We start from the raw sequence: 57,176 nt of genomic DNA, 5'->3' as shown, positions 1-57,176 counted from the left end.
CAGCTTTTTCCTGATTTGCCGGCGCGGCCAATCCTGCTTGTCTCCGCGCCGCCATGATCCTCCTCGGCGTCAACATCGACCACTGCGCCACGCTCCGCCAAGCGCGCTACCGCCAGGCCGGCGCGACCGTCGGCGGCAACGTCGAGCCCGATCCCGTCACGCTCGCCGCCCTCTGCGAACGCGCCGGCGCCGACGGCATCACCATCCACCTTCGCGAAGACCGCCGCCACATCCAGGATCGCGACGTCGAGCGCCTGTGCGAAACCGCCGCCACGCGCGTGAACCTCGAGATGGCGTGCACGCCCGAGATGACCGCCCTCGCGCTCCGCCTGAAGCCGCACTCCGTCTGCCTCGTCCCCGAAAGCCGTGAGGAAGTCACCACCGAGGGCGGCCTCGACGTCGTGAAGTTCCGCGACAAGGTCGCGCGCGTCACCGATGCCATGAATGCCGCCGGCATCAAGACCAGCCTCTTCATCGATGCCGACGAGCATCAGATCGACATGGCGAAGAAGCTCAACGCGCCGTGGATCGAGCTGCACACCGGCGCCTACGCCAACGCCTACCACGGCCCCGCGCGCGCGGATGAGTTCAAGCGCCTCTGCGTCGGCGCCACGCAAGGCCACGCGCTCGGCCTCGTCGTCAACGCCGGCCACGGCATCAATTACGTCAACATCGCCGAGGTCCGCACCATCCCGCACCTCCACGAGCTGAACATCGGCCACAGCATCGTCAGCCGCGCGCTGTTCACCGGCATCGAGGAAGCCGTCCGCGAAATGAAAACGCGGATGAATGCCTGAAGTAGTAGCGAGTAGCGGGTAGTGAGCAGCGAGCATCGGGCGTTCGCGCATTTCTCAGCTGCCTTTCTACTCGCTACCCGCTACTCACTACTCGCTACTCTTTCCGCCCATGATCACTCTCCCTCCCGGCGGCACTCTCATCGGTCTCGGTTGCGACATCATCGAAACCGAGCGCATCCGCAAGGTGCTCGAGAAACACGGCGACCGCTTCCTCCAGCGTGTGTTCACCGAGGAGGAGCGCGCCTACTGCAGCGGCCTCGGCCACCCGCACAAGCACTACGCCGCCCGCTGGGCCGCGAAGGAAGCGGTCTCGAAATGCTTCACCACCGGCATCGGCCCGCACCTCGACTGGACCTCCATTTCGGTCTACCACGGCTCGCGCAAGGAGCCGCTCGTCCGCCTCGATGAAAAGGCCACGAAGCTCCTCGCTGAAGTCGGCGCCACGCACGTCTGGCTCTCGCTCTCGCACATCGACACCCACGCGATGGCCGTCGCCGCCCTCGTCAAACACAGCTGACCCCATGGACTCCTCCGCCGAAAGCACGCGCGTCTGGAAAGTGCGGCTCGGTTGGATCGTGCTCCTGCTCGTCGTCGGCGCGCCGCTGGCGTTCTTCTACCTCACCACACCCAAAGAGCGCGAAGTCCCGCCCGAAGCGCTCCGCGAAAAGCGTCCGCCCACGAAACTCGAGGCCGTCGGCCTGCGCGACTACCGCGACTGGGACGGCCTGCCGGAAATCTTCGCCATCTGGGCCGACCGCGCGTATTGGAAGAACGACCGCACACGCTTCGCCTACTGGAACCCCGGCACCAGCACCTACAGCTACTTTTTCGAAGCCCGCCGCACGGCGAAAGGCTATCGCTTCCGCGAGATTCCGGAGCCCCGCGACGCCGGCTTCCAATGGGACCCCGACGCCACCGACGACACGCCGCTGCGCCTCTACCTCCCGATTCGGGCCCGACTCGAGGACCCGGTGAAGCCTCCGCACGAGCCGTCGTCGTTGCCCAAACTGGAACGCGCGCCCAAGGACGGTGCCCCCGCGCGACGGGACTCCGACGCGCCGCGGCGCCCTTGAACGACTGCGATGAAAAGCTCCCTCTTCTCGCTCTGGCTCACGCTCGGCTTCTCCGCGGGACTCGCTTTCGGCTGGCTGGCCTTTCGCAGCGAGACGCCCCGCACTCCGCCCGCAAAGGCCCCCTCAATCGCGCCGGCGCCGGACCGCGCCGAAATCCCGATTGACGCTGGCACGCTGCGCGCGGCCGAGCGGATCTTCGCGCGCTGGGGCGGCTACGCCGTCTGGGAAGACGACGTTACCGAGGTCGCCGTATGGGACCAACGTCGCAAGCGCCACGGCGATTTCTACGAGGTGCGGCGCCACGGAGGGAGATTCTACTTCCGCTCCCTGCCTGCGCTCACGCGCCCGATCCTCGACCACGGCGTCAATGCCGCGCTCCCGCTCGCGTTCACCGAGCCGCAATGGAGCCGAGATCAGTTCTACCGCGACCACCCGGATTACGATCCCGCGACGGCCCCGCGGGTCGATCTTCCACCTCGTCCGCCGGAGCGATTCGCGGACGAGGCTGCTCAAGGAGACATGACTCCAACGAAGCCGCATGGGACCGGCACACCGGGCGCGACTACTGGCGGCGGACGGACGCTCTTGACGAACGGTGCCGGTGGTTGAGCTTTCGCGCCCCACGCGTATCGTTCCCCTCATGACGGCCGCCCAGTCGCACCCCATCCTGTCCTGCGCCGAGGCGAGGAAACGGGAGGCGGACTTGCTGCGCGACGAGGCCGCGGAGTGGGACGCCATGCAACGCGCCGGTCGCGCGATCGCGACGGCCCTGCGCGACGACGCGCGCGAGATCGGCGGCCTCAGCAACGGCGTGCGCCTCCTTGTTCTCGCCGGCAAGGGCCACAATGGCGGCGACGCCTTGCTCGCCGCCGCGATGCTGCTCGCCGACATCCCCGGCGCGACCGCGGACGTCGTGCTCGCGTTCGGCGTCGAGGCGCTGCGTCCGCTCGCGCGTCGCGCGCTCGACACGCTCCGCGCCACCGCTGGCGCGCGCGCGCGCGAACTCGATGCCGCCGCCGTGAAGCGTGAGTTCTCTTCCTACGACGCCTGTCTCGATGGTGTGTTCGGTTTCCAGTTCCGCCCGCCAGTGGACGCCGCCACGGCGGAGCTTCTTGCTTGGGTGAACACGCACCCGCGCATCCGTCTGCGCGCCGCCGTCGATTTACCGAGCGGGCTGGGGGAGGACGTCAACGGCGGCACCGTCTTCCGCGCCGACTTCACCTACTGCACCGGCATCGTGAAAGCTCCCGTCGTCGCGCCGGCCAACGCCGCCTTCGTCGGGCGGGCGCGTTACCTCGACTTGGGTTTCTTTTCGCACTCCGCACCTGTAGCCGGGCTCGGTGAGCCCGGGCCGGGGTCACCGACCCCGGCTACAGCCTGCGTCGTGCTCCCCACGCTCCTTCGCCCGCTCGCCGCCCTCCGCCCCGCGCACTCCGACAAACGCACTTACGGCCACCTGCTCGTCGTGGGCGGCTCGCTGAGTTATCCCGGCGCGGTGTTGATGACCGTGCAGGCCGCGCTCCGCAGCGGCGTCGGCTTGCTCACCGCCTGCGTGCCGGTGCCGCTCGTGCCTGAATACGCTGCGAGGCTGCCCGAAGCCATGTGGGTCGGTTGTCCGGAAGGCAGCCACGGCGGCCTCACCGCCGACGCCGTCGATCTCATTTGCGAAAAAGCCGCCCGCGCCACCGCGCTCGTCCTCGGCCCGGGCCTCGGCGCCTCGCCCGAGACTCTCCGTGCTGCTGAGGCAATTTGCCGTAATACGGCAAATTCCCTTCCGCTACTCCTCGATGCCGACGCGCTCCGACCGGAGATCATCGCATCGACTCCCGGCAAGCGTTTCGTTGCCACGCCGCACGCGGGAGAGTGGGCGCGCATCGCTGACGCTTGGGCGAATGCCGCCGTGTTGGTCGCGAAAGGTTCGCCCACTCGGGTGGTCGCGGGCGGCGTGAGCTATTTCAGTTTTTTCGGCGGCCCGGTGCTCGCGCGCGGTGGCAGCGGCGATATCCTTGCGGGGCTCATCGGCGGGCTGATGGCGCAGGCGCCGGACGATTTGTTGCTCGCCGCCGCGCGAGGCGTCCTGTGGCATGGGCTCGCTGCGGATTTGCTCGCCCGCGACAAGGGCCAGGTGGCCGTGCAGACGACGCAGCTGCTGGATTATCTCCAGCCAGCTCTCCACTGCGCGGACCATGACGACACCTGCCCCTGACCTCACGCCCCGACAGGCGTTCATGATTTTGAACGACCTGCCGAACATCGGCCCCATCTCGCTCAATCGCCTGCTTGCCGAATTCGGCGGCGACCCGGTCGCGATCCTGCGCGCCGATCGCCGGAGCCTCGAACGCGTGCGCGGCGTCGGCCCGGAGACGAGCGCGGCGGTCGTGGGCTGGACGGCGCACTTCGATCTCGCACGCGAGGAGGAACGGCTCGCGCAGGCCGGCGCGACCTTCATCACCGCGCGCGATGCGGGTTATCCGCGCCTCCTCAAGGAAATCACCGATCCTCCCATCGGCCTCTATCGCAAGGGCGACTACGAGTTCGACGCGCCGTGCATCGCGATCGTCGGCAGCCGGCGCACGACGCTCTACGGCCAGGCCACCGCGAAAAAACTCGGTGCCGAACTCGCGCGGCTCGGCTTCTGCGTCGCGAGCGGACTCGCGCGCGGCATCGACACCGCCGCGCACGAAGGCGCGCTGTCCGTGGGCGGCAAGACCGCCGCCGTGATCGGCACCGGCATCGATATCATCTATCCCTCGGAGAATCTCGACCTGTATCGACGCATCGCCGAGAGCGGCGCGGTGCTCTCGGAGTTTCCGTTCGGCCGCAAAGCCGATCGCCAGTCCTTCGCCATGCGCAATCGCATTGTTGCCGGCATGAGCGAGGCGGTGATCGTGGTGGAGAGCGATGTCGATGGTGGCGCGATGATCACCGCGCGCTTCGCCGGTGAGCAAGGCCGGCTGTTGTTCGCCGTGCCCGGCCGCATCGACCAGCCGAGCAGCGCCGGCTGCCATCAACTGATCCGCGACGGCGCGACGTTGCTCACGAGTGTCGACGACCTCCTCAGCGAGTTGAACTACCTGCAGGGCTTCGCGCCGGGCAAGATTCCCGCTGCGCCCGATCAGCCCAGCGTGCTCGAGCAGCTCACCGCGGCGGCGTTGAGCGAGGACGAACGCAAAATCGCCGAGTGCTTCCGCGGCGGCGCGCTGCTCGGCATCGATGCGCTCACGGCGCAGACTGGACTGTCCGCACCGCTCGTCTCCGCGGCGCTGATGATGCTCGAGTTGAAAAAGCTCGTGGTGAAACGTGCCGACGGCACTTTCGAAAGCCGGAATGGTTGAGGAGGATTTTCGATGAACAGGCTCCGTGTTTTCCGGTGGGTCGCGTTGTCCATCCTGTGGGCTTTGCCGGCGGCGGCGCAGACGGCGCCCGCTTGGCCGCACGAGCACAGCGACATCGCCCCGAGTCCGCGTGTGACGTGGGGCAAGCTGGAGAACGGTGTCCGCTACGCCATCGCCCCGAATCGCACGCCGGAGAAGCTCGTGAGCCTGCGTTTGCTCGTGCTCACCGGCTCGCTGCACGAGCGCGACGACGAGCGCGGTTACGCGCACTTCGTCGAGCACATGGCGTTCAACGGCACGCGCCATTTTGCGGCGGGGGAACTCGTAAAGTTCCTCCAGCGCGAGGGCGTCGCTTTCGGGCCGCACGTGAACGCCAGGACCTTCGAAACGCACACCCTCTACAAGGTCGACCTGCCCGACGCCACGCCGGCCACGATTGCCGACGGTCTGCGCGTGCTCCGGGAGTTTGCCGACGGGATCCTCTTTGAAAAGGCCGAGGTCGAGCGCGAGCGCGGCGTGCTTTTGAGCGAGATGCAGGCGCGGCGTTCGTTGGATTTGGAGCGCATGGTCGCGCTGCGACAGTTTCAGTTTCCGGGCACGCTCATGTCGGATCGCCTGCCGAGCGGCACAGAGTCGGCGATCAAGAAGGCGACGCCGGCGGCGTTGCGCGGATTCTACGACGCCGGCTATCGTCCGGAACGCATGGTGGTGATCGTCGCCGGCGATGGTGCGGTCGGTGACATCGAGGCTGCGTTGCGCGCGCAATTCGGGACGCTCGTCGCGCGCAGCGCGGAACGGCCGCACGTCTCGCCCGGCGATCTGCCCGCGAGCAAGGACGTGCGCGCGGCGCTGCATCCCGAGATGCGCGATGGCGTGCAGGTGGACCTGATGGCCGCGCGGCTGCGGGATGACGGGCCGGACGACGAGGAGCGACGCACGCGGAACCTGCGCTTGGAACTGGCGCGCGCGATGATTCGCCGGCGGCTACAGCGGCTGACCGAGACGCGAGGACAGGTCATTGGCGGTTACCGACTGAACCACGCGACGGTCGGCGGGAGGTTTGCCGTCGAGACGTTTTCGGTGGCGGGCAACGCCAAGGAATGGTCCGCACTGGTGGGCATTGCCGAAAACGAACAGCGCTCGGCGGCCGAGGCGGGTTTCGATCCGACCGAGCTGGCGGCGGCGAAGGACAATCTGCGCACCGTCATCCGCGAGGAGGCCACGCGTGCCACCTCAGCTCCGACCCCGGCGCTCGCGCAAGCGATCGCGACTGCGGTCGAGGAGGAAACGGTCTTCGTGCTGCCGGATGAACGTCTGGCCGCGCGCCTCGCCCGGATCGAGGAGATCACTGCGCAGGATTGCCAGGCCGCATGGCGCACCGAGTGGGAGCGCGGCGTGCGCCGGATCTTCGTCACGGCTTCACCGCAGTGGCTCAAGGTCACGCCGGAGAAGATTCTCGCCGCCTACCAGCAAAGCCGCGCCGTGCCTGTGACCGCCGCGGCTGCCTTGGCGGAGGCGAAGTTCGCTTACGAAGACTTCGGCCCACCCGGAACGGTTGCCCAACGCGAGCACGTCGCGGACCTCGACGTCTGGCAGGTGCGTTTCGCGAACGGCGTGCGGCTGAATTTGAAACGCACCGCGCTCGAACACGGCCGCGTGCATTTCCGCCTGCGTTTCGGCGAAGGGCGCGCGGCGGAGCCCCTCGAACATCCCGGTCTCGGGCTGTGGGCCGGGGGCCTCGTAGGCGGCGGACTGGCCAAACACTCCAACGAAGAAATGCGCCAGGCGATGCGCGGACATGCGGTGACGCTCAACATGCATGCCGCCGACGATGCGTGCGAGATCACGGGCGCCACCACGGGCGACGACTTGCGGCGGTTTTTGCAGGTGGCGACGGCGTATCTCGTGGATCCCGCGTGGCGCGTGGAGGAGGAGTCGCGCGTGCGTCGGTTAATCGGTGACATCTACGCCAGGAGTCGCTCGCAGCCGGATGGCGTCATTCAGACTTCCGTCTTTTCGTTTCTCGCGGGCGGAGACACTCGGATCGGTTTGCCGGCGCGCCAAATGGCCGAGAAACACTCGTTCGCGACACTCGCCGCGTGGTTGAAACCGATGCTCGAGTCGTCGCCCATCGAAGCGACGCTCGTGGGCGATTTCGATGTCGACGCCACCATCGCCGAGGTGGCGAAAACCTTCGGCGCGCTGCCGGTGCGCGGTGAGGTCGCGCCCGCTTCAGCCGCCGCGCGGAAATTGAAATTCCCGGCTCCGCCGGAGACGCGCCGCTTCAGCTATCCCGCGGTCGCGGGCCGCCCGACGACGATCCTGCTCGACTGGCCGGTGCGCGATGCGCTGACGATAACCGAGCAGCGACACTTGCGCTTGCTGGCGGGAATCCTCGGCGACCGTTTGCGCGTGCAAATCCGCGAGGAAAAAGGCGCGACCTACGTGCTCGATGCCTCACTGGCCTACTCCGAGACCTTCCCCGGATTGGCGTCGCTGCGCTGCCGGCTCGATGTGGCGACGAAGTCGGCGAAGAAGATCGCCGAGCAAGTCTCCGACATCGGGAGCGAACTCGCGAAGAAAGGCGTGACCGCCGAGGAGCTCGGCCGCGCCCAAGCCCAAGCCGTCGCCGGCGCGCGGCAGCAGCTCTCGCGCAACGAATACTGGCTCGATTGCCTCGACGACTCGCAGACGCATCCCGGCCGCCTCGACGAGGTGCGCAGCTTGGAGCGCGACTACGCCGCCGCGACGCCCGCGGACCTCGGCGCGCTGGCCAAGCGGTATCTCGGCCCGAAAAATCTCTTCCGCTTCTTCATCGAACCGAAGACTGCGAAGTAGCGGCCGGGACGTCGCGCGCGCGGCCTCGTTCGCCGCAACGCGTTTGACTCAGGCCCCTCGGCCGGGACACTCGCGCGATGAAAATTCGCGCTCTGTTGGTCGGTTGGATCGTGTCCGTGGCGGTGGTGTTTGGCGCCGAAGCGGCGGCGAAAAAACATCCGATCACGCACGAGGAGTTGTGGCTGATGAAGCGGGTCGGCGCCCCCGTGCCGAGCCCCGACGGACAATGGGTGGTGTTCTCGGTGGCGGAGCCCGCCTACGACGCCAAGGACCAGTCGGTGGACCTCTGGCTGAAGTCCCTGGCCGACGACACGCCCGCACGCCGCATCACCTCCACGAAGGCGCCGGAGGGCGGTGTGAGCTGGTCGCCCGATTCCGCAAGCATCGTCTTCACGACCCGCCGCGAGGGCGACGAGGCCTCGCAGATTTATCTGCTGAATCTCAAACAGCCCGGCGAAGCCGAGCGGCTGACGAGCCTCACGCTGGGCGCGCGTTCGCCGAAGTTCAGCCCCGACGGCAAACAGCTGCTCTTCGTGAGCGACGTGTTCCCCGGCGCGAACGACGAGGACGCGATCAAGAAGGCCGCGAAGGAGCGCAAGGACCGCAAATACAACGCGCGCGCCTACGAGCAGTTCCCGCCGCGTTTCTGGATGAGCTGGCTCGACGACAAGAAGGCTCACCTCTTCGTGATGGACGCAAAGGCCGGTGCGAAAGCGCGCGATCTCCTCGCCGGCAGCAAGCTGGCGGAGCTGCCCGGCTTCGGTGGCGGGCAGGGCGACGACGGCCAGAACCTCGAGGCCGAATGGGCGCCCGATAGCAGCGGCGTGGTGTTCAGCGTCTCGACCAACCGCGACGCCGCCGCGCGCGAGCCGGTTTACACGCAGCTTTATTTCGTCACGGCCGCCGGCGGCGAACCGACGCGCCTGACGAACGACATGAGCAGCTACGGCAACCTCCGGTTTTCACCGGACGGCAAGACGCTCTTCTGCATCACCGACCCGAACACGATCGACAAGGTCTACGACCTCAGCCGCCTCGCGAGTTTCCCGTGGCCGTTCGATGCGGCGAAGAAAAATGTTCTCACCGCCAAACTGGATCGCGCGGTGGGCCGCTACGCGCTGCCCGAGGGCGGCGATCGCGTCTATTTCACCTTCGAGCACGCCGGCATCGAGCAGATCCACTCAGTCAGCTACGCCGGGGGCGACGTGCGCGACGAGCCGTCGATGACTTACGGCACCACCGGCGGGCTCGCCGCCGGCGGCAAGGCGCTCGTCGGCACTTGGGACAGCGTCTCGAATCCGGTGGAGATCTACGCCTTCAACGGCGCGCCGAAGCGACTGACGTCCTTCAATGCCGACAAGGCCGCCACGCTCGATCTGCCCGGCGTGGAGCACTTCGATTTCAAGGCCAGCGATGGCATGACCGTTCACAACATGATCGTGCGTCCGGCCGGCTTCGACGCGGCGAAGAAGTATCCGCTCTTCGTCGTCATCCACGGCGGCGCGGCGAACATGTGGCACGACACCTTCGTGCTGCGTTGGAATTACCACCTGCTCGCCGGCACGGAATACGTCATCCTCCTCACCGACTACAAGGGCTCGACCGGTTACGGCGAGGAGTTCGCCCGTTCGATCCAGCTCGATCCGCTGCGCGGACCAGGCAACCACGTGAACGAGGCCGCGGACGAAGCGGTGAAGCGTTTTTCGTTCATCGACGGCACGCGCATGGCCGCAGCGGGCGCCAGCTACGGCGGTCACCTCGCCAACTGGCTGCAGGCGACGACCACGCGCTACAAGTGCATCATCTCCCACGCCGGCGAGGCCGACCTCATCATGCAGTGGGGCACGAGCGACAGCATCTGGGGCCGCGAGGTGAACAGCGGCGGCCCGGTCTGGGGCGACAGCGCGGTGTGGCGCGAGCAGAGTCCGGTCTTGCAGGCGGGCAATCACGCGAAGGGCACCGGTTTCAAGACGCCGATCCTCATCACGGTCGGCGAACTCGACTACCGCGTGCCGGTTAACAATGCGCTGATGTGGTTCGCGCTGAACCAGCGCCTCGGCGTGCAGAGCAAGCTCATCGTGTTCCCCGAGGCCGGCCACTGGATCCTGCGGGGTGAGGACAGCCGCTATTTCTACAACGAGGTCCGCGGCTGGCTGGCGAAATACCTGAAGTGAGCTGATGCGGACGCCGGACTTCGGAGTCCGGATGACGGATGTCAGGCGCGCCGGGAGGCGCGCCTTTCCTTTTGTAGGAGCCTGCTTGCAGGCGATGCGAGTGCGGCAGGTCGCCTGCAAGCAGGCTCCTACAGATCGAGTGCAATTCGGGCGGCGGCCATCCGCGTTCCGCGATCCGAAATCCCAAAATCACTTCAGCCCGGCGGCCAGGCGAGCGGGCGGCCGCCCAGGACGTGGACGTGGAGATGCGGGACCGTCTCGCCGCCGTCACGGCCGTTGTTGATCACGATGCGGAAGCCGGATTGCTCGAGGCCGAGTTTCTTGGCGATCGCCGCGGCGCTGAGCAAGAGGTGACCGAGGACGCTTTGATCCGATTCCTTCGCCTCGGCCACCCGGGCGATGTGCTGCTTCGGAATCACGAGCACGTGCACCGGCGCCTGCGGGTTGATGTCGTGGATCGCGATGCAATGGTCGTCCTCGTGCGCGATCTTGGCGGGGATCTCGCGGTCGATGATTTTCTGAAAGATGGTTTTCATCGGAGAAGCGGGGTTCGGAGGGCCCGCGTCCTCGCGGGCCGCGGCGCGCGAGGACGCGCGCCCTCCATTAAAGGAACAGCAGGTTCACGTTCGCGCCGCGGCGGGTGCGGGCGGCGGTGAGGTTGCGGAGCAGATCGAGGGTCTCGTCGTATTCGCGGGCCCGCTTGGCGGCGCCGCGTTTGGTGGCGGGGCAGAGCGCGGGACGGAGATTGGTGACGAGCACGGTGGCTTCGCGGCACGTGGAGAGGCGCTTGAGGCCTTCCATCAGGTTGGCGCGGGCGAAGAGCGGCGTGGCGGCGTTGGCCTCGGCGGCGGCGTCCCAGTGAAAAAATCCGTGCGAGCCGCGGCTCTCGCAGAGTCGGGCGAAAAGTTGCGCGGCGGCTTGCACGAAGGCTGGGTCGGCGGGCGTGACTTCGGAGGGCTGGCCGGCGAACGCGCGTTCGGCCTCGAGGCTGGTGACGATGGCCGCGTCGATTTGCTGCGCGAGATAGAGGTCGTGCCCGGTGAGCGGCGCGAAGAGTGCGTTGAGGAAGTGCAGGCGGCGCAGTTGAGCGGGGCGCGTCATTTCTTCGGCTTCGGTGTAGTGCCTTCGGGAAACGGCGCAAGGCTCGTGATTTCGTCGACGAACTCGCCGACGTCGCGGAATTCCTTGTAGACGCTGGCGAAGCGGACGTAGGCGACTTGGTCGAGCTTGCGCAGGCGCAACATCACCTGCTCGCCGATGGCCTTGGTCGGCACCTGGCTCTCGAAACCGGCTTCGACGGCGTCGATCACGTCCTCGACGAGCATGTAGATCTGCTCGCCGTCGATCGGGCGCTTGTGGCAGGCGGCGCGGACGGCGGCGACGAGCTTGTCGCGCATGAACGGCTCGGTGCGGCCGTCGCGCTTGACGACGATGAGGCTGTCGCGGACGAGCGACTCGTTGGTCGTGAAACGGTGGCCGCACTCGAGGCATTCGCGGCGGCGGCGGATGGTGTTTCCGTCGCGCGCGATGCGGGAGTCGATGACCTTATCCTCGATGGAAGTGCACTTCGGGCAGCGCATCAGTTCAGGGAGAGAAAGTTCTGGAGCATCTTCATGCCGTGTTGGGTCGCGATGGACTCGGGGTGAAATTGGACACCCCAGATCGGCATTTGTTTGTGGCGCAGGCCCATGATTTCGCCCTCGGCGGTCTCGGCGGTGATCTCGAGACAGTCGGGCAGGGATGAGCGTTCGACGAGCAGCGAGTGGTAGCGGGTGGCTTGGAAAGGCGAGGGGAGTCCGCCGAAGATGTCGGTGTTGCGATGCAGGATGGGCGACATCTTGCCGTGCATGAGGCGGCCGGCGCGGATCACTTTGCCGCCGAAGTATTGGCCCATGGCCTGATGGCCGAGGCACACGCCGAAAATGGGCTTCTTGCCGCCGAAGACACGAAACATGTCGAGGCTGATGCCGGCCTCGGTGGGGGTGCACGGGCCGGGCGAGATGAGGACGCGGTCGGGATTCAGCGCGGCGGCCTGCTCGGGGGTGATCTCGTCGTTGCGGAACACGCGCATGTTCACGCCCAGTTGGCCGAAATATTGGACCAGGTTGAAGGTGAACGAGTCGTAATTGTCGATGACGAGCAGCACGGCAGCCGATTACTCGGGATTTGACAGGGGGGTCAAGCGCGCGGGTAGGGTCTTTTCCGCCATATGCCCGCTCATTTCGACCTTCTGAAGACCGACACCGCCACGGCGGCGCGGCGCGGGCGTCTGCGGACGCGCCACGGCGTGATCGAAACGCCGATTTTTATGCCCGTCGGCACGCAGGGCACGGTGAAGGCGCTCACGCCGGCGCAGCTCCACGAGATCGGCGCGCAGATCATTCTCGGCAACACCTACCATCTCAACCTGCGGCCCGGTTCCGAACTCGTGCGCGAACTCGGCGGGCTGCACGGTTTCATGGGTTGGAACGGCCCGATCCTTACCGACAGCGGTGGGTTCCAGGCGTTCTCCCTCGCGAAACTCCGCGATATCCGCGAGGACGGCATCGCGTTCGCTTCGCACATCGACGGCGCGAAGGTCTTCCTCGGTCCGCGCGAGGTGATGACGATCCAGGCCAACCTCGGCTCCGACATCGCGATGGTGATCGACGAGTGCCCGCCGTGGCCGTGCACGCGCGACGAGTGCCAGCGCGCGGTGGACCGCAGCCTGCGCTGGGCGCGCGAGTGCCAGCAGGTCGCCACCGACAACGGCTTCCTCGCCGCCGGGCACCACGTCTTCGCCATCGCGCAAGGCTCGACCTACGACGACCTCCGCCGCGAGGCCGCCGAGTCGCTCGCGGCGCTCGACTTGCCCGGCTACGCTGTGGGTGGCGTCAGCGTGGGCGAGCCCGAGCCGGAGATGTTGAAACAGGTCGGCGCGACGACGCCGTTTCTCCCCGCCGACAAGCCGCGCTATACGATGGGTCTCGGCACGCCGCCGCAGATTTTGAAGATGATCGCGCTCGGCGTGGACATGTTCGATTGCGTGCACCCGACGCGCGTGGCGCGCAACGGTGCGGCCTTCACGCCCGACGGCTTGATCAACGTCCGCAACGAGCGCTACCGCACCGACAAGGCGCCGCTGGTCGAGGGCCTCGACAACTACACCTGCCGCCATTTCTCGCGAGCGTATCTGCGGCATCTCGTGATGGCGAACGAGATTCTCGCGAGCACGCTGCTCTCGTTGCACAACCTGCATTTCTACCTCGATCTCGTCGCGCAGGCGCGGGCGCACATCGAGGCCGGCGACTTCGCCGGCTGGAGCAAGGCGTGGATCGAGCGTTACGAGGCGGGCGAGGCGGCGCAGCGCGGTTGATGCGGCGGCGCGGACCGTCGGTCGCGACAAGCGGCTTGGCAACCCGACGGCGTTCGCGAAACTCGTCGCATGCGTCTCGCCGTGGTTCTGATGTTTGCGTTCGTCTCGTCGGCGCTGGCGATGGAGACAACGAGCGTGGCTCCCGTGACGGAGGCGATTGCACGCGCCATGGCGGCGGGAAAATTGCCGGGCGCCGTCGTGTGGGTCGAGCAGGGCGCGCAGAGCCGACACTGGGCGCTGGGAGATCGCGCGCTCGTTCCGCAGCAGGAGGCGATGACGGAGGACACAATTTTCGACGCCGCCTCGCTGACCAAGGTCGTGGCCACGGCGCCATCGATGATGCTCCTGATCGAACGCGGGCGCGTGAAACTCGACGCGCCGGTGCGCGAATACCTGCCGGAGTTCGCGGCCGCGGACGTGACCGTGCGGCATCTGCTCACGCATACGTCGGGTTTGCCGGCGGAAATCCCGCGCGATCTCGCTGCGCCCAACTGGCGCGGTTACGAGGAGGGCATTCGCCGCGCCTGCGCGTGCACGCCTGATCCGGCGCCGGGCACGGTGTTCCGCTACAGTGACGTGAACTTCATCCTGCTCGGCGAGATCGTCCGGCGCGTGAGCGGGCGCACGCTGGACGAGTTTGCGCGGGCCGAGATTTTTGTTCCGCTCGGCATGAAGGACACCGGTTTCCGGCCCGCGCTGGAGCAGCGCGCTCGGATCGCGCCGACGGAGCGCGATGCGGAGGGCACGATGTTGCGCGGCGTGGTCCACGATCCGACGTCGCGTCGCATGGGCGGCGTGGCCGGACACGCGGGTTTGTTCACGACGGCGGCGGATTTGGCGCGCTACGCACGCGTCATGTTGCGCGGCGAGGTGGACGGCGTGCGATTGCTGAAACCTGAGACACTGCGCCTGATGCAGGCCACGCAGAGCCCGGCGACGGTGCCCGAGCGGCGCGGGCTCGGTTGGGACATCGACACGAAATACAGTCGCCCGCGCGGGCGGATTTTCCCGATCGGCTCGTTCGGGCACACGGGATTCACGGGCACGGCGCTGTGGATCGATCCGTCGAGCGACACGTTCTACGTTTTCTTGTCCTCGCGGCTGCATCCCGACGGCAAGGGCAACGTCCGCGACCTTTACGAGGAGATCGGGACAGAGGTCGCCCGCCTCGTCGGCGCAGGCGGCGCGCACCAGACGCCGTCTCGCTAGGCGCCGCCCGGTGCGGAATGCGGATTGAACACGGCCCGCTCGCCCTTTTAGCTCCCGCCACTTTTCCTTTCTCCATGCGTATCCTCGTCACCGGCGGCGCCGGCTTCCTCGGGTCCCATCTCTGTGATCGTCTGCTCAAAGACGGCCACGAGGTTATCTGCCTCGATAACTTCTTCACCGGTGCGAAGGCCAACATCGCGCATCACCTCGCCAACCCGGCCTTCGAGCTCGTCCGCCACGACGTGATCGATCCGTTCAAGTTCGAGGTCGACCAGATCTACAACCTCGCGTGTCCCGCGTCGCCGCCGCACTACCAATACAACCCCATCAAGACGACGAAGACGTCAGTGATGGGCGCGATCAACTGTCTCGGCCTCGCAAAGCGCGTGAAAGCGCGTGTCTTCCAGGCGAGCACGTCCGAGGTCTACGGCGACCCGAGCGTGCACCCGCAGCCCGAGAGCTATTGGGGCAACGTCAACCCGATCGGCCGCCGCTCGTGCTACGACGAGGGCAAGCGCGTCGCCGAGACGCTGTTCTTCGACTACCACCGCGAGAACAAGGTCGATATCCGCATCGTCCGCATCTTCAACACCTACGGCCCGCGCATGCACCCGAACGACGGCCGCGTCGTCTCGAACTTCATCGTGCAGGCGCTCAAGGGCGAAGACATCACCATCTACGGCGACGGCAAACAGACGCGCTCGTTCTGCTACGTCGACGATCTCATCGAGGGCTTCGTTCGCCTCATGAACCAGAACGAAACCGTCGGGCCCGTGAACATCGGCAACCCGGGCGAGTTCACCATGCTCGAACTCGCGGAGCAGGTCCTGAAGCTCACCAAGAGCAAATCCAAGATCGTCCACAAACCGCTCCCGTCCGACGACCCGAAGCAACGCCGCCCCGACATCACGCTGGCGAAGAAGCACCTCAAGTGGGAGCCCACCATCCCGCTCGCCGAGGGCCTCAAGAAGACTATCGCCTACTTCAAGACGAAGGTTTGAGCGCGTAAATGCCGCGCCGTGCGCGGCGCCCGACAATCTCAAGGCGAGAGCGCGCGGCGCCGCGTGCTCTCGCTCTTTTTTTGCCACGGATTGCCCGGATGCAGACGGATGGGACGGATGATGCTCGCGAAAATCGAAAATGAGCATCGCGGCGTCATCCGTTGAATCCGGGCCCATCCGTTTTATCTGTGGGAAACAACACGCGCGAATGCGGCGTGGCTAGATAAGCGGGGCGGGGCGTTAAGAGAACTCGCCCTGCCTGGCGAGCGACGATGGGGGCGCCGCGTTATCTCGCGGCGGGCTCGGGCTGGAGCGCGTCGTCGGTTTCGGTGACGAGGACGTCGACCTTCATCGTGTGCCGGTCGGTGCCGCGGTAGGTGCCTTTCAACGGCGACACGTCGGCGTGGTCGCGGCCGACGGCGACGCGCACGTGTCGGCTGGCGGCAAGTTGCCCGTTGGTCGGATCGAGGCCGCACCAACCGACACCGTTGATGAAGACTTCGACCCACGCGTGACTGGCTTGGGCGCCTTTGAGCTGATCGCGCGGGCCGTTGTAGATATAGCCGCAGACGTAGCGCGCGGGGATTTTCAGGGCGCGGCAAAAGCCGATCATCACGTGCGCGAAATCCTGGCAGACGCCGTGGCGGGCCTTGAGCACTTCGCGCATGTGCGTGTGGACCGTCGTCGATGCGGGCAGGTAGCGAAACTCGGTGTGGATGTGGCGCATGATCGCCTGCGCGGCTTGCCAGGCGTCGGTGGCGCCGGCGGCGGCTTCTTGCGCGAGCGCGGTGGTGTCGCGGGTGATTTCGACGTAGGTCGAATCGGGCAGGAAGTCGTAGCAGCGGTCCTGCAGGAGGCACTCGCCGACGCGGGCGAGCGGCGCGGGCTCGGCGCCGGACGGCAGCACGGGCTCGTCGCGGGTGAAGACCAGCGCCGTGGCTTCGACGACGAGTTCGGTGTGCGGGGCGTCGATTTCGAAGAGGTGAACGCAGTTCGAGTAGAAGTCGAAGTAGTGGGACGAGCGGGCGTCGGGCGAGACGCGCAGCTCGAAGTGCCGGCATTCCTGGCCGTCGCTTGAGGCGGGGCGGAGGCGGGCCTCGTTGAAGCTCTCGCGCACGGGCGTGGCGTAGGCGTAGCTCGTGCGGTGCAGCGTGTGGAGCTTCATGCGCGGCGCTGTTGTTGCTGCTGCTCTTCCTGCTGGCGGAGTTCGTAGTCCTCGAGGGTGTGGAAGGCTTGGAAGATGTAGGTCTGGAAGAGGGCCGCGCCGACGTCGTTGAGGCGGGTCTGGAGTTGATCGATGTAGGTGTGGAGGCCGACGGCGAAGATGTCGTCGGCGGAGCTGAAGCTGAGTTCGGCGAGGAGGCGGCCGGCGAGTTTCTCGGCGTCGTTGCTGAAGCGGTCGCCGGCGACGCCGGAGATGCGGCGGAGCGCGGCGTCGAGCGCGCGGACGCAGAAGCGGACGGAGCGTGGGAAGTTGTCGGAGAGGAGCAAGAACTCGGCGATGTAGGCGGGCTGCACTTCGGCGCCGTGGAGCGCCTTGTAGGCGTCCCACGCGCTGCAGGAGCGGAGCACGGCGGACCAGCCGAGCGCGTCTTCCTGGCTGACGCTGCCGGGCTTGCCGCGCTCGGGCACGGAGGCGTGGCGGACGTCGAGGATGCGGGACGTCTTGTCGGCGCGCTCGAGGAAGCAGCCGGCTTGCATGAAATTCCAGCCTTCGTTGCGGACGACGGTGGCGTTGGCGAGGCCGGCGAGCAGGAGCGAGCTGTTCTTCACCTCGAGAAAGAACTCGTGCGGGCCGCTGCGCCAGAGCCGGCGCGCGGCGGGCGAGTGGACGAAAAGGTAGAGGCGGTTCAGCTCCTCCCAGAACTCGACGGTGAGCTGGTCGCGCACCATGCGGGCGTTTTCGCGGGCCTGGTTGATCGAGGAGACGATCGAATTCGGATTCGCGGTCTCGAAGACGAGGAACTCGGTGACGTCTTCGCCGGTGGCCCGGCTGTGGAGCTGGTGGAAGAGTTGGTCGTCGCCCGTGCTTTGGACGATGGGCATCCAGAGGCCGGTGAGCGTCTGATCGTCGAGGCGGCGGATGTCGAGGAGGAGCTGGAGGTTGACGTCGACGAGACGCGCGGTGTTGTCGGCGCGCTCGATGTAGCGACTCATCCAGTAGAGGGAATTGGCAACGCGGCTTAGCATCGGAAGCACGCGCGGCGCGCGTGAAGGGACAAGTGGCATGGGCCAAGTGTCATGGGGCCGGTGGAGAGGGGCGTAGTGGGCATCAGCGGAGTCTTGGAGCTTGTTACTTGGTCCTTGGGACTTCGGTCATTCGTTACCGTAGAGCACCCACGTTTCCTTGGAGCCGCCGCCTTGGGAGGAGTTGACGACGAGCGAGCCTTTGCGCAGCGCGACGCGGGTGAGCCCACCGGGTATGACGACGGGTTTTTCGCCGTAGAGGATGAACGGCCGTAGGTCGATGTGGCGGCCGCCGAAGCCTTCGTCGTCGATCCACGTGGGATGGCGCGAGAGGGAAATCATGGGCTGCGCGATGTAGTTGCGCGGGTCGGCGAGGATCTTCTGGCGGAACTCGTCACGCTCGGCCTGCGTGGCTTTCGGGCCCATGAGCATGCCGTAGCCGCCGGCTTCGTTGGCGGCTTTGACGACGAGTTTGTCGAGGTTTTCGACGATGTATTTGCGGTCGGACTCTTCGCTCGCGAGGTAGGTCGGGACGTTCGGCAGCAGCGGCTCCTGATCGAGGTAGTATTTGATGATCCGCGGGACGAAATAATACATGACCTTGTCGTCCGCGACGCCGGTGCCGATGGAGTTGGCGAGCGAGACGGAGCCGGCACGGTAGGCGTTGACGAGGCCTGGCACGCCGAGGGCGGAGTCGCGGCGGAAGACGGTGGGATCGAGGAAGTCGTCGTCGATGCGCCGGTAAATCACGTGCACGGGGCGCAGGCCTTTCGTCGTGCGCATGAACACGTGTTGGTCGCGCACGATGAGGTCGCGGCCTTCGACGATCTCGATGCCCATCTGGCGCGCGAGGTAGGTGTGCTCGAAGTAGGCGGAGTTGTAGGCGCCGGGCGTGAGCAGCACGACGGTCGGCTCGGCGACGCCGCCGGGTGCGACGTGGCGCAGGAGCTTCAGCAGCTCGGCGGGGTAGTGGTCGACCGGTCGCACGCCGCAGGTCTCGTAGATGTCGGGGAAAGTGCGTTTCAGCGCGCGGCGGTTTTCGAGGACGTAGCTGACGCCGGAGGGGCAGCGCGCGTTGTCCTCGAGGACGAGGTATTGGCCCTTGTCGTCGCGGATGAGGTCGGTGCCGCAAATGTGGATGTAGATGTCGCGCGGGACCTTCGTGTTCACGAACTCGCGGCGAAAATGTTTCGCGGAGAGCACGTAGTGCGCGGGGATCGTGCCGTCGCGCAGGATGCGTTGCTCGTGATAGATATCGTGCAGGAAGAGGTTCAGCGCGGTGATGCGCTGGACGAGGCCGGCTTCGAGGTGTTTCCACTCGTCGGCCGGGATGACGCGCGGCACGAGGTCGAAGGGGAAAACGCGCTCCGCGCCCTGCGCGTCGCCGTAGACGTTGAACGTGATGCCCTGCCGCAGGAACGCGAGGTCGACGGAGCGGCGCTTGGCGTTGAACGTGTCGGCGTCGATGCCTTGGAAGCGCCGCGCGAAACGCTGGTAGTGCGGCCGCACTTGGCCGTCGCTCGCGATCATCTCATCGAAGAAAGCGCCGGGGTCGTAGCCGTCGAACAAGGTAGCAGGCACAGGGGGATTTTCGGTCGAACTGGGGTGGACCATGGAATTCCCCTATGCATAGGTCGTGCTAACTGAGGAAAAATTTTTCGCCGGCCGGCAAAAGGGCCCGGTTTCGGCCCCGACGGATTCGGCAAAGCGGGGTAAAACAGCGGCGGCGCTGGTCCGGCAGTTGCTAGGCGAGGGGGCCGTCTGCCCCAGCTCCGCCCCATGGCCATACACGTCGCCCTCCATCACCGCACGAGTTACCGTTACGACCGCCCCGTTGGGCTCGGCCCGCAAGTCATCCGCCTGCGCCCCGCGCCGCATTGCCGCACGCGCGTGCTCAGCTACTCGCTCAAGCTCACGCCGCCCACCGGGCACTTCCTCAATTGGCAGCAGGATGCCTTCAGCAACTACCTCGCGCGTGTCGTCTATCCGGAAAAGGTCACGGAGTTCGCCGTCGAGGTCGACCTCGTGGCTGAGATGTCGGTCTACAACCCGTTCGATTTTTTCCTCGAGCCCGCGGCCGAGAAATTCCCCTTTGCCTACGAACCCGCCGTCGCTGCCGACCTCGCGCCTTACTTGCGGAAAAGCGAACTCACGCCACGCCTTGCCGCGTTGGTCGCCTCGCTCGACCTCAGCTCGCAACGCACGATCGATTTTCTCGTCAGTCTCAACCAACGACTCTGGCGCGACCTCAAATACGTCATCCGTCTCGAGCCGGGCGTCCAGACGCCCGAGGAAACCCTCGAAAAGGCCTCCGGCTCGTGCCGCGATTCCGGTTGGCTGCTGGTGAATGCGCTCCGGCACTGCGGTCTCGCGGCGCGTTTCGTGTCGGGCTACCTCATTCAGCTCAAAGCCGACCAAAAGTCCCTCGACGGCCCGTCCGGCACCGAGCGCGACTTCACCGATCTGCACGCGTGGTGCGAAGTCTACCTGCCGGGCGCGGGCTGGATCGGCCTCGATCCGACTTCCGGTCTGCTCGCGGGCGAAGGCCACATTCCGCTCGCATGCTCGCCCGAGCCGTCGAGCGCCGCGGCCATCAGCGGCGGCGTGGACGAGTGCGAGACGGAGTTCGATTTCGCGATGTCCGTGCAGCGCATCTACGAGTCGCCGCGCGTCACGCTGCCTTACACCGATGCACAATGGTCGCGCATCGAAACGCTCGGCCACGCCATCGACGCCGACCTCGCCGCGCAAGACGTCCGTCTCACCATGGGCGGCGAGCCGACGTTCATCTCGCTCGACGACCCGGACGGGCCGGAGTGGAACTTCACTGCCGTCTCGCCGAAGAAGCGCCTGCTCTCCGGCGAGCTGATCAAGCGCCTGCGCCGCCAATTCGCGCCCGGCGCGCTGCTCCACTACGGCCAGGGCAAATGGTATCCCGGCGAGCCGCTGCCGCGTTGGGCGCTGGCGGCGTATTGGCGCAAGGACGGCGTCCCGATCTGGCGCGACGACTCGCTGATCGCCGACGAATCGAAAAACTACGGCCACGGCGCGCCCGAGGCCAAGGAGCTCGCGTCGCGCCTCGCGCGCACGCTCGGCGTCAATCCCGACCACCTCATCCCCGGCTACGAGGACGCGTTTTACTACACTTGGAAAGAGCGCCGCCTGCCGTCGAACGTCACGCCCGAGCAAACCAACCTGAAGGACAAGCAGGAGCGCGAGCGCATCGCGCGCATTTTCCAGGAAGGCCTCGGTTCGATCGTCGGCTACGCGCTGCCGCTGAAACGCACGCTCGTCGACGGCCGCGCCGGCTGGATGTCCGGCGCGTGGTTCCTGCGCGACGACGACACGCTGTGGTTGCTCCCCGGCGATTCGCCGATGGGCCTGCGGCTGCCGCTCGACTCGATTCCGTGGGTCGCGGAAAAGGATTTTCCGTGGTCGTGGCAACAAGACCCGTCCGGCCCGCTGGGCGCGCTGCCGAAGGAATTTCCCTATCGCTCTCACGCCACGGCGTCGTCCGTCACCGCCGGCGAACTCGCACGCCAGCGCTTTCTCCTCGGCGGCAACGCCCCGTCGCTCGCCGGCCAAGGTTCGGGTCAGCGCGCGCAACGTCTCGAACCGCCCGCGCCCGCGCTGGACCTCGATCCCACTCGCCGTCCTTCCGCGGGCGAGAGCGCGCCGTGGATCATCCGCACCGCGCTCTGCGTGCAGCCGCGCGACGGCCGGCTCCACGTCTTCATGCCGCCGGTGAACACGACCGAGGATTACCTCGATCTCGTCGCCGGCATCGAGTCCACCGTTTCCGCGATGGGCGTGCCCGTGATCATCGAGGGCGAGCCGCCGCCGAAGGACCCGCGCCTCAACAAGCTCGCCGTCACGCCCGACCCCGGCGTGATCGAGGTGAACCTTCACCCGAGCAAAACGTGGGACGAACTCGTCGAGCGCACCACTGTGCTCTACGATGAAGCGCGCCAGACGCGGCTCGGCACCGAGAAGTTCATGCTCGACGGCCGGCACACCGGCACGGGCGGCGGCAATCACATCATCCTTGGCGGCGAGACGCCCGGCGATTCGCCGATCCTGCGCCGCCCCGATTTGCTGCGCTCGCTCGTCAGCTACTGGCAAAATCACCCGTCGCTCAGCTGGCTGTTCTCGAGCCTCTTCATTGGTCCGACCTCGCAGGCTCCGCGCATCGACGAAGCGCGGCACGACTCGCTCCGCGAACTCGATGTCGCCTTCCGCGAAATGGACCGCCAGCTCGCGCAGGGCCATTGCCCGCCGTGGCTCGTCGATCGCCTTTTCCGCAATCTCCTGATCGACGCGACCGGCAACACGCACCGCGCGGAGTTCAGCATCGACAAACTCTTCTCGCCCGACGGCTCGGCCGGCCGCCTCGGCCTCGTCGAGCTCCGCGCCTTCGAAATGCCGCCGCACGCGCGCATGAGTCTCGCGCAACACCTCCTCTTGCGCGGCCTCGTCGCGAAATTCTGGCGCGAGCCCTACCGCAACGGCCTCGTGCGCTGGGGCACTGACATCCACGACCGCTGGATGCTGCCGCACCATTGCCAGACGGACTTCGCCGACGTCGTGCGCGATTTGCAGGCGAGCGGCTACGGGTTCGAGACGGAATGGTTCGCGCCGCACTTTGAGTTTCGTTTCCCGCGCATCGGCGACTTTGCGGTGCGCGACCTCCACGTCGAACTCCGCACCGCGCTCGAACCGTGGCACGTGCTCGGCGAGGAGCCAGGTGGCGGCGGCACGGTGCGCTACGTCGACAGCTCGCTCGAGCGCCTGCAGGTCAAGGTCCGCGGCCTCGCCGGCGACCGCTTCGTCGTCATCGCCAACGGCCACCGCGTGCCGCTGCATCCGACCGGCACGAACGGCGAGGGCGTCGGCGGCGTGCGCTATCGCGCGTGGCAGCCGCCGCAATGCCTGCAGCCCACCATCGGCGTGCATACGCCGCTCGTCTTCGACGTCGTCGACACCTGGAACGCGCGCGCGCTCGGCGGTTGCACGTATCACGTGGCGCATCCGGGCGGACGCAATTACGTGACCTTCCCCGTCAACTCCTACGAAGCCGAGAGCCGCCGCCTCGCGCGCTTCTTCGCGCACGGCCACACGCCCGGTGGCGTCCGAGCGAAGCTCCCGCCTACCGGCAAACCCGAATCGCCCCACACACTCGACCTGCGCGATCCGTGAGGTAGGGCGGGACCGCTGGGCCCGCCGAGAACGTGATGCCGCTCACGCGGCGCGCCCGGCGGTCGCGCCCTACCACGCACCACTCGCCGCTTGCGCCGGCCGCACTCCAACGGGATTCTTCCCGCCTCGATGCCCACGTCCGCCAAGTCCGCCCGTCCCGCTCCGCTTGGCTACGCCGCCAAGGGGCAACGCTACGACGAGTGCGTGGACGCCGCCGGCAATTTGCGTCCCGGTTGGGCGCAGTTTTTCGACCTGCTCGGACCGGACCCGGCCAAGGCGCTCGCGGCGGCCGACGCTGCGTGTCACCGCGCCATCATCGAACAGGACGTGAGCATGAACGTCTATCGCGGCGAGCGCGCCGGCGCGCAGACGTGGCCGCTCGACGCCATGCCGCTCATCCTCGAACCGGGTGATTGGGCGGCGCTCACGCGCGGACTGCGGCAGCGCGCGCATCTGTTCAACGAGCTGCTGCTTGATCTCTACGGCGAACAGCGCGTGTTGCGCGAAGGCCGGCTGCCGGCGGCGCTCGCGATGGCCAACCCGCATTTCCTCCGCGCGTGCGCGGGACTCGGCGCGCGCGGCGGCGTGTTTCTCCACTCTTACGCCGTCGACCTCGCGCGCTCGCCCGACGGACGCTGGTGGGTGATCGATGACCGCCTCGATGCGCCATCCGGCCTCGGCTACTCGCTGCAGAATCGCATCATCACGCGCCAGGGTTTGCCCGAGGTTTTCCACCGCGCGCCGGTGCACCGCCTGTTTCAGTTCTTCAAGGACTACCGCGCCTCGCTCGAGTCGCTCGCGCCCGAAAAGCAGGCGGAGCCGCGCGTCGTCCTGCTCTCGCCCGGCCCGGCGAACGAAACCTACCACGAGCAAGCCTATCTCGCGCGCTACCTCGGCTACACGCTCGTCGAAGGCGAAGACCTCACCACGCGCGACGGTCGCGTTTTTCTGCGCACGGTCGGCGGCTTGAAGCGCGCCGATGTCGTGCTGCGCCGCCTCGACTCCGAGTTCTGTGATCCGCTCGAACTCGACGCGCACTCGCTGCTCGGCGTGCCCGGCTTGTTGCAGGCGGCGCACGCCGGTGGCGTCGGACTCGCGAATCTCCCCGGCGCGCGCGCGCTGGAGTCGCCGGGCGTGCTCGCGTTCCTGCGTCCGCTTTGCCGGCAGATTCTCGGCGAGGAAATGCTGTTGCCCAACGTCGCGACGTGGTGGTGCGGGCAACCCGGCGCGCGCGACTACGTGTTGGAGCACCTCGACGATCTCGTCGTGAAGCCCACGTTTCGCACGCGCGACTCTGCGCCGCCGCGCTACGGCGCGTGGATGGGCAAGGCCGGCCGCGCCGCGCTCGCGGAGCATATCCGCGCTGAGCCCACCGCTTGGTGCGCGCAGGAACGCGTCTTTCACGGCACGACCCCCGGCTGGCACGAAGGCCGCCTGCGCCCGATGCCGTTTTTGCTCCGTCTGTTCGTCACGTGGCACGACGGCGACTACGTCGTGTTGCCCGGCGGACTCACCCGCTGCAACCCGCGCGGCGAGGACATGATCGTCTCGCTCCAGCAAGGCAGCGTGAGCAAGGACACCTGGGTGCTGCACGACGGCGCGCCGACGCCGCTGCCGGCCTTCGTCACATCGCGGCCGGCCGACAGCCTGCGCAATCCCGCCGCGACGCCCAGCCGCCGCGCGAACGATCTCTTCTGGCTTGGCCGCTACCTCGAGCGCTGCAGCCAGCTCGCGCGCAAGTTCGAGAAAATCGACGCGCTGCTGCACGACGAGATCGCGCACCTCGATTCCTCCGTGCCGGCCGACGCCCTGCGCCTGCTCGCGTGGGCGCTGGATGTGCCGTGGACGGACGACGTCCCGCTCGCGGCCCAAGCCGCGCAGCTGAAGGAGGCCGGCGCCAATTCCGCGCACCTCGGCGGCCTCGCGGCGAATCTCGGCAATCTCGTGCGCTTGCTCGAACAACTGAAGGCGCACCTGCCGCACGAAGGCTGGCAGCTGCTCCGTCAGCTCCGGCAGCGCCGCGTCTCGACCGACGCCGCCGCGTGCGCCGCGTTGCGCCAGCAACTTTCCGCCGCCGAGAGTCTCTCGAACGAGGCGATGCCGCGTGACACCGCGTGGCGCTTCCTCGATCTCGGCCGGCGCGTCGAACGCGGCCAGCAAACGCTGCAACTCGTCCGCGTGCTGCTCTTCCCGTCGGTCGGCGCGCCCACGACCGAGTTTCGCCTGCAGAGCGCGCTCCACCTCGCCGACTCGCTTTTCACCTACCGCAGCGCCTACCACGGCCAGCTCGACACCAGCGGCGCGCTCGACTGGCTGCTGCTCTCCGAGGCGAACCCGCGCAGCTTCCGCTTCCAAGCCGAGCGCATCTACGAGCACCTGCGCGAGCTGCCCGCGGACTTCGCACCGCGCGCGGTCGATGCGTTGCGCGCGCTCGCGTTCCGCCTGCAGAGCGCGGTGCGGCTCGCCGAGGCGAACGGCCTTGCGGCCGATCCCGCGCGCGCGTCCGCCGTTGCCGCGGAGCTGCAATCCAGCCTCGGGACGCTCAGCGAGCGGCTCGCCGAAATCTATTTCGCGCACACCGCGCTGCGTTGAACGATGCCCACCTACCGCGTCACGCACGAAACCGTTTACACGCACGCCGCAACCGCTGGCGCCGCGTGGCAGATGCTGCAACTGCACCCGCGCGCCGAGCCCGCGCAGGAGTGCCTCGACTTCCAGCTGCAAATCGAGCCCGGCGCGCCGGACCTGACGCACCGCGACGATTTTTTCGGCAATCGCCGGCATTTTTTCTCCGTGCGCGAGCCGCATCTCGCGCTCGCGATCACGTGCCGCAGCGTCGTGCGGCGCGACGAGCCAGCGCTCCCGCTCGCAGGCCTGACGCCGCCGATCGCACAGGCGCGGGCGCGCACCGACGCGCTGGTGGCCGGCGCGGGTTTCGCGCTCGAGCAATACCGGCACGCGACGGCGCACGTGCCGTTTTTGCCGGCGGCGGCGGAACTCGCGGCCGATCTCGGCCCGCCGGAACTGCCGTTGATGGAGTGGATCGAGCGGCTCGGCCGGCGTTTCGCGGAGACGTTCACGTTTGATGCGACCGCGACCGACGTGAGCACGCCGCTCGCCGACGTGCTCGCGACGAAGCGCGGCGTTTGCCAGGACTTCACGCACCTGTTCCTCAGCTGCGTGCGCCAGCACGGCGTGCCAGCGGCCTACGTGAGCGGCTACTTGCTGACGAATCCGCCGCCGGGCAAACCACGCCTGCGCGGGGCGGACGCGATGCACGCGTGGGTTTCGGTGTTCGTGCCGGACTTCGGGTGGGTCGACTACGATCCGACGAATTCGTGCTTCGTCGGCGCGGGCCATATCGTCGTGGCGCGCGGCCGCGATTACGGCGACGTGAGTCCGACGCGCGGCGTGTTCACCGGCGCCGCTCCGCCGCCGCCGCGCGTGGGCGTGACGGTCGAGCCGGAGCCGGCGGGCGGGTGAGCGTGGACTTGCCCTGAGGCGCAACAAGTTGCGCGCGGCGGGGCGATGATTTGTCATTTGCCAACCCGCGAGGCGGGACTAATCGTTTTCGCCTTTCATGTTCGATTTCCTCTTCAAAAGTTTCGCCGGCCGTCACCATCGCAAATACGTCGAGAAGTGCCGCCCGATCGTCGCGCGCATCAACGAGATTGAAAAGAGCTACCAGTCGCTGAGCGACGAGCAGCTCCGCGCCAAGACCGACGAGTTCCGCAACCGCCTGAAGAACGGCGAGACGCTCGACCAGATCCTGCCCGAGGCCTTCGCCGCCGTGAAGAGTGCCGCGCGTCGCCTCTGCGGCCAGAAGGTCATCGTGTGCGACCACGAGTTGACGTGGGACATGGTGCATTTCGACGTCCAGCTCATCGGCGGCATCACGCTGCACGAAGGCCGCATCGCGGAAATGGCCACCGGCGAAGGCAAAACCCTCGTCGCCACGCTCCCGCTCTACCTCAACGCCCTCGTCGGCAAGAACTCCCAGCTCGTCACGGTCAACGACTACCTCGCCCGCCGCGACTCCGAGTGGATGGGCCATCTCTACCAGTTCCTCGGTCTCACCGTCGGCTGCATCCAGCAACAGATGCCGTCCGACCTGCGGCGCGAGATGTATCAGCGCGACATCACCTACGGCACGGCGTCGGAGTTCGGCTTCGATTACCTCCGCGATAACGGCATGGCCACGCGCAAGGAGGACCAGGTCCAGCGCGACCACTGGTATTGCATCGTGGACGAAATCGACTCGATCCTCGTCGACGAGGCGCGCACGCCGCTGATCATCTCCGGCCCGGCGCCCATTGAGCGCGAGCAACCCTTCACACGCCTCAAGCCGCCGGTCGCCTCGCTCGTCAACGACCAGCTCCGCATGGTCAACCGCTTCGTCAAGGAAGCCACCGACCTGCTCGAGAAGAAGGACGCCACGCCTGACGACAAGCAGGCCGCGGCGATGAAGATGCTCCAGGTGAAGCTCGGCATGCCGAAGAACAAGCAGCTGCTGCGCCTCATGGAGAACCCGGAGTGGCGCAAGCTCCTCGACAAAACCGACGTCGAGATGCACTCGGACTTCCAGAAGGAGGAACTCTACAAGCTCAAGGAAGAGCTCCTCTACGTCATCGACGAGAAGAACCACCAGGCCGACCTCACCGAACTCGGCCGCCTGAAGCTCCGTCCGGACGATCCGGATGCGTTCGTGCTGCCTGACCTCGCGACGCATTTCAGCGACTTCGAAAAGGACGCCACCAAGACGCCCGAGGAAAAGGAGGCCGCCAAGCGCGAGCTCCAGTCGCGTTACGAAGTCGTTTCCGAGGACATCCACGCGATCTCGCAACTGCTCCGCGCCTACTCGCTCTACGAGCGCGACGTCGAATACGTCATCCAGGACGGCAAGGTCCTCATCGTCGACGAGAACACCGGCCGCGTCATGCCGGGCCGCCGCTGGTCGGACGGCTTGCACCAAGCCGTCGAGGCGAAGGAAGGCGTGACCATCGAGCGCGAGACGCGCACCTACGCGACGGTCACGATCCAGAACTACTTCCGCATGTATGAGAAGCTCGCGGGCATGACCGGCACCGCCGAGACCGAGGCGACCGAGTTCCACGAGATCTACAAGCTCGCCGTCACGCAGATCCCGACGAACAAGCCCTGCATCCGCGTCGACAAGAACGACTCCATCTTCAAAACCCGCCGCGACAAATACAACGCGGTCGTGAAGACGATCCAGGAAGCCAGCACGCGCGGCCAGCCCGTGCTTGTCGGCACCGTCACCGTCGAGCAATCCGAAGTCCTCTCGCGCATGCTCAAGCGCGCCGGCGTCATCCACACGGTGCTGAACGCCAAGTTCCACCAACAGGAAGCCGAAATCGTCTCCCGCGCCGGCCAGCGCGGCTCCGTCACCATCGCCACCAACATGGCGGGCCGCGGCACCGACATCAAACTCGGCGAAGGCGTCCGCGAACTCGGCGGCCTCTTCGTCGTCGGCACTGAGCGCCATGAGTCGCGCCGCATCGACCGTCAGTTGCGCGGCCGTTGCTCGCGTCAGGGCGATCCGGGCATGACGAAGTTCTTCCTCTCGCTCGAAGACGACCTGATGCGCCTCTTCCTTCAGGGCAATCTCGCCTCGAAGATCATGGAAGGCTCCATGCAGGAGGGCGAAGAGCTCGAGCACCCGTGGCTCAACCGCTCCATCGAGTCCGCGCAGAAGAAGGTCGAGCAGCAAAACTTCTCCATCCGCAAGCGCCTGCTCCAATACGACGACGTGCTCAACAAGCAGCGCGAAGTCATCTACGGCATCCGCAACGGCGCCCTCCACGCCGAGCGCGCCAAGGACGTGATCTTCGAGATGATCGAGGAGGAGTTGGCCTCGCGCCTCGAGACCGCCGGCTTCGGCGAAAAGGGCGGCCCGACTTCCGCGAACATCGAGAGCCTCGTCGGCTGGCTGAATTCGCATTTCCCGATCAGCGCCAAGGTTGCCGAGCTCGAGCCCGAGCGCGACGCCGAGGTGCTGCTCAAGAAGCTCGTCGAACGCATCCGCCAGGCCTACGCGCTGAAGGAATCCGTCGAGGATCCCGAGTCGCTCGGCGGCCTCGAGCGCTACGTGGTCATCAACGCCATCGATCACCACTGGCAGGAGCATCTGACCGAGATGGAAGAACTCCGCCGTTCCATCGGCCTGCGCAGCTACGGCCAGAAGGACCCGCTCTCCGAATACAAGAGCGAGGCGTTCCGCTTCTTCGAGGAGCTGATGAACAACGTGCGCCTGCAAATTTGCACGTCGCTCTTCCGTTCGGCCACGAACCGCGAGGCGTTCGAAAACCTTTTCGCCATTCTCGCCCGCTCCGCGCGCATGCAGGGCCCGGCCGCCGCGCCCACCGCGCTCGCCGCTGCCACGCAGACCACCGTGACCACGTCCGGCGCGACCGAAGCGCCCGCCGCGCCCGCGGCCGAGCAGGAGATCAAGCTCCCCGCGATCACGATCCGCCGCGAGGCGCCGAAGGTCGGCCGCAACGACCCGTGCCCCTGCGGCTCCGGCAAGAAATTCAAGAACTGCCACGGCGCCTGACGCCGTGGCGGCTTCCGCGCCGCGCTGTTTGGAAAATGTAGGAGCCTGCTCGCAGGCGACCAAACGGGTGTGCTGCGTTTGCTGCGTTCGGGTCGCCTGCGAGCAGGCTCCTACATGCACGCTGCGGCGCCGGAAACCGATGTAGGAGCTTGCTTGCAAGCGACCTGAGAGCTTCGCTTCGGCCGGGCCGCTTGAATGACCTTCAATCCTCGCAAAGGGCACGCGGCCTTGCGTCGCGGTCGCGTAAGTCAGGCTGGAAGCGAGTATTTCCTGACGCTCACGACGACTGGGCACCGCACCGGCCTGCTCGCGCCGCCGCCGACCGCTGCGCTGGCCGCCGAGTTGGGTGCGATGTCCGCTGACGGCACTTGGCACGTCCGTTGTTCGACCGTTATGCCCGATCATGTTCACCTGTTGATTCGGCTCGGTGAACGCTTGCCGCTTGCCCGCGCCGTGCAGCGCTTGAAAGCGGAAACCACGGCTGCGCTGCGCGCGGCAGGTTGCGAGTGGCAGCGAGGATTTTTCGACCGACGTCTGCGGCCCGATGACGAGCGGTTGCTGATCCTTCTCTACATCTACCTGAATCCCTATCGTGCTGGCCTGTCGCGCGCGGAGGAAACTTGGCCGCATTTCCGTTGCGGCGAGGAGGACTGGATGTGGTTCCAGCACGAACTCGACCGCAATCTACCAGCCCCCGAGTGGCTCATGTAGGAGCCTGTTTACAGGCGACCTCGTGGCCGCGCGACGCCTGCCACGCGCGAAATGCACCGGTCGCCTGCCAGCAGGCTCCTACATGTTCGCAGCGATGCCTTTTCTTGTAGGAGCTTGCTCGCAAGCGACCCGAGCACGGCAAGTGCAGTGCAGTGTTCCAGTCGTCTGTAAACGGGCTCCTGCGTCACGCGACAGTCACCTGTTTCCCCTGCAGGAGCTTGCTTGCAAGCGACCCCGTTTTGTCGCCTGTAAACAGACTCCTACATGACGCAATCGCCCGCGACATCTGCCCTCGCCGATCCCTACGACCCGAAGCCTACCTTCTGGCAGGAGCACCCGCACCTCGGCTGGGGGATGTGGGTTTTCGCGCTCACGGTCGTGCTGACCTACGTGGCGTTTCCGCCCGTGGGCGTCGGCGAAGCGGGCTACGTGCTCGCCGCGCCGGCGCTGCTCTGGGCGTATCGCACGCCGCGCTTCAAGCCCTACGCGCTCACGCTGCTCGCGGCCAACGTCGTCGCGTGGACGTGGCTGCTGTCGTGGCTCGGCAACGCCTACTGGCTCGCTCCGTTCCTGCTCGGACCGTTCATCGGCGCGCTCGCGACGCTGTGGTATCTCGCCGCGTGGTGGTTCGTGCCGAGACTGCGCGGACATCGCGTGATGGTCCGCCTGATCGGCGTCGGCGGGCTCGCGAGTTTGTGGGTGATGAACGAGGCGCTGCGCGGCTGGTTGTTCGGCGGTTTTCCGTGGCTTCCGCTCGCGGCGTCGCAATGGCAGCGTCCGCTCGTGCTGCAGGCCGCTTCCTACGGCGGCGCGTGGGTCGTTTCGTTCATTCTCGTGGTCTTCAGCTGCGGTGTCGCAGCGTATGCGCACCGGATCTTTTTCGAGGGCGCGACGGGCCTGCGGAAGCGCAGCCCGGAATTCATGGCGGCGCTCATGCTGCTGGTGCTTTCGTCGTTCCCGTTCCTCGCCGAGTTGATGGGGCAGCAACGGCAAAAGCTCGCGCGCGTCGCGCTCGTGCAGCCGAACATCCCGCAGGGCGAGAAATGGGACCCGCAGCAGGCGCGCGAGGTGTTGAAGACGATCGAGAAGGTGACGACCGACGCCAACGAGCGTGGCGCGCCCGATGCGATCTTCTGGCCCGAGGCGGTGGTGCCGTGGCCGGTGCATCGCGATCCATCCGTGCAGCAATGGATCGAGTATGTCTCGAAGCGCACCGGCAAACCGATCGTGCTCGGCAGCGTCTACACGCAGGGCAGCGGCGAGAGCGAGGAATGGTTCAATGGCGCGTTCGTGGTCGATCCGATCACGGGGTTGCAGGAGCCGGGCTATGCGAAGCGGAAGCTCGTGCCGTTCGGGGAATTCGTGCCGTTCCGCTCCGTGCTCGGCTGGCTGACGAAGTTCGTGCCGCTCGGGCCGGGCGATTTCTCGCACGGCGAGGAGGCGCGGCCGCTCGCGCTCGCGACGGGTCGCAACGTCACGCGGCTCGGTCTGCTGATTTGCTACGAGGATATTTTTCCGAGTCTCGCGCGCCAGAGCGTGCGCGAGGGCGCCGAGGTGCTCGCGGTGGTGACGAACAACGGGTGGTTCGGCGAGGGCGGCGCGGCTTACCAGCACGCGACGCACTCGGTGCTGCGCGCCGTCGAAAATCGCCGTCCGCTGATCCGCGTCGGCAACGCCGGCTGGTCGGGTTGGATCGACGAGTTTGGCAACATCCGCGCGAATCTCCGCGACGAGAACGGCAGCGTCTATTTCCGCGGCGCGGAGACGGTGAGCGTCACGCGCGATCCGCGCTGGGTGAGCCGCCCGAGCTTCTACACGGAGCACGGCGACTGGTTTCTCGTCGTCGCCGCGGTATTCGCTACGGTCGCGTATTACCTGCTGCTCACGCTCCGCCCGCCCACGCCGAAACTCGGCGAGACGGTGTTCTGAGTTCGCAGGGGCGGTAAGTTCCCGCACCGTCCACCGATCAATCCGAGTAACCTATTAGGTTACTCGGACTCGTGGGGCGCCGCTTGTTCTCCCTCGGAGTGAGAGAAAATGGGTAACCTATTAGGTGACCGAGGCGGTGGGGCGGCCGAGACTGGGTCAGGGTGCGAAGAGCACGCAGACGGCCTGCGGAACGGTGGCGGTGTGGCCGGTCGGCGTGAGGCGGCCGGTGTCGGCGTCCACGGCGAAGCTCACGAGGTTGTCGCTGTCGCGGTTAGCGCAGACGAGCCAGCGGCCGTCGGGCGAGAGGTTGAAATTGCGCGGGTGCTTGCCGCCGCAGGGGAGGATTTGCAGCAGGGTGAGCGTGCCGTGCTCCGGGTCGCGCGCGAAGACGGCGAGGCTGTCGTGGCCGCGGTTCGAGCCGTAGACGAAGCGGCCGTTCGGGTGCAGGCGGATCTCGGCGCAGATGCTCTCGCCGCTCCAGCCGGCGGGCAGCGTGGAAAGCGATTGCACGGGCCGCAGTGCGCCGTTGGCGAGGTCGCGCGCGAAGACGCTTACGCTGCTGCCGAGTTCGTTGATCGCGTAGAGGAATCGGCCGTCGCTCGAGATTTTGCTGTGGCGCGGCCCGGCGCCGGAAGCGGTCGCGAATTCGCCGGCGGGTGTGAGCGTGGCGCGCGCGGGATCGACGGCGTAGGCGAAGATCCGGTCGAGGCCCAGATCGCAGACGTAGGCGAAGCGGTTGTCGGGCGAGAAGGTGACGGAGTGCGGGTGCGGCTTGTCCTGCCGCGCGCGGTTCGGCCCCAGCGTGCCGGTCGCCGGGAGCAGGCTGGTGCGGTCGGCGAGTTTCAGGTCGTCACCGATCGGGAAGGTGGCGAGGAAGCCGCCGTGGTAGCTCGCCGTAACGAGCAGGCGGCCGGTGGCGTCTACGGCGACGTGAGCCATGAGCGAGCTGCCGGCGCCGCGGGCGTTGAGCGGTGCGAGTTTTTGCGTCGCCGCGTCGTAGGTGAAAGCGGCGGCGCCGCCCGTGGTCTGGCCGGTGGCGTCGGGGCCGACGCCGAGTGCGTAGAGCGCGCGGTGCGACGGATGCCAGGCGAGGAAGGTCGGGTTCGGCGTCTCGGCCGCGAGTTCGGGCGACGACAGCGCGCCGGTCGCCTGGTCGAGACGCACGGCGTAGATGCCGCGACTGGCACCGTCCTTGGGCGTGTAGGTTCCGACAAAGATGAGCAAGGCGGCGAGCGGCGCGGTGGTGGACATGCGGACCGAGCGAACCCGGCGGCGCGGTGGCTGGCAAGCGCGCGAGGGGTCGGTGACGCGCGCGGGAATTCAGGCGAGCTGCGTGCCGTCGAGAAACGGAACGTGGCTCGCACCGCGGCGGAGGTTTTCCACGGTGACGCGGGCGATTTCGCCCAACGCTTCTCGGGTGAGGAAGGCTTGGTGCGCGGTGATGAGGACGTTGGGGAAGGTGAGCAGACGCGCGAGTTCGTCGTCGGCGAGCACGCGGTCGGAGTGGTCCTCGAAGAAGACGCCTTCCTCTTCCTCGTAGACGTCGAGGGCCACGCCGCCGACGCGGCCGGATTTGAGACCGTCGATCAGCGCGGCGGTGTCGATGAGCTTGCCGCGGCTGGTGTTCACGATGAACGCGCCGCGCTTCATGGCGGCGAGCGTGGGCTCGTTGACGAGGTGATGCGTCTCCGGCGTGAGGGGCGAGTGGAGCGAGATGACGTCGCTTTGGGCGAAGAGTTCGACCTTCGACACGTAACTCACGCGATGCTGCGCGGCCCAGACGGCGTCGGGGAAGGGATCGCAGGCGAGCACGCGCATCCCGAAGCCGCGCAGGATTTCTGCGACGATGCGGCCGATCTTGCCGGTGCCGACCACGCCCGCGGTCTTGCCGTGAAGGTCGAAGCCGACGAGGCCGGCGAGGGAGAAATTCTGTTCGCGCACGCGATTGTGGGCCCGGTGGATTTTGCGGTTCAGCGTGAGCAGGAGCGCGATCGTGTGTTCGGCAACGGCGTGAGGCGAGTAGGCGGGCACGCGCGTGACGGCGAGGCCGAGTTCCTTGGCGGCGGCGAGGTCGACGTTATTGAAGCCGGCGCAGCGGAGCGCGACGTGGCGCACGCCGAAATTCTTCAGGTGCGTGAGCAGTGCGCGATCGAGGCGGTCGTTGACGAAGCAGCAGACGGCGTTGGCGCCTTGCGCGGTGCTGGCGGTGCTTTCGGTGAGCCGATGCTCGAGGAAACGCAGCTCGATTTCGCCGGCGTCAGTCGCTTGGGCGAAATACTCGCGATCGTAGGATTTGGTGTCGAAGAAGGCGACGGTGAGAGGCATGGCGTGGAAGAGGAGGCGCGCACGAGGGAAGCGATTCGGCTGCGGGGTGCAACCGCGCACGCATTGCGGGGGCGCATTGCGCAGGTGGGCGCCGTTGTCCTCGGCGGCGCCACGGTGGCGGAATGCCCATTGTCACCGCCGGGACGGCGGCGACCACCTCGGAAGGGAGGTTACTCGGAGAAGTTGAAGTGCCGCAGGCCGTTCGCGCGGCGGCGGAGTTCGGTGCGGAAGTCCGGGTGCGCGATCGAAATCAGGGCGTTGGCGCGCTCGCGGAGGGTTTTGCCCCAGAGGTTGACCGCGCCGTATTCGGTGACGACCCAGTGAACGTGGCCGCGGGTGGTGACGACGCCGGCGCCGGGTTTCAGTTCGGCCGTGATGCGCGAGATGGTGCCGTTTTTCGCCGTGGAGGGGAGCGCGATGATGGGCTTGCCGCCGGGCGAGAGCGCGGCGCCGCGAATGAAATCCATCTGGCCGCCGATGCCCGAGTAGATCGCGTGGCCCATCGAGTCGGCGCAGACTTGGCCGGTGAGATCGATCTCGATGGCGGAGTTGATCGCGACGACTTTGGGGTTCTTGCGGATGGCGGCGGTGTCGTTGGTGCGATCGGAGCCGGAGAACGTCACGAACGGGTTGTCGTGGACGAAGTCGAAGGTCTTCTGCGTGCCGACGCAGAAGGCGGTGACGATGCGGCCGGGGAAAACGGCTTTGAACTTGTTCGTCACCGCGCCGGACTCGACGAGCGGCACGAGGCGGTCGGAGAACATCTCGGTGTGGATGCCGAGGTCGCGCTTGTGGTGGAGGCGCGTGAGCACGGCATCGGGGATGGCGCCGATGCCCATTTGGAGCGTCGAGCCGTCCTCGACGAGTTCGGCGATGATCTCGCCGATGCGGCCTTCGATCGGGCTCTCCGGCTCGGGCGGATGTTGGTGCATCGAGCGGTTGGTGGCGATGAAGGCGTTGACGCGCGAGAAGGGCACGAACGACTCGCCGCGGGTGCGGGGCATCTGCTCGTTGATCTCGGCGATGACGATCTTCGCGCTTTCGAAGGCGGCGAGCGCCACGTCGACCGAGGTGCCGAGCGTGCACCAGCCGTGCGCGTCGGGCGGGGAGAGTTGCAGGATGGCGACGTCGAGCGGGATCTGGCGGCTGCGGAAAAACGACGGAATGTCCGAGAGAAAAACCGGCATGAAATCCGCGCGGCCCTCGGCGATGACGGGGCGCGTCGCGGCGCCGCTGAACAGCGACACGGAGCGGATGCGGCCTTCGCAGGCCTTGTCCACGATGGCGAGGCGGCCTTCCGTGTGCACGTGGTAGACGCGCACGCCTTCGAGATCGGTGCGCGCGGCCAGCGCATCGACGAGCGCGGTGGGCGTTGCGGCGCCGCCGTGGAGGAAGCAGCGGGCGCCGCTGGGAATGAGTTTAACCACGTCTTCGGCGGACATCGCCTGGGTGCGGTAGTCGGGGCGGGGGTTTTTCATTTGCCGGCGAGCGTAGCGGTTTTGTCATAGGCCCGGCAACGGGACACCCTGCGCGTCCCGTGGGGAGCTTTTGCCGGATTTTGTCCTGTCCGTTCGGGACTGGTTGAAGGAAGGGCGGAAATTCAGCGTCAGTCGCAAGAATCGCGTGCGGCGCGCCAAGTGTTGCACAGCGGCTGGTGCGCAAACCTGACATGGTAAAACTCGCCGTATTGGCGCATTTTTCACTCACAAGATTTCTCATGAACTATCCGTTCCCCACGCTCTCGCCGCAGGAAGCTGCGGCTCTGGTGCAGGACAAGGACACGATCGGCTTCGGCGGCTTCACGGCCGCCGGCGCATGCAAGGTCGTGCCTCTCGCCATCGCGGCGCGCGCGAAGGCTGAGCACGCGGCCGGCCGGCCGTTCAAGCTCGGCGTCATCACCGGCGCCTCGACCGGCAAGTCGCTCGACGGCGCACTCGCCGAGGCGGAGGCGATCGCGTGGCGCACGCCGTATCAGTCCGACCCGATTCTTCGCAAATCGATCAACGAAGGTCGCACGCAGTTCTTCGACCTGCACCTTTCCGCGGTGCAGCCGGCCGTGCGCAGCGGCGTGTTCGGCAAGATGAACTGGGCCATCCTCGAGGCGAGCCATGTCACCGCGCAGGGCGAGATCGTGCTGACGACGTCAGTCGGTTGCGCGAACACCTTCGCGCGTCTCGCGGACAAAATCATCATCGAGCTGAACGCCTATCATCCTGGCGACCTGATGGGCTTCCACGATCTGTTCGAGCCGGCCGATCCGCCGTTCCGCCGCGCCATCCCGATCTACGCGCCCACCGATCGCGTCGGCGCGAGCTTCATCAAGGTCAACCCGAAGAAGATCGCGGGCGTCGTGCTTACGAACACGCCGGACGAGTCCGGCGGCTTCGATGCGCCGGACGCGGTGACGAACAAGATCGGCGAAAACGTCGCGCAATTCCTCGCGGGCGAGATCAAGGTCGGCCGCCTGCCGTCGTCGTTCCTCCCGCTGCAATCGGGCGTGGGCAACATCGCGAACGCCGTCATCGGCGCGCTCGGTGCCAATCCCGGCATTCCGCCGTTCATGATGTATACGGAAGTCATCCAGGACTCCGTCATCAACCTGCTCAAGAGCGGCAAGTGCACCTTCGCCAGCGGTTGCTCGCTGACGGTGAGCCCGCAGCAGCTGCAGCAGTTCTACGGCGACCTCGAGTTCTTCCGGTCGCGTGTTGTGCTGCGTCCGCAGGAAATCACCAACAGCCCGGAAATCGTCCGCCGCCTCGGCTTGATCACGATCAACACCGCGATCGAGGTCGACCTCTTCGGCAACGTGAACAGCACGCACGTGATGGGCCGCGACCTGATGAACGGCATCGGTGGCTCGGGCGACTTCACGCGCAACGCGCAAATCTCGATCTACACCTGTCCGTCGGTGGCGAAGAAGGGTTCGATCAGCACGATCGTGCCGCTCGTCACCCACCTCGACCACAGCGAGCACTCGGTGCAGATCGTGGTGACCGAGCACGGCGTCGCCGACCTGCGCGGCAAGTCGCCCGGCGAACGCGCCTCGCTCATGATCGAGAAGTGCGTGCATCCCGAGTATCGCGACTCGCTGCGCGAGTATCTGCGCATCTCGGCCAAGGGCCACGTGCCGCAGACGCTGCAGAACGCGTTCAAGATGCACCTCGCCTATCTCGAGCAAGGCGACATGCGGCAGGTGAAGTGGACGAACTGACGCGCCGCTGACTTTTCCAATGCAACGCGAGCGACCGGCGACGGCGCTCGCGCTTTTTATGGCCCGCGCCGAGCCGACGGCGGCGAGCGGCAGGGAAGAGATGCTCAGTGCGTCGCGGCCAGTTCGCGCGCCGGCTTTGCGACGGAGCGACGGGTGGCGGCGACGGAGGCGGCCGCGGATTCGTGCGCGGCGGCGGCGGTGTGGCGTTCGCCTTCGACGAGGATTTCGAGCTGGGCCACGGCCTCGTCGAGCAGTTGCGCCTGGGCGTTGAGTTCCTCGGCGGCGGCGGCGGACTCCTCGGCGCTGGCGGCGTTCGACTGGGTGACCTTGTCCATCTCGGTGACGGCGTTCAGCACCTGACCGATGCCTTGGGACTGCTCCTGCGAGGCCTGCGCGATCTCGGCGACGAGGTCGTCGACCTTGCGCGCCTTGCCGACGATCTCATCGAGCGACTTGGCCAAGCGCTCGGAGATGCCGGCGCCGTGCGCGCTCTTGGAGATGGCGTCTTCGATCTTCTCGGCGGTCTCCTTGGCGGCGGTGGCGGAGCGCTGCGCGAGGTTGCGGACCTCCTCGGCGACGACGGCGAAGCCGGCACCGGCCTCGCCCGCGCGCGCGGCTTCGACCGCGGCGTTCAGCGCGAGGATGTTGGTCTGGAAAGCGATCTCGTCGATCGTCTTGATGATCTTGGCGATGTTGTCCGAGGAGACCTTGATCGCGCCCATGGCGTCGGTCATGGCGGTGACGTCGGTGGCGCCGGTCTCGGCGGCGTGGCGCGTGCCGTTGGCGAGCTGCTTGGCTTGGGCGGCGGACTCGGCGTTGCGCTTGGTCATCGAGGAAATCTCCTCGAGCGAGGCGCTGGTCTCTTCGATAGAGGCGGCCTGTTCGCTGGAGCCGGAGGCGAGGTTCTGGGCGGAGCTGCTGACCTGGGTGGCAGCGGTGGCGACTTGGGCGGAACCGCTGGCGAGTTGCGCGGCGATTTCGCGCAGTGCACGGGAGGTCAGGCGGATGATCCACCACGAGATCAATCCGCCCGCGATGATGGCGGTGAAGACGCCGATGGCGATGAGGCGGGTCGAGCTGCGGACGGTGTTGTCGACGGTGACGCTGGCCTCCTGACCGAGGGCGGATTTGCGCAGCATGAGTTCGTCGATGGCGTCGAGATACTCGTCGCGGCGCGGCACGAGTTGCTCATCGAGCAGGCGGCCCATTTGGTCGCCGTTGAGTTCGCGGCTCTTCTTGAGGAGCTCACCGCGGGTGGAGGTGTAGCGGCCGCGGGCGGCGAGAATCTTCTGCAGGGACGCCTTGTCCTCGGGGCTGGTGAGGAGCGTTTCGAGTTTCTGGTAACACTCGGTGATCGCGGCGCTGCCGCGCTTCATCTCGGCTTCGATTTCTGTGAAGCGCTTTTGGTCGCTATTGTCCGTGATGGCGTGCTGGTAGGTGTTGGTGACGTTGGATTGGACGTTGTTCTGGATCTGGCGGAGCAGGTCGATCGTCGGCAAGGCGTCGCGCGTGACGACGGTGGTGACGTCGCGGACTTCGAGCAGACGCAGGTAAGCGAACACGCCGCCACCGGCCGCGGCGACCAGCAGAATGGCGAAGCCGGCTAGAATTCGCTGCGGGATGGTGAGTTTTCTCATGGGAAGAATAAGGAAAGGTGAGGGACCTCTTCCCGTATCGGTTCGGAAAGGGCTTGATTGAAGGCGGCGATCCTCAGGTCGTCGGTCCCGCCAGAGGCGGCGAGCCGGCGATTCCGGCCGGGAAAATTGCCGGAGCCGAACAGGGTCAACACGATGCGCGTCGCGCCCGCGGGGCGACACCCGCCTGATCGGCGCGCATTTTCGTTTTCCGCAGCCGGCGAATCTCGGTCCGCCAAGCGCCGGTTGAGGCCGAACGGCCCGGGGCTAAGCCGGGAATCAGGCCTGCGCCAGCGCGTCCTTGTAATGGCGCCGGCACATCGCGACGTAGCGCTCGTTGCCGCCGATCTCGACCTGCGCGCCTTCCCTCACGGCGCGGCCGTCGGGGCCGACGCGGAGGTTCATCGTGGCTTTGCGGCCGCAGTGGCAGATGGTTTTCAGCTCGCTGAGATTGTCGGCCAGCGCGAGCAGCGCGGCGCTGCCGGGAAACAGTTGCCCCTGGAAATCCGTGCGCAGGCCGTAGCAGAGCACGGGAATGCCGAGCCGATCGGAAACGTCGGTGAGCTGTTCGACCTGCGGGCGCGTCAGGAATTGCGCCTCGTCGATCAGCACGCAGGCAACGGGTTGCGCGGCGTGCGCGCCCTTGACGTGGGTGAAGATGTTTTCATCCGGCTGCAGCGCCATCGCGTCGGCGGAAAGGCCGATGCGCGACTGGATGCGGCCCGCGCCCGCGCGCGTGTCGATCGCGGGGATAAAGAGCAGCGTGTGCATGCCGCGCTCGCGGTAGTTGTAGCTCGACTGGAGCAGGACGGTGGATTTGCCGGCGTTCATCGCCGAATAGTAGAAATAGACCTTCGACATGCGCGGCGATCCAACGCGCGACGCCGCCCGCGCGCAATTGCGTAAAGCGGCGCTCCGCGCAGCGCCACGTTTCCCTCCAGTCGTCCCGAGCCAATTTGCCGTATTACGGCAAATTGGCTCGGAGGATGCCAGGCGCGCGATTTTGCGTATTACGCAAAAATGGAGTTCGTCGGCTGGCGCCGCCGGGGCAGCGGCAGGGCGCGCGGGAAAGTTCTGGCCGGGGCGCATCGGTCGCGGCAAGTTGACCCGGACATGAACCGGACCGATCGCCTCGTCGCCATGGTGCTCTACCTGCAAGGGCGGCGCGTCGTGCGCGCGTGCGAACTGGCGGAGCATTTCGAGGTCACGGAGCGAACGGTTTACCGCGACATCTCCGCGTTGAGCGAGGCGGGCGTGCCGATCGCTGGTGAGGCGGGCGTCGGCTACACGCTGATGAAGGGCTACCACTTGCCGCCGGTGATGTTCACGGGGGAGGAGGCCTCGTCGCTTTTCGTCGGCGGCGAGCTCGTGAAACAGTTCACCGATCCCTCGTTGCATGTGCCGATGACGACGGCGCTCGACAAACTGCGGGCCGTGTTGCCGCGCGAGTCGCAGGACCACGTGGACAAACTCGTGCGCGGCACGCTGGTGGTGGGACGCGGCTTCGGGCCGAACCAGGATCCGGCGACGCAGCCGATGCTGCTGCCCGTGCAACAGGGCGTCGTGCAACGGCGCGTGCTGCGCATGACGTATCGCGGCAACGCTCGCGACGAGACGCAACGGGACGTCGAGCCGCTCGGCGTCGTGTTCTACGGCGGCTCGTGGTATCTCGTGGCGTGGTGCCGGTTGCGGACGGACCTCCGGCATTTCCGCATCGATCGCATCAAGCGCCTCGAGTTGCGGAGCGACCGTTTCGAGCCGCGGCCGGACTTCAATCTTGCGGAACACATGCGCACCTACGGCGGGGCGACGGCGGACATGATTCCCGCGCGGGTGTGGTTCGCGAAGTTCGCGCAGGAGAAGGCGCGCCGCGAGAGCTACGCGACGCTCGTGGAGGAAAAGCAGCGCGATGGTGGTGCGGAATTTTCGATGTTCACGGTCTCGCTCGAATGGATGGCGCGCTGGCTGTTGTCGTTCGGCACGAGTGCGGAGGCGCTGGAGCCGCCGCAGTTGCGCGAGCTGGTGCGCGCCGAGGCGGAGCGCATCGTGCAGCGGCACCGTTGATCCCGCCGGACGGGGACTCGTCCGGTAGGAGCGCAGGTCGACGTTCCTGACATAGGGTTGTCAGTGGGTCTTGGTAGAGTGAGGCATGATTCCTCGCCACGTCCTCCGTTCGTCCCCCTTGCTCAGCCTCCTTGCCGCCGGTGCGTTTCTCGCCGTCGTGCCCGCCGTCTCCGCGTCGGTCGACGAAGATGCGGCCGCCGTCGCGGCGCTCGACACGGCATTTCAACTCGCGGTGAAGAACAACGACGCCGACACGATCGCTCACATGCTTGCCGACGACATGGTGCTGATCACCGGTCGCGGTCGCGTCTTCACCCGCGAAGACCACATCGTGGCGGCGCGGACCAAGGAACGCGTCTACGAAAAGCAGGACGAGGAGCCGGGCACCCAGAAGGTGCGCGTCTGGGGCAACACCGCCGTGGTGACCGCGCTGTTGTGGTGCAAGGGCACGGCGAAGGGCCAAGCTTTCGATTTCAAAGTCTGGTTCAGCGACACCTACGTGCGGACTCCGGCCGGGTGGAAATACGTCTTCGGCCAGGCGTCGCTGCCGTTGCCGCCGGAGCCGAAGCCCAGCGCCTGACCTCCACTCCCATGCTCAAAGGACTTCGCAGCATTGGCTATCCCGTCGCGGATCTCGCCGCGGCGAAAAACTGGTATTCCGCTGTCACCGGACTGACGCCGTATTTCGACCAGCCGTTCTACGTGGGTTTCAACGTGGGCGGTTTTGAACTCGGCCTTCTTCCGGCCGAGGGGAAAGCCGCGGTTCCCGGTGAGCCGCACACCCTGTGGGGCGTCGACGATATCGCCGCGAGCTACGCCGCGCTGCTGGAGCGCGGAGCCACGCCGCACTATCCGCCGACCGATGTCGGTGGCGGCATCGTGTGCGCGGTCGTGCGCGATCCGTTCGGCAACCTCCTCGGATTGATCCACAATCCTCATTTCGATCCCGCCGCGGTCCGATAGCGGCAGGATCAAACCGCAACCCTCCCTCCCCATGCTCAAAGTCACTGGAATCGCCTTCACGATCTTCAACATCAAGGACCCTGCGCGCTCGCGCGAGTTCTACGGCCGGACGCTCGGCCTCTCCCTTTGCTCGGAAATGGAATTCGCTCCGGGCATGTGGTGGATCGAATACGACACCGGCGAAAGCGCGCTCGCGTTGACGACGTATCCGATGCCGGGCTTGAGCGGCGGGCCGAGCCCCGGCGTGGCGCTGGAGATCACGAACTTCGACGAAGCGCTGGCAAACCTGCGCGCGGCGGGCGTGCCGCTCGTGTGGGGCCCGAACGATTTTCCGCCGTGCCGCAGCTTCGCGATCCAGGATCCCGACGGGAACGCGATCTATCTCCATCAACGCAAGACCAACTCCTGAAGCGCATGCTCCAAGTCACCGCCATCGCCTTCACCGGTTATCCGGTCACCGACATCCCGCGCGCCCGCGCATTCTACGAGCAGGTGCTCGGGTTGCGATCTACCGCCGTCTTCGAGCACGAGGGCAGGCACTGGATCGAATACGATATCGGTGCCGGCACGCTCGCGATCAGCAACATGGCCTCGGAGAAATGGAAGCCGTCGCCGGATGGGCCCTCCGTGGCGCTCGAGGTGGCGGAGTTCGATGCGGCGGTCGCGGCACTGCGTGCTGCCAAGGTCAAATTCGTCGTTGATCCGATGGATAGCGGGGTTTGTCGCATGGCGATTGTCAGCGATCCCGATGGCAATTCGCTGTGCGTCCATCACCGCCACGTCCCATGAACCGACATCATTCTCCTGCCAATGCGGCGCTCGTCGCGCCGCTGCACGTGACGGTCGCCGCCGGTCGCGATCAAGTGTTCGGGTTCCTCGCCGACGTGGAAAACCTGCCGCGCTGGGCCAAGGGATTTTGCGAGCGGCTGGAGATTTCACGTCGCGGCTGGCGGGCGTTCACCGCGTGTGGTGATCTGTTCCTCGAGCTGGAGTCCGACGCGCACACCGGGGTGGTTGATATCCGGGTGGGCGATGAGGCTGAGCCGCTGGCGGCGATTCCGCTGCGGATTTGGGCCCGGCCGGATGGCGCGACGCTCGTGAGCTGCCACCTCGTGCAGGCGCCGGGACAGGACGTCGTCACCTTCGAGCGTCAGCGCGATGCGCTGGCGTCCGGGCTGGCCGGGTTGGCTGAGCGTTGGCCGGATGCGGCGCGACGCCTGTGCGCGTGAGCGTTACTTGAGTTCGGCGAGGAGCCCGCGCAGATCCAGCGGACGCGTGACCATCGCGAGTTCGCCTGCGGGCGTGCGCGGCCATTCGGCTTCCGGCCGATCGCGATAGAGTTCCACGCCGTTCTGGTCGGGGTCACGCAGGTAGAGCGCCTCGCTGACCCCATGATCGGAAGCGCCGTCGAGCGGCCAGTCCGCCTCGGCAAGCCGACGCAACGCGTCCGCCAGCGCGCGGCGGGTGGGGTAGAGGATGGCGGTGTGATAGAGGCCGGTGGAGCCGGGTGGCGGCGGCGATCCGCCGAGGCTTTCCCAGGTATTGAGACCGAGGTGGTGATGGTAGCCGCCCGCCGAGATGAAGGCTGCCTGCGCGCCGTAGCGCTGCATCAATTGGAAACCGAGCACGCCGCAGTAGAACTCGAGGGCGCGTTCCAGATTTGCGACCTTCAGGTGCACGTGGCCGATGCGGACGCCGGCGTCGATGGCGGGAGCGGATTTCATCAGATCCAAAAAAGGCCGGAGCGCGGAGAAGGCAAAATAATTGTGTGCGCAACTAAGCTGCTTGCGCCCGGCCCGGATTGCGTCACGGTGTGGGCGCGTCGTCCCTTTCCATGCAAAAAATCCTCCACCTCGAATTCATTCCCCGCAGCGCGGACCTCGCGCTGCTCGTGCTCCGGCTGTGGCTCGGTCTCTCGATGGCGTTTCTCCACGGCTGGGGGAAGGTCGCGGCGCTGGCGGCAGGAAAGAACATGTTCGACCGCTCAATGCTGGGCTTGGGCGCGTGGCCGGAGTTCGTGCTCGTGACCTTCGCGGAGTTCGTTTGCGCGTTGCTGGTGGCGATCGGCCTGTGGACGCGGCTGGCAAGCTTCTTCATGGTGGTGACGATGGCGGTGGCCTTCTTCATGGCTCACGGCATGACGCTGCGCGGACCGATGAGCGGCGAAGTCGCCTATCTCTACCTCGCGGGCTATCTCGCGTTGCTGATCGCAGGCGCGGGCAAGTTCAGCTTCGACAAGAAATAACCCTGGCGTCGCTCAGGAGCGCCAGCGTTCCGCCAAGGCGGCGGAGGTCCGTGCGAAGACTTCCTCCGGCGAGCCGGTGGCGCTGATGCGCACGAGCTGGCCGAGTTCGTAGTAGAAGTCGAAGAGCGGCGCCGTCGCCTGAAGGTAGGCTTGCTGGCGGACGTGCACCGCTTCAGGGCGATCATCCTCGCGCAATATGAGCGGCGTGCCGCACACGTCGCACACGCCTTCGGATTTGGGCGGGCGCAGCTCGGCATGGTAGACCGCCTTGCAGACGGGGCAGGTGCGGCGGCCGCCGATGCGCGTGACGAGTTCGGGCTCGCTGAGTTCGTAGCTGACGACGGCGTCGACGGTGACGCGTTCCCCGTCGAGCAGCACCTGTAGCGCGGCGGCTTGCGGCACGGTGCGCGGGAAGCCGTCGAGGATGAACCCGCCGCGGCAGCGGAGGCAGGTCATGCGTTCGCGCGCGAGTTGCAGCACGGTTTCGTCGGACACCAGTTCGCCGCGGCTCATGCGCTCCACTGCGGTGCGCATGGCGGGTGTGAGTTGGTCGTGATGCGCGGTGCGGGCGAGGCGGAAGATGTCGCCCGTCGAGAGGTGGCACGCACCGAGTGCCGCCGAGAGGAGTGAGGCTTGGGTTCCCTTGCCAACGCCGGGCGCGCCAAGAAGCAAAAGGCGTCGCGGTGGCACCACGTGCGGAGGGGTGGTCTGACACGCATGCTGTGGCCCGTGTAACCAAGCCGAGCGATCGTGCTGGAGGTTCATGAAAGGCGAGCAGTGAGGCCGGACGAATTATGCGCCTGAGCCGCTGCGCTCGCTGGGCTCAGATTGCGCAAAGCTGGGCGCGGGTTGCAGGGGGCCCAAAGAAAGAGCCGGCGGTGCTCGCAAGCAGCCGCCGGCTCCCGGGTGTAACTAGAGCAAATCTTCAGCGCATCTTCGCGAACGTGCCCTCGAGGAGCTGGAGCGCGGAGGCGCCCTTGGTCTTTTCGCGGGTGCGGGCGATGAGGTCGCGCTCGAGCTTGTTCTTCGTCGGGCGATTGACCTCGTAGAACACGCCGAAGTAGCCGGGCGCGTCGGCGAGGGCGAGTTTCATGGCGGAGAACTCGTCCGTCGGGTCGTGACGCGCGGCGTCCTCGGGCGTGCCGTCGTTCTTCTTGAGGTCGATGAGCTGCCACTTGCCGCCCTTGCGCGGGTTGGCGGCGTCGAAGGCGCCTTCGTTGAACTCGACGCACTCGGAGAGGATCTCGACCACGGAGAAGCCGTCGTGCTGCGCGGCGCGGAGCATCATCTCGGTCATGTGGTTGACCTGCGTGGCGTGCGAGCGAGCGACGAAGGTGGCGCCGGCGGTGAGAAGCGTCTTCATCGGATTGACCGGTTGCTCCATCGCGCCCCACGGATCGGTCTTCGATTTGAAGCCGATGGGCGAGGTGGGCGAGGTCTGCTTCTTGGTCAGGCCGTAGACGGAGTTATCCATGATGACGTAGGTCATCTTGGTGTTCTTGCGCGCGGCGTGGAACAGGTGGTTGCCGCCGATGGAGAAACCGTCGCCGTCACCGCCGAAGGCGAAGACGTGGAGGTCGTCGCGGCCGAGGGAGATCGCGGCGGCGAAGGGCAGCGAGCGGCCGTGGATGAAGTGGCCGCCGTGGCTGTTGACGAAGTAGGGGAAGCGCGACGAGCAGCCGATGCCGGCGAACGTCACGATGCTTTCCTGCGGGTAGTTGAGCTTCTCGAGGACGCGGTAGAACGAGGCCAGCACGGCGAAATCGCCGCAGCCCGGGCACCACGTGGGGTGATCGGAGACGAGGCCTTTTTTCGCGAGCGGGGCGCGGCCGGGGCCGCCGGCAGCGGGGACTTCGACGAGGGGAGCGGAAACGGGAGCGGAACTCATGGCGTGGGGTGGGTTCAGGCTGAGAGATGTTTTTGGACGCCCGCGACGATCTCGCGGACCTTGAACGTGAGACCGTCGGTCTTGGTGACCGAGACGATGGCTGGGTTGGCGTAGGCGGCGCGCAGGAGCGAGGCGAGCTGGCCGTAGCCGTAGAGACCCTCGTCGTTGAGTTCGCACACGACGACTTTCTTGTAGCGGGCAAAAATCTCGCCGAGGCCGGGCGCGAAGGGCGCGAGGTGGCGCAGGTGGAGCTGGCCGATCTTCGGGGCGTTGTCCGATTTGCGGAGTTGGTTCACCGCCTCGCGGATCGGGCCGTAGGTGGAGCACCAGCCGACGACAAGGACGTCGCCGGATTGGTCGCCGTAGATCTCGTGCGCGGGGAGCGATTTCGCGACGGCTTTGATCTTCTCGCGGCGGCGCGCGTTCATCTTGGCGTGCACGGCGGGGCTGCCGGAGGGATGGCCGGCTTCGTCGTGCTCGAGGCCGGTGACGGTCGGGTATTTGCCCGAGAGCATGCGCGTGCCGGGCGGCACGTGCTTCGGCCAGGTGTCGAGCGGGTAGGGCTTGTAGTCGACCGGTGCGGGCGTGAGGTCGAGGGTGTGCTCCTTGACGAGGTTCTTCAGGTCGGGCTCCTCGAAGGCTTCGATGCGGGTCGCGAGCGCCTGGTCGGTGAGGATGATGACCGGCGTGGAGAATTCCTTGGCGATGCGCGCGGCTTCGATGGCGATGTAGAAGCAGTCCTCGACGTCCTTCGGCGCGAGCACGACGCGCGGCGTGTCGCCGTGCGAACCGTAGAGCGCCTGCATGAGATCGGATTGCTCGATGCTGGTGGGCAAGCCCGTGGACGGGCCGCCGCGCTGGACGTTGATGCAGATGAGCGGGATTTCCGCCATGCTGCCCCAGCCGAGGGCTTCCATCTTCAGTGAGAGGCCGGGGCCGGAGCTGCCGGTGACGGAGAGATGGCCGGAGTAGGCGAAGCCGAGCGCGTGCGAGACGGCGGCGATTTCGTCCTCAGCCTGCACGAAGAGACCGCCGTATTTCGGCAGCTCCGTGCGGAGCATTTCCATGATCGAGGACCACGGCGTGATGGGATACGCGGCGCCGTAGCGGACGCCGGCGGTGAGGAGGCCGTAGACCATCGCGGTGTTGCCGTCCATCGTGACGGCGGGGCGCGAGGCCGTGGTGCCGGCCGAGGTGGCGCGGGCGAAGCGATAGAGGTGGCCGAGGAGGTTCTCCACCGGGTGCGCGTAGCCGGCGTCGAAAGCCATCATGGCGTTGCGCACGGCTTCGTCGCCGCGGCCGCCGAGGCGCTCCTTGATCAGCGTGCTGAGCTTCGGCACGTCGAGGTCGAAGATGCGCGCGATCAGGCCGAGCACGAAAATGTTTTTGCCCTTATCCTTGCCGGTGCCGCCGACGGCTTCGACGGTCGCGGAGGTGATCGGGATGCCGACGTTGGTGAAGCGGCGGTCGTCGGGGTTCGGTTTGACGTGGTCGGTGTCGTAGATGAGCACGCCGCCCGGGCGGAGCGCGCCGATGTGCGACTCGTAGCTGTGTTGGTAGAACGCGACGAGGAAGTCGGCTTGGTCGCCCGACGACAGGATGTCGCCGGTGCCCATGCGGACCTGGAAGATCGACGGGCCGCCGGAGATGGTGGCGGGGATCGTCATGTAGGTCATGACGTCCTGGTCGCTGCGGCCCGCGAGGCGGGCGAGGAAACCGCCGACGGACTGGATGCCGTCCTGCGAGTTGCCGGCGAGTCGGATGACGACGTCGGGAATGGTGGTCTTTTCGGCGGACGAAGCGGCAGCGCTTCCGGGTTGTCCGCCCGGCGTGGACGAGTTGGGGCTTACCATAGGTAGATGGGGGAAAGGATGCCCCGCAGGGCGCGCCGCGTCATCCCAAGACTTGGCCATATCTGTGCATTATTTGGCGGGATTATGCTCCGGTTTTTGGCGTTCGGGAACACGCCTGCTACTGGTCGCGCGCGATTTGGCGGGGTCACAACTTTTAGTGATGGAGCCGCCGGGCCGGGGACCGTCGCCGATCGGCGAAAACCGCCTTGTCGCGCCGCGGCCTTTGTCCCATGGGAAAGGCGGGCCGCTTGTCTGCATGAAAATCCCCTGTTGGCTGGGCTTTGCACTGGTTGGAATCGCGGGACTGGCTGCCGAATACCCGCAGGGAAGCACGCTTCAGTTGCTCGATCCGCAGTTGACGCTGCCCGAAAACGTGGAACGGCTCAAACGCGCCGGCGTGCCTTCGGCCGAGACCAGCCTCGTGCTCGCGCATACGCTGCATTGGTGGGACGCCGGCGCCCCGGAGGTCACGAATCTCCCTCCGGCGAAGGCGGAGGCGGTGAAATCGCTCGAGCTGAACCGCCAAAGCGCCCGCCGGGCTTGGTGGCGCGACCGGATCGTCGGTCGCATTTCACGCGCGGAAGCCGATGCGCTCCGCGCCCAGGCCGATGCCGATTTTGCGGCGCAACTGGGCGCGGTGCTCACCGCAGACGAGAAAGCCGAGTATCTCTTCCGCGCCGCGCCCGGCATGGCCAAGGTGCGCGAGCGCGCGTCGGGCCTGGGCGTGCCGGACGAGAAACTGCTTTGGCTGGCGGAGGCGGAGCGACTGTGGATCGACTGCAATGCGCGCGCGCGGGCAGCGGCGGACCAGCGCGTGCCGGTGGCGGTCGACTTCGATGCCGCGCGCCTGGCGCGGGTCCGCACGGCCTTGATGGTGCTCGAGCCGTCCACGGCTGCGGTCTACGTGCGTCGCGCAGATGGGGATTTCGATTATTGGTGCAATGTGCTCGGCGAAGACGCCGCGTTGCCCCCGGAGAAGCTGCTGCGCGTCTACGTCGCCTTTTGCGATCTGCGGCGCACCAAGCACGAGCTGCTCATGGATCGCAGCATCACGAAGACGCAGGAAAATCAGGCGATCGCCCAATTGCGCGCGACGGCCCGCGAGAGAGCGCGCGAGCAGCTGGGCGGCGACGGGTTCGAGCGCTTCGCCGCGCACGAATTGGGCGGGTGGCTGCGCGAACCCGCGCCGCGCCCGTGATCGTCACTCCGTCCGCAGTGCGTCGACGGGATTCACGCGGGTGGCGCGGCGGGCGGGGAACCAGCAGGCGAGCAGCCCCACCAAGCCGAGCGCGAGCACACCGGTAGCGATGACGACCGGATCGAGCGCCGTGATCCCTACGAGGAACGTGCTGAGCAGCTGGCTGGTGGCGAACGTCAGGGCGAGCCCCGCAGCGAGTCCGACTCCGATCGCGGCGCCGCCGTAACCGAGAATCCAGCGCAGGATTGTCGCCGTGTCGGCGCCCAGCGCCATGCGCACGCCGATCTCCTGCGTGCGCTGCGTCACCGTGTAGCTCATGACGCCGAAAATCCCGAGGGCTGCGAGCAGCACCGCGGTGGCGGCGAACGCACTCGTCAGGAACAGCGTGATGCGCCGTGGTGCGTTCTGGCGGTTGATCTGCGCCTCGAGCGTCGAGGGATTGTCGAGGGCGAGTCCCGCGTCGACCTTGTGCGTCGCCTGCGTGATGAGCCGCGACAGCGTGGCCGCGTCGCCGGTGAAATGCACGACGGCCGTGACGCGTGCGCGCGGTTGTTGCGCGAAGGGGAAATACGCCAGCGGCTGCGCCGTGCTCTCGAAGCCACGCGGGCGCACGTCGGCGACCACGCCGACGATGGCGGCGGTCGGCGCCGGCTGGCCGCGTCGCGTGCCGGGGGCGAGCGACGGCACGGTGATTTGCGCGCCGAGCGTGAGGCCTTGCGGGTAGTATTGCTTCACGAAGGCCTCGTTCACGACCGCGACGGGCGGGGCTTCCGCGCCGTCCTGATCGGTGAAGACGCGGCCTTGTTTCAGCGCGATGCCGGTGGCGGAGAAAAACTCGGGCGACGCCGCGGCCACGGCCATCTGTTGCGGCGCGGAATTGACGGAGGCGTTGGTGTTGCCCGTGGAGCCTTGCGCCGAGGCCGTGAGCACCATCTGCGCGTAAGGCGAGAGGGGCGGGAGGTCGGTGACGGCGGCGGTCTTCACGCCCGGCAGGGCGCGGATGTTCTCCAGCCAGCGCTGGGTGAAATCGCGTTGCTGAGCCGGCGTGCCGTAGCGGCGCGGCAGGGAAAGGTTGGCAGTCATCACGTCGCCGGTGCGGAAGCCGAGGTCGGTCGAGTAGAGTTTGTAGATGCTGCGGACCAGCAGGCCGGTGTTGATCGCGAGCACGAGCGCGAGCGCGATCTCGAAGGCGACGAGCGCCTGACGCCAACGCGAGCCGCCGCGCGAGGCCTGCGTGCCGCCCTCCTTGAGTGTCTCAAGCAGGTCCACACGCATGCCCTGCCACGCCGGCGCCAGGCCGAACGCGACGCCGGCGAGCGCCGCGAGTCCGAGCGCGAAGCCGAGCACGGTGACGTTGACGCCCACGGGATTCACGCGCGGCAGGTAGTCTACGAGCCACACCTGCAACACCCGCGTGCTCCACCACGCGAGCACGAGACCGGCGGCGCCGCCGAGCAGCGCGAGCAGGAGATTCTCGGCGAGCAACTCGCCGGCGAGGCGCGTGGGCGAGGCGCCGAGGGCGGCGCGCACCGCGATGTCGCGGCGGCGGGCGGCGGCGCGGGCGAGCTGGAGATTGGCGATGTTGGCGCAGGCGATGAGCAGCACGAAACCCACGGCGCACAGCAGCAGCCAGAGCGTCGCCCGCGACTGGCGGGCGAGTTGTTCCTGCAAGGTGACGAGCTGGGCCTTGGAGTCGGCGAAGGGCAGTTGGAGGCGCGGCGGCCCACCGGCCGGCGCACTTCCGGGACCGCTGGCGATGCGGCGCTCCACTGCCGGGCCGGGAGCGGCTGGCGAAACGGCAGGCTCCGCGCGGCGCTCGCTCGTGGGAGCGGCGGCCGGCTCGGCGACGACGCGGGTTACGACCGGGGCGGATTCGCTCGACGGGGCGGCCTGACGTTGCGCGAGTGCGGAGGCGATGGCGGCCTTGACGCGCGGATCGTTGGGGTCCGCGCCCGGCGGCAACTGGAGGCTCACGCCGCGCGGCAGTCCGTCGGCGTTCGGCGCGGCGGGCTCGGCGTTGCTGGTTGGCGGAGCGACCACGGTGCGGGTGGCAGCGACGTTGCCGTTCGCGGGAGCGTCCGGTGGCGGATTCGCCGCGCGACGGCCGCCGTCGGCGGGGCCGTTGTCGATGAAGCCGGTGCTGAGGTTGCCCCAGAATCGTGCGGAGAGTTCGTCGAGTTCGCGGCGGGCGGTGTCCTGCGTCGTGCCGGGCAGCAGGCGGCCGAAGACGCGGACCATCTGGATGCGGAGCTGGCCGGGAGCGTTGGGGGCGAGTTGGAGCGGCCGCCAGAATTGCACGGGATCGGTGAATTCGAAACCCGGCGGCAGCACGCCGATGATGGTGTGGGGTTGGTCGTCGATCGTGACGACTTCGCCGAGGGCGCTATCGGCGCCGTTGAAGCGCGACTGCCACGCGCTGTAGCTCAGCACGGCGGTCATCGGCGCGCCGGGCTTGAGTTCGTCGGCGCCGAAGAGCCGGCCGCGCCACGCGCTCACCCCGAGCAAAGGGAAAAACTCGCCGGTCACCGCCGCGGTCGGCACGCGCACGGCGCCGTCGCCGCGCAGGAGGGTCGAGGCGTTGTTGCGGTAGGCGGCGAGCGCACGGAAGGTCTTCGGCACGGCCTCGATCCATCCGAGGAATTCGTTGTCGGGCATCATGTCGCCGCCGCCGGGGAGGTTGGCGGCGGGATCGCGCGGCGGCTTGCGCACCATCACGAGTTCGCCGGGCTGCGGGTAGGGCAGAGGCTTGAGGAGGACGGCGTGGACGACGGAGAAGATGGCGGTGTTGGCGCCGATGCCCAGGGCAAGGAGGCCGATGACGAGCGCGCTGAACAGGGGCTGGGCGCGCAAGGCGCGGAGGGCGGTCTTGAGGAGATCCATGATGCGGCGGGGTGCGGTTCGACGAAACTCAGCCCAAGCGCCGCCGATCGCGCCGTTTGTCTAGCGCGGAACAAATTGCCGGCCCGGCGTGGATTTAGGCCGTCCGGTTTGCGGCGCGCGACGCCCGCCGGATGCGGCGAATCTCCGCTGCCGGGATGCCGAGCGACTCGAGGAAATCGCGATGCGCTTCCGGCGATTGGCGCTCGAACGCGACGTGCCACTGGCGCATCTCGGCGTCGTCCATGCCGGCCGCGCGGAGGAGCGCGACCCAGCGCTCCTTGTTCATGATGCGCGTGCGGCGTGCGCGGCGGGTCGGGCCCAACAGGTCGATCACGACCTGTTGCTGGCGACGCAGCGCGGCGATCTCGCGGTTCAACGCGGTGAGGCGCTCGTGCAGGGCGGCGTGGACGGCGGATTTCGGCTCCTGCGTTGCATCGAGCACGGTCGCGATCTTCTCCAGCGGCAGCCCCGCCGCGCGGTAACGGCAGATGGCGGCAAGGCGCGCGCGGTCGGTCGCATTGTAGAGACGGTAGCCCGACGCGGTGCGGTAGTCCGGCCGCAGCAGGCCGATGCGGTCGTAGTAAAGCAGCGTGCTGCGCGTGAGGCCGAATTCCGCGGCGAGTTGGCGGATGGTGGTCATGGGAAGAGGCGAGCCCGCCGCCAGCATGCGGGCGGCGGGCTCGCCAGGGAAGACTCAGTTCGCCGCGCGGGAATGCTCGCGGATGCGGGCGATCTCCGCGGGCGGGAGGCCGAGCCATGCGAGGAATTTCTCGTGGGCGGCCGGTTGCTGGCGCTCGAACTCCTGATGGAGTCGGGCACGCCGCGTGGCGTCGATGCCGGCAGCTTCGAGCACGGCGACGAACTGGTCTTTGGTGAGCGGGTCTTTCATGGTGTTTCTCGGTTGAGGTTGGCGTGGCGCGGGAGGCGTCACGGCGCCGAGGGTGCACTGTGCAGCGATGGTCACCTCCAGAAAAACCCGTCCTTGAACTGCGCCCGGCCGTGGCGCAACGTGGCCGGCTTCACGCATGCCAGCGCTCCTCAATCTCCTCGACGTCAGCCTCGCTTTTGGCGGTCCCGCCATCCTCGACCACATCAACTTCCAGATCGAGGCCGGCGAGCGCGTGTGCTTGGTCGGCCGCAACGGCGCGGGCAAGTCGACGCTGATGAAGGTCATCATGGGCGAGATGAAGCCGGACACGGGCGACGTGTTTCGCCCGCAGGGCTCGCTCTACGCGCGCCTGACGCAGGAAGTGCCCACGGACGTGGCCGGCAACGTCCACGACATCGTCGCGAGCGGCCTGCGGCCCAACGACGATCATCACGAGGAGGACTGGCAGCGCGACGTGCGCGTGGAGGATTTGATCAATCACGTCGGCGTCCCGCCGACGCAGGAATTTTCCGCGTTGTCGGGCGGCCTGAAGCGTCGCGTGCTGCTGGCGCGCGCGCTGGCCGGACAGCCGGATTTGCTGCTGCTCGACGAGCCGACGAACCATCTCGATCTCGAGTCGATCCTCTGGCTGGAAGAGCTGCTGCTCGAGACGAAGCCCACGCTGTTCTTCGTGACGCACGACCGGGCGTTCCTCCGAAAGATCGCCACGCGCATCGTCGAACTCGATCGCGGCCGGCTCGCCGGCTGGGCGTGCGACTACGACACCTATCTCGTCCGCAAGCAGCAGGTGCTCGAGGAGGAGGAGAAACAGCGCGCAGCCTTCGACAAGAAGCTCGCGCAGGAGGAGGAATGGATTCGCCGCGGCGTGAAGGCGCAGCGTTCGCGCGCCACCGCGCGCATCAACGCGCTCAAGCAAATGCGCGCCGAGGCCCGTGCGCGCCGCGAGCGCGTCGGCTCCGCGACGCTCAAACTCGCCGAGGCCGAGCGCAGCGGCCAGAAGGTCGTCGAGGCTGAGAACGTCACTTACACTTGGGCGGGCGGGAAGACCGTGCTCCGCGATTTTTCCATCACGATCAATCGCGGCGAAAAGATCGGCATCCTCGGACCGAACGGCGCGGGCAAGACCACGTTGATCAAGCTCCTGCTCGGGCAGCTCCAGCCGACGAGCGGCGTGATCAAGCACGGCACGAATCTCGAGGTCGTCTACTTCGACCAGCTCCGCGCGCAGATCGACGACAACAAGACCGTCGCCGACAACATCGCGAACGGCAACCCGACCGTCACGATCGAGGGCCGCACGCGCAACGTCATCAGTTATCTGCAGGACTTCCTCTTCGAGCCGACGCGCGCTCGCACGCCTGCCCGCGTGCTTTCGGGCGGCGAACGCAACCGCCTGCTGCTCGCGAAGCTCTTCACGCAGCCGGCGAACGTGCTCGTGCTCGACGAACCGACGAACGACCTCGACGCCGAGACGCTCGACCTGCTGGAGGACTTGCTCGTCGAGTTCGCGGGCACGTTGCTGCTCGTGTCGCACGATCGCGCGTTCCTCGACGAAGTCGTGACGAGCACGCTCGTGTTCGAGGGTGAGGGCAAGGTCGGCGACTACGTCGGCGGTTACAGCGACTGGCAGGCGGAGTTGAAGAAGCAGGCGACGCGGAAATCTGTAGCCGGGGTCGGTGACCCCGGACAGAGGCAGGTCAAGGAGTCGGGGTCAGCGACCCCGGCTACAGCCAGCCCAGCCAAGAAGCTCTCCAACAAGGAGCGTGCCGAACTCGACGCGTTGCCGGCGCGCATCGAGGCGCTCGAAAAGGAGCAGGCCGATCTCACGGCCAAGCTCGGCGACGCGAATTTCTACAAGACCGGCGGCGCGAAGTTTGCCGAGGTGAAGGCGCGGCTCGAGACCGTCGAGCGCGAGCACGCCGCGGCATTCGCCCGCTGGGAAGAACTCGAGGCGCGCAAGGGCGGCTGACGCGCCGGGGCCGCGCCGCGGTCGAACTTGCGCGCGGCGGCGCGGCGTGGAAGCTCGCGCGATGAATCTACGCGACGTGCCGGTGTTGGTGACAGGTGGAAGCGGATTTGTCGGCGGCTCGATCGCCGCCTGGCTGGCGGCGCAAGGCGCGAAGGTGACGGCGATCGTGCGCAAAGCCGGTCCGCACCGCGGCCTCGAGGCGGTGAACGTCACGCAGGTCGAGGGCGAGTTCACCGACGCCGCGACGGCGGCGTGCGTGTGTGCGGGGCAGACGTTCGTCGTGCATGCGGCGGCTACGGTCGGCAAGGATTTGTCGGACGCTCTCGCGGTGAACGCTGGCGGCACCGCGACGCTGGCGGGGGCGGCGCGCGCGGCGGGTTGCCGGCAGTTCCTGCACATTTCGACGCTCTCGGTTTACGATTTTCAGGCGGAGCGCGACGAGTTCGATGAGGAGGCGCCGTTGCGCGAACTCGGACGCACCTACGCGCACTCGCCGGCGGCGTCGCCGCATTACGGGCTGGGGAAGGCGGAGGCCGAGCGGGCGTTGCGCGCGGAAATGGAGCGCGGATTGCCGGCGACGATCCTGCGGCTCGGCGCGGTGCTCGGCGTGCATCCGACTTCGGTGTGGGTGATGAAAGTGCCGGTGAAGGTGCGTGCGGGACAGGTGCCGATGCGCGGCGATGGCTCCGACCTGATGCCGATGACACATGTAGCGAACGTCGTGCGGGCGGCCGCACTCGCGCTCGGCAATCCCGTGGCGCTCGGCCGCGCCTACAACGTCGTCGACGAGGAGGTGGCGTGGCGCGATTTCATCGGCGAGATGCGCGCGTGGTTCCCCGATGCGTTGCCGGCGCCGGTGATTCCGTTCGAAAAGGTGACGCGTGCGGATCGGTTCATCGCGCACTGTCCGGCGGAGCGCATTCGGCGCGAGCTCGGCTACACGCCCGTGCGCAGCTACGCCGAGGGCATGGCGGAGGCGCGGGCGTGGTGGATGGCGCAGCGCACAGTCTGAAAAGACGACGCGCGGGCGAGCTCGGCCCGTGAGGAGGAGGCGCTTCGCGCGGTCAACCGTGCGGCGCGGCTCACTCGGTCTTCATCTGGATGTCTGCAACGACGACGTGCGACGCGCAGCTGAAACGGAAGACGTGGCGCGCGGTGCCCCGCAGGGCCGCGACGCTGAGATTGTTGCCGCGGACGATCGTGGGGAGCGTCAGCTTGCAGGGGAATCCGACGTCGGCGATGGCGTTCTTGAAGCCGCCGACGGTCATGTTCGTAAACTCGCCGATGGCGTCCTTGAGGACGTCGGGGCCGTGAAATTCCACTTCGGCGCGACTCATGCCGAGGATCGTGCTGACGGCGAAGAGCGCGAAGTCGTCGCTCATGCAGAGGTAGGTGACGCCGTTGGCGTCGCCGCCGAAGCCGACATTGCCGATGAGTTGGAACTTGATCGGGTCGGTCTCGTAGGTGGTCGCGGCGATGCGGTCGACCAGGCGCGCGTCATGGCGCAGCAACGTGCGGCAGACGTTCTGCATGGCGTTCGCGATCGAATCTTGGATGAGGGCGTCGGTGATTTGCTGCGCAGCGGCCATGCGAAAGACTTGGGGGAAAACGATTCCTAGGTGGAATCGGCGCGTGGGGCGGCTCGCTTGAGGGGAATCGGCTCCGGGGAGAAACAAAA

The 57,176-nt window shown here is 67.1% G+C and carries 48 protein-coding genes; 28 read left to right on the top strand and 20 right to left on the bottom strand.

Going from position 1 to position 57,176, the window contains the following annotated elements; translation table 11 throughout:
- The first annotated feature begins 53 nt into the window (after positions 1-53).
- The 8 genes from HZA32_06460 (at position 54) to HZA32_06425 (ending at position 10,217) form a co-directional block, all read left to right on the top strand.
- Complete coding sequence (locus HZA32_06460) at positions 54-797, top strand: pyridoxine 5'-phosphate synthase (GenBank protein ID MBI5423713.1); 744 nt, start codon at positions 54-56, stop codon at positions 795-797.
- A 109-nt stretch (positions 798-906) separates the two neighbouring features.
- Positions 907-1,314: a holo-ACP synthase gene (acpS, locus tag HZA32_06455; protein ID MBI5423712.1), complete on the top strand. Its 408-nt coding sequence runs from the start codon at positions 907-909 to the stop codon at positions 1,312-1,314.
- A gap of 4 nt (positions 1,315-1,318) precedes the next feature.
- A complete protein-coding gene (locus HZA32_06450; protein MBI5423711.1) occupies positions 1,319-1,870 on the top strand; it encodes a hypothetical protein in 552 nt (183 codons plus the stop codon).
- A gap of 9 nt (positions 1,871-1,879) precedes the next feature.
- Positions 1,880-2,479: a hypothetical protein gene (locus tag HZA32_06445; protein MBI5423710.1), complete on the top strand. Its 600-nt coding sequence runs from the start codon at positions 1,880-1,882 to the stop codon at positions 2,477-2,479.
- Between the two features lie 31 nt (positions 2,480-2,510).
- Entirely contained in the window at positions 2,511-4,076 is a 1,566-nt protein-coding gene (locus HZA32_06440) for an NAD(P)H-hydrate dehydratase (GenBank protein ID MBI5423709.1), read from the top strand.
- Positions 4,057-5,205 carry a DNA-protecting protein DprA gene (gene dprA / locus HZA32_06435; protein MBI5423708.1) on the top strand — a complete coding sequence of 383 codons (1,149 nt, stop codon included), beginning with the start codon at positions 4,057-4,059 and terminating at the stop codon, positions 5,203-5,205. The genes HZA32_06440 and dprA overlap by 20 nt, the downstream gene beginning before the upstream one ends.
- A gap of 12 nt (positions 5,206-5,217) precedes the next feature.
- Positions 5,218-8,043, top strand: coding sequence for an insulinase family protein (locus tag HZA32_06430; GenBank protein ID MBI5423707.1), 2,826 nt, complete (start codon positions 5,218-5,220; stop codon positions 8,041-8,043).
- Positions 8,044-8,120: 77 nt separating this feature from the next.
- Positions 8,121-10,217 carry a S9 family peptidase gene (locus HZA32_06425; protein MBI5423706.1) on the top strand — a complete coding sequence of 699 codons (2,097 nt, stop codon included), beginning with the start codon at positions 8,121-8,123 and terminating at the stop codon, positions 10,215-10,217.
- 194 nt (positions 10,218-10,411) lie between these two features.
- Here the strand turns inward: HZA32_06425 and HZA32_06420 are convergent, their stop codons facing one another.
- The 4 genes from HZA32_06420 to HZA32_06405 form a co-directional block, all read right to left on the bottom strand.
- On the bottom strand, positions 10,412-10,753 hold the full coding sequence (locus HZA32_06420) for a histidine triad nucleotide-binding protein (protein MBI5423705.1): 342 nt from the start codon (positions 10,751-10,753) through the stop codon (positions 10,412-10,414).
- Positions 10,754-10,820: 67 nt separating this feature from the next.
- Positions 10,821-11,318, bottom strand: a complete 498-nt coding sequence (locus tag HZA32_06415; protein ID MBI5423704.1) for a hypothetical protein — start codon at positions 11,316-11,318, stop codon at positions 10,821-10,823.
- A complete protein-coding gene (nrdR, locus tag HZA32_06410) occupies positions 11,315-11,797 on the bottom strand; it encodes a transcriptional repressor NrdR (GenBank protein MBI5423703.1) in 483 nt (160 codons plus the stop codon). The genes HZA32_06415 and nrdR overlap by 4 nt, the downstream gene beginning before the upstream one ends.
- Positions 11,797-12,363, bottom strand: a complete 567-nt coding sequence (locus HZA32_06405) for an aminodeoxychorismate/anthranilate synthase component II (GenBank protein ID MBI5423702.1) — start codon at positions 12,361-12,363, stop codon at positions 11,797-11,799. The genes nrdR and HZA32_06405 overlap by 1 nt, the downstream gene beginning before the upstream one ends.
- A gap of 63 nt (positions 12,364-12,426) precedes the next feature.
- Between HZA32_06405 and tgt the strand changes: the two genes are divergently transcribed.
- The 3 genes from tgt to HZA32_06390 all read left to right on the top strand — a co-directional run bounded on the left by tgt (position 12,427) and on the right by HZA32_06390 (position 15,782).
- Complete coding sequence (gene tgt, locus HZA32_06400) at positions 12,427-13,572, top strand: tRNA guanosine(34) transglycosylase Tgt (protein ID MBI5423701.1); 1,146 nt, start codon at positions 12,427-12,429, stop codon at positions 13,570-13,572.
- 69 nt (positions 13,573-13,641) lie between these two features.
- Complete coding sequence (locus HZA32_06395) at positions 13,642-14,781, top strand: beta-lactamase family protein (protein MBI5423700.1); 1,140 nt, start codon at positions 13,642-13,644, stop codon at positions 14,779-14,781.
- 74 nt (positions 14,782-14,855) lie between these two features.
- Positions 14,856-15,782, top strand: coding sequence for an SDR family oxidoreductase (locus HZA32_06390; GenBank protein MBI5423699.1), 927 nt, complete (start codon positions 14,856-14,858; stop codon positions 15,780-15,782).
- Between the two features lie 286 nt (positions 15,783-16,068).
- Here HZA32_06390 and HZA32_06385 read toward each other — a convergent pair whose 3' ends face one another.
- From HZA32_06385 to HZA32_06375, 3 genes are all read right to left on the bottom strand, one after another.
- On the bottom strand, positions 16,069-16,947 hold the full coding sequence (locus HZA32_06385; GenBank protein MBI5423698.1) for a transglutaminase family protein: 879 nt from the start codon (positions 16,945-16,947) through the stop codon (positions 16,069-16,071).
- Positions 16,944-17,972, bottom strand: a complete 1,029-nt coding sequence (locus tag HZA32_06380) for an alpha-E domain-containing protein (protein ID MBI5423697.1) — start codon at positions 17,970-17,972, stop codon at positions 16,944-16,946. Before HZA32_06380 ends, HZA32_06385 begins: the two co-directional genes overlap by 4 nt.
- Before the next feature lie 126 nt (positions 17,973-18,098).
- Entirely contained in the window at positions 18,099-19,583 is a 1,485-nt protein-coding gene (locus HZA32_06375) for a circularly permuted type 2 ATP-grasp protein (GenBank protein MBI5423696.1), read from the bottom strand.
- Between the two features lie 165 nt (positions 19,584-19,748).
- On the opposite strand from HZA32_06375, the gene HZA32_06370 reads away from it, so the two are divergent.
- The 6 genes from HZA32_06370 to lnt all read left to right on the top strand — a co-directional run bounded on the left by HZA32_06370 (position 19,749) and on the right by lnt (position 32,379).
- Positions 19,749-23,165, top strand: a complete 3,417-nt coding sequence (locus HZA32_06370) for a transglutaminase family protein (protein ID MBI5423695.1) — start codon at positions 19,749-19,751, stop codon at positions 23,163-23,165.
- A gap of 129 nt (positions 23,166-23,294) precedes the next feature.
- Positions 23,295-25,757: a circularly permuted type 2 ATP-grasp protein gene (locus HZA32_06365; protein MBI5423694.1), complete on the top strand. Its 2,463-nt coding sequence runs from the start codon at positions 23,295-23,297 to the stop codon at positions 25,755-25,757.
- Positions 25,758-25,760: 3 nt separating this feature from the next.
- Positions 25,761-26,648, top strand: a complete 888-nt coding sequence (locus tag HZA32_06360) for a transglutaminase family protein (protein ID MBI5423693.1) — start codon at positions 25,761-25,763, stop codon at positions 26,646-26,648.
- A gap of 97 nt (positions 26,649-26,745) precedes the next feature.
- A complete protein-coding gene (gene secA, locus HZA32_06355) occupies positions 26,746-29,739 on the top strand; it encodes a preprotein translocase subunit SecA (GenBank protein ID MBI5423692.1) in 2,994 nt (997 codons plus the stop codon).
- 195 nt (positions 29,740-29,934) lie between these two features.
- On the top strand, positions 29,935-30,450 hold the full coding sequence (locus HZA32_06350) for a transposase (GenBank protein ID MBI5423691.1): 516 nt from the start codon (positions 29,935-29,937) through the stop codon (positions 30,448-30,450).
- 264 nt (positions 30,451-30,714) lie between these two features.
- Positions 30,715-32,379, top strand: a complete 1,665-nt coding sequence (gene lnt / locus HZA32_06345) for an apolipoprotein N-acyltransferase (GenBank protein MBI5423690.1) — start codon at positions 30,715-30,717, stop codon at positions 32,377-32,379.
- A 156-nt stretch (positions 32,380-32,535) separates the two neighbouring features.
- Here the strand turns inward: lnt and HZA32_06340 are convergent, their stop codons facing one another.
- From HZA32_06340 to HZA32_06330, 3 genes are all read right to left on the bottom strand, one after another.
- Positions 32,536-33,630: a lactonase family protein gene (locus HZA32_06340; protein ID MBI5423689.1), complete on the bottom strand. Its 1,095-nt coding sequence runs from the start codon at positions 33,628-33,630 to the stop codon at positions 32,536-32,538.
- Between the two features lie 69 nt (positions 33,631-33,699).
- Positions 33,700-34,704 carry a 2-hydroxyacid dehydrogenase gene (locus HZA32_06335; GenBank protein ID MBI5423688.1) on the bottom strand — a complete coding sequence of 335 codons (1,005 nt, stop codon included), beginning with the start codon at positions 34,702-34,704 and terminating at the stop codon, positions 33,700-33,702.
- A gap of 170 nt (positions 34,705-34,874) precedes the next feature.
- Positions 34,875-36,146, bottom strand: a complete 1,272-nt coding sequence (locus HZA32_06330; GenBank protein ID MBI5423687.1) for an acetyl-CoA hydrolase/transferase family protein — start codon at positions 36,144-36,146, stop codon at positions 34,875-34,877.
- A 275-nt stretch (positions 36,147-36,421) separates the two neighbouring features.
- Between HZA32_06330 and HZA32_06325 the strand changes: the two genes are divergently transcribed.
- Positions 36,422-37,915: a succinate CoA transferase gene (locus HZA32_06325; GenBank protein ID MBI5423686.1), complete on the top strand. Its 1,494-nt coding sequence runs from the start codon at positions 36,422-36,424 to the stop codon at positions 37,913-37,915.
- 104 nt (positions 37,916-38,019) lie between these two features.
- On the opposite strand, the gene HZA32_06320 is transcribed toward HZA32_06325, so the two are convergent.
- Together HZA32_06320 and HZA32_06315 are read right to left on the bottom strand one after the other, a co-directional pair.
- On the bottom strand, positions 38,020-39,123 hold the full coding sequence (locus tag HZA32_06320; GenBank protein ID MBI5423685.1) for a hypothetical protein: 1,104 nt from the start codon (positions 39,121-39,123) through the stop codon (positions 38,020-38,022).
- A gap of 705 nt (positions 39,124-39,828) precedes the next feature.
- On the bottom strand, positions 39,829-40,410 hold the full coding sequence (locus tag HZA32_06315) for a thymidine kinase (GenBank protein MBI5423684.1): 582 nt from the start codon (positions 40,408-40,410) through the stop codon (positions 39,829-39,831).
- A gap of 252 nt (positions 40,411-40,662) precedes the next feature.
- Here HZA32_06315 and HZA32_06310 point away from each other — a divergent pair, with 252 nt between their 5' ends.
- The 6 genes from HZA32_06310 (at position 40,663) to HZA32_06285 (ending at position 43,805) form a co-directional block, all read left to right on the top strand.
- A complete protein-coding gene (locus tag HZA32_06310) occupies positions 40,663-41,613 on the top strand; it encodes a YafY family transcriptional regulator (GenBank protein MBI5423683.1) in 951 nt (316 codons plus the stop codon).
- An 85-nt stretch (positions 41,614-41,698) separates the two neighbouring features.
- Positions 41,699-42,193, top strand: a complete 495-nt coding sequence (locus tag HZA32_06305) for a nuclear transport factor 2 family protein (GenBank protein ID MBI5423682.1) — start codon at positions 41,699-41,701, stop codon at positions 42,191-42,193.
- An 11-nt stretch (positions 42,194-42,204) separates the two neighbouring features.
- Positions 42,205-42,576, top strand: a complete 372-nt coding sequence (locus HZA32_06300; GenBank protein MBI5423681.1) for a VOC family protein — start codon at positions 42,205-42,207, stop codon at positions 42,574-42,576.
- Between the two features lie 31 nt (positions 42,577-42,607).
- Complete coding sequence (locus HZA32_06295) at positions 42,608-42,985, top strand: VOC family protein (protein MBI5423680.1); 378 nt, start codon at positions 42,608-42,610, stop codon at positions 42,983-42,985.
- 5 nt (positions 42,986-42,990) lie between these two features.
- Positions 42,991-43,365, top strand: coding sequence for a VOC family protein (locus HZA32_06290; protein ID MBI5423679.1), 375 nt, complete (start codon positions 42,991-42,993; stop codon positions 43,363-43,365).
- Positions 43,362-43,805, top strand: coding sequence for a hypothetical protein (locus HZA32_06285; GenBank protein ID MBI5423678.1), 444 nt, complete (start codon positions 43,362-43,364; stop codon positions 43,803-43,805). Before HZA32_06290 ends, HZA32_06285 begins: the two co-directional genes overlap by 4 nt.
- 3 nt (positions 43,806-43,808) lie before the next feature.
- Here HZA32_06285 and HZA32_06280 read toward each other — a convergent pair whose 3' ends face one another.
- Positions 43,809-44,300 carry a VOC family protein gene (locus HZA32_06280; GenBank protein MBI5423677.1) on the bottom strand — a complete coding sequence of 164 codons (492 nt, stop codon included), beginning with the start codon at positions 44,298-44,300 and terminating at the stop codon, positions 43,809-43,811.
- Between the two features lie 110 nt (positions 44,301-44,410).
- On the opposite strand from HZA32_06280, the gene HZA32_06275 reads away from it, so the two are divergent.
- On the top strand, positions 44,411-44,821 hold the full coding sequence (locus HZA32_06275; GenBank protein ID MBI5423676.1) for a DoxX family protein: 411 nt from the start codon (positions 44,411-44,413) through the stop codon (positions 44,819-44,821).
- Between the two features lie 12 nt (positions 44,822-44,833).
- Here the strand turns inward: HZA32_06275 and HZA32_06270 are convergent, their stop codons facing one another.
- The 3 genes from HZA32_06270 to HZA32_06260 form a co-directional block, all read right to left on the bottom strand.
- Positions 44,834-45,511 (bottom strand): nucleoside monophosphate kinase, encoded by a 678-nt coding sequence (locus HZA32_06270; protein ID MBI5423675.1) that lies wholly within the window; start codon positions 45,509-45,511, stop codon positions 44,834-44,836.
- Between the two features lie 235 nt (positions 45,512-45,746).
- Positions 45,747-46,709 carry a pyruvate ferredoxin oxidoreductase gene (locus HZA32_06265; GenBank protein ID MBI5423674.1) on the bottom strand — a complete coding sequence of 321 codons (963 nt, stop codon included), beginning with the start codon at positions 46,707-46,709 and terminating at the stop codon, positions 45,747-45,749.
- 14 nt (positions 46,710-46,723) lie between these two features.
- Positions 46,724-48,562, bottom strand: a complete 1,839-nt coding sequence (locus HZA32_06260; protein ID MBI5423673.1) for a 2-oxoacid:acceptor oxidoreductase subunit alpha — start codon at positions 48,560-48,562, stop codon at positions 46,724-46,726.
- On the opposite strand from HZA32_06260, the gene HZA32_06255 reads away from it, so the two are divergent.
- Positions 48,540-49,760 carry a hypothetical protein gene (locus tag HZA32_06255; GenBank protein MBI5423672.1) on the top strand — a complete coding sequence of 407 codons (1,221 nt, stop codon included), beginning with the start codon at positions 48,540-48,542 and terminating at the stop codon, positions 49,758-49,760. The genes HZA32_06260 and HZA32_06255 overlap by 23 nt on opposite strands.
- A gap of 3 nt (positions 49,761-49,763) precedes the next feature.
- Here HZA32_06255 and HZA32_06250 read toward each other — a convergent pair whose 3' ends face one another.
- The 3 genes from HZA32_06250 to HZA32_06240 all read right to left on the bottom strand — a co-directional run bounded on the left by HZA32_06250 (position 49,764) and on the right by HZA32_06240 (position 53,529).
- Positions 49,764-52,640: an ABC transporter permease gene (locus tag HZA32_06250; GenBank protein ID MBI5423671.1), complete on the bottom strand. Its 2,877-nt coding sequence runs from the start codon at positions 52,638-52,640 to the stop codon at positions 49,764-49,766.
- A gap of 94 nt (positions 52,641-52,734) precedes the next feature.
- The gene (locus tag HZA32_06245) at positions 52,735-53,280 is read right to left on the bottom strand and encodes a MerR family transcriptional regulator (protein ID MBI5423670.1); all 546 of its coding nucleotides are present in this window, start codon (positions 53,278-53,280) and stop codon (positions 52,735-52,737) included.
- Between the two features lie 54 nt (positions 53,281-53,334).
- Positions 53,335-53,529: a hypothetical protein gene (locus tag HZA32_06240; protein MBI5423669.1), complete on the bottom strand. Its 195-nt coding sequence runs from the start codon at positions 53,527-53,529 to the stop codon at positions 53,335-53,337.
- Positions 53,530-53,665: 136 nt separating this feature from the next.
- Here HZA32_06240 and HZA32_06235 point away from each other — a divergent pair, with 136 nt between their 5' ends.
- Positions 53,666-55,498 carry an ATP-binding cassette domain-containing protein gene (locus tag HZA32_06235; protein MBI5423668.1) on the top strand — a complete coding sequence of 611 codons (1,833 nt, stop codon included), beginning with the start codon at positions 53,666-53,668 and terminating at the stop codon, positions 55,496-55,498.
- 61 nt (positions 55,499-55,559) lie between these two features.
- The gene (locus HZA32_06230) at positions 55,560-56,510 is read left to right on the top strand and encodes an NAD(P)-dependent oxidoreductase (protein MBI5423667.1); all 951 of its coding nucleotides are present in this window, start codon (positions 55,560-55,562) and stop codon (positions 56,508-56,510) included.
- Between the two features lie 70 nt (positions 56,511-56,580).
- Here HZA32_06230 and HZA32_06225 read toward each other — a convergent pair whose 3' ends face one another.
- On the bottom strand, positions 56,581-57,087 hold the full coding sequence (locus HZA32_06225; GenBank protein ID MBI5423666.1) for a chemotaxis protein CheX: 507 nt from the start codon (positions 57,085-57,087) through the stop codon (positions 56,581-56,583).
- Positions 57,088-57,176: the final 89 nt, after the last annotated feature.

It is taken from the genome of Opitutia bacterium, assembly GCA_016217545.1.
Lineage (GTDB): Bacteria > Verrucomicrobiota > Verrucomicrobiia > Opitutales > Opitutaceae > Didemnitutus.
The sequence above is the reverse complement of the archived record's forward strand: the minus strand, read 5'-3'. Positions and strand labels throughout refer to the sequence as shown.

Excerpts from the sequence above, each read along its gene's own strand:
- HZA32_06460 (MBI5423713.1), top strand. The coding sequence starts at position 54 with ATGATCCTCCTCGGCGTCAACATCGACCACTGCGCCACGCTCCGCCAA.
- acpS (MBI5423712.1), top strand. The coding sequence starts at position 907 with ATGATCACTCTCCCTCCCGGCGGCACTCTCATCGGTCTCGGTTGCGAC.
- HZA32_06450 (MBI5423711.1), top strand. The coding sequence starts at position 1,319 with ATGGACTCCTCCGCCGAAAGCACGCGCGTCTGGAAAGTGCGGCTCGGT.
- HZA32_06445 (MBI5423710.1), top strand. The coding sequence starts at position 1,880 with ATGAAAAGCTCCCTCTTCTCGCTCTGGCTCACGCTCGGCTTCTCCGCG.
- HZA32_06440 (MBI5423709.1), top strand. The coding sequence starts at position 2,511 with ATGACGGCCGCCCAGTCGCACCCCATCCTGTCCTGCGCCGAGGCGAGG.
- dprA (MBI5423708.1), top strand. The coding sequence starts at position 4,057 with ATGACGACACCTGCCCCTGACCTCACGCCCCGACAGGCGTTCATGATT.
- HZA32_06430 (MBI5423707.1), top strand. The coding sequence starts at position 5,218 with ATGAACAGGCTCCGTGTTTTCCGGTGGGTCGCGTTGTCCATCCTGTGG.
- HZA32_06425 (MBI5423706.1), top strand. The coding sequence starts at position 8,121 with ATGAAAATTCGCGCTCTGTTGGTCGGTTGGATCGTGTCCGTGGCGGTG.
- HZA32_06420 (MBI5423705.1), bottom strand. The coding sequence starts at position 10,753 with ATGAAAACCATCTTTCAGAAAATCATCGACCGCGAGATCCCCGCCAAG.
- HZA32_06415 (MBI5423704.1), bottom strand. The coding sequence starts at position 11,318 with ATGACGCGCCCCGCTCAACTGCGCCGCCTGCACTTCCTCAACGCACTC.
- nrdR (MBI5423703.1), bottom strand. The coding sequence starts at position 11,797 with ATGCGCTGCCCGAAGTGCACTTCCATCGAGGATAAGGTCATCGACTCC.
- tgt (MBI5423701.1), top strand. The coding sequence starts at position 12,427 with ATGCCCGCTCATTTCGACCTTCTGAAGACCGACACCGCCACGGCGGCG.
- HZA32_06395 (MBI5423700.1), top strand. The coding sequence starts at position 13,642 with ATGCGTCTCGCCGTGGTTCTGATGTTTGCGTTCGTCTCGTCGGCGCTG.
- HZA32_06390 (MBI5423699.1), top strand. The coding sequence starts at position 14,856 with ATGCGTATCCTCGTCACCGGCGGCGCCGGCTTCCTCGGGTCCCATCTC.
- HZA32_06385 (MBI5423698.1), bottom strand. The coding sequence starts at position 16,947 with ATGAAGCTCCACACGCTGCACCGCACGAGCTACGCCTACGCCACGCCC.
- HZA32_06380 (MBI5423697.1), bottom strand. The coding sequence starts at position 17,972 with ATGCTAAGCCGCGTTGCCAATTCCCTCTACTGGATGAGTCGCTACATC.
- HZA32_06375 (MBI5423696.1), bottom strand. The coding sequence starts at position 19,583 with ATGGTCCACCCCAGTTCGACCGAAAATCCCCCTGTGCCTGCTACCTTG.
- HZA32_06370 (MBI5423695.1), top strand. The coding sequence starts at position 19,749 with ATGGCCATACACGTCGCCCTCCATCACCGCACGAGTTACCGTTACGAC.
- HZA32_06365 (MBI5423694.1), top strand. The coding sequence starts at position 23,295 with ATGCCCACGTCCGCCAAGTCCGCCCGTCCCGCTCCGCTTGGCTACGCC.
- HZA32_06360 (MBI5423693.1), top strand. The coding sequence starts at position 25,761 with ATGCCCACCTACCGCGTCACGCACGAAACCGTTTACACGCACGCCGCA.
- secA (MBI5423692.1), top strand. The coding sequence starts at position 26,746 with ATGTTCGATTTCCTCTTCAAAAGTTTCGCCGGCCGTCACCATCGCAAA.
- HZA32_06350 (MBI5423691.1), top strand. The coding sequence starts at position 29,935 with ATGACCTTCAATCCTCGCAAAGGGCACGCGGCCTTGCGTCGCGGTCGC.
- lnt (MBI5423690.1), top strand. The coding sequence starts at position 30,715 with ATGACGCAATCGCCCGCGACATCTGCCCTCGCCGATCCCTACGACCCG.
- HZA32_06340 (MBI5423689.1), bottom strand. The coding sequence starts at position 33,630 with ATGTCCACCACCGCGCCGCTCGCCGCCTTGCTCATCTTTGTCGGAACC.
- HZA32_06335 (MBI5423688.1), bottom strand. The coding sequence starts at position 34,704 with ATGCCTCTCACCGTCGCCTTCTTCGACACCAAATCCTACGATCGCGAG.
- HZA32_06330 (MBI5423687.1), bottom strand. The coding sequence starts at position 36,146 with ATGTCCGCCGAAGACGTGGTTAAACTCATTCCCAGCGGCGCCCGCTGC.
- HZA32_06325 (MBI5423686.1), top strand. The coding sequence starts at position 36,422 with ATGAACTATCCGTTCCCCACGCTCTCGCCGCAGGAAGCTGCGGCTCTG.
- HZA32_06320 (MBI5423685.1), bottom strand. The coding sequence starts at position 39,123 with ATGGGCCGCCTGCTCGATGAGCAACTCGTGCCGCGCCGCGACGAGTAT.
- HZA32_06315 (MBI5423684.1), bottom strand. The coding sequence starts at position 40,410 with ATGTCGAAGGTCTATTTCTACTATTCGGCGATGAACGCCGGCAAATCC.
- HZA32_06310 (MBI5423683.1), top strand. The coding sequence starts at position 40,663 with ATGAACCGGACCGATCGCCTCGTCGCCATGGTGCTCTACCTGCAAGGG.
- HZA32_06305 (MBI5423682.1), top strand. The coding sequence starts at position 41,699 with ATGATTCCTCGCCACGTCCTCCGTTCGTCCCCCTTGCTCAGCCTCCTT.
- HZA32_06300 (MBI5423681.1), top strand. The coding sequence starts at position 42,205 with ATGCTCAAAGGACTTCGCAGCATTGGCTATCCCGTCGCGGATCTCGCC.
- HZA32_06295 (MBI5423680.1), top strand. The coding sequence starts at position 42,608 with ATGCTCAAAGTCACTGGAATCGCCTTCACGATCTTCAACATCAAGGAC.
- HZA32_06290 (MBI5423679.1), top strand. The coding sequence starts at position 42,991 with ATGCTCCAAGTCACCGCCATCGCCTTCACCGGTTATCCGGTCACCGAC.
- HZA32_06285 (MBI5423678.1), top strand. The coding sequence starts at position 43,362 with ATGAACCGACATCATTCTCCTGCCAATGCGGCGCTCGTCGCGCCGCTG.
- HZA32_06280 (MBI5423677.1), bottom strand. The coding sequence starts at position 44,300 with ATGAAATCCGCTCCCGCCATCGACGCCGGCGTCCGCATCGGCCACGTG.
- HZA32_06275 (MBI5423676.1), top strand. The coding sequence starts at position 44,411 with ATGCAAAAAATCCTCCACCTCGAATTCATTCCCCGCAGCGCGGACCTC.
- HZA32_06265 (MBI5423674.1), bottom strand. The coding sequence starts at position 46,709 with ATGAGTTCCGCTCCCGTTTCCGCTCCCCTCGTCGAAGTCCCCGCTGCC.
- HZA32_06260 (MBI5423673.1), bottom strand. The coding sequence starts at position 48,562 with ATGGTAAGCCCCAACTCGTCCACGCCGGGCGGACAACCCGGAAGCGCT.
- HZA32_06250 (MBI5423671.1), bottom strand. The coding sequence starts at position 52,640 with ATGGATCTCCTCAAGACCGCCCTCCGCGCCTTGCGCGCCCAGCCCCTG.
- HZA32_06245 (MBI5423670.1), bottom strand. The coding sequence starts at position 53,280 with ATGACCACCATCCGCCAACTCGCCGCGGAATTCGGCCTCACGCGCAGC.
- HZA32_06240 (MBI5423669.1), bottom strand. The coding sequence starts at position 53,529 with ATGAAAGACCCGCTCACCAAAGACCAGTTCGTCGCCGTGCTCGAAGCT.
- HZA32_06235 (MBI5423668.1), top strand. The coding sequence starts at position 53,666 with ATGCCAGCGCTCCTCAATCTCCTCGACGTCAGCCTCGCTTTTGGCGGT.
- HZA32_06230 (MBI5423667.1), top strand. The coding sequence starts at position 55,560 with ATGAATCTACGCGACGTGCCGGTGTTGGTGACAGGTGGAAGCGGATTT.
- HZA32_06225 (MBI5423666.1), bottom strand. The coding sequence starts at position 57,087 with ATGGCCGCTGCGCAGCAAATCACCGACGCCCTCATCCAAGATTCGATC.